Source organism: Nocardiopsis sp. CC223A, from assembly GCF_030766825.1.
In the GTDB taxonomy this organism is placed as follows: domain Bacteria; phylum Actinomycetota; class Actinomycetes; order Streptosporangiales; family Streptosporangiaceae; genus Nocardiopsis.
This window is the reverse complement of the sequence record NZ_JASFDV010000027.1, coordinates 1-56,237: the sequence shown is the minus strand read 5'-3', so window position 1 is coordinate 56,237 and position 56,237 is coordinate 1. Positions and strand designations below refer to the sequence as shown.

The following is a 56,237-nucleotide window of genomic DNA, read 5'->3' as shown; positions in this document are numbered from 1 at the left end:
ATGATGGGGGTGGTCCTGTCGCTTGCTCGTTGCCGTACCGGGAGGCGGCCGGTCCGCCCGGGGGCGTACCGGCCGGGGCGTGTCACTCGCCGATGTAGCTCATGACGTGCTTGACGCGGGTGTACTCGTCGAAGGAGTACATGGACAGGTCCTTGCCGTACCCCGAGTGCTTGAAGCCGCCGTGCGGCATCTCCGCGGTGATCGGGATGTGGGTGTTGATCCACACGCACCCGAAGTCGAGGCGGCGCGAGACCCGCAGGGCCCGGGCGTGGTCCCTGGTCCACACACTGGAGGCCAGGCCGTACTCCACCGAGTTGGCCCACGTGACCGCGGTGTCCTCGTCGGTGAACCTTTGCACGGTGATGACCGGGCCGAAGATCTCGTCGGTGACCAGCTCGTCGCCCTGGCGCAGGCCCGAGACGACGGTCGGGGCGTAGAAGTAGCCCTCGTCGCCGACCCGGGAGCCGCCCGCCAGCACCTCGGCGTGGTCGGGCGCCCGGTCCAGGAAGCCGCTCACCCGGGCCAGCTGGTTCGCGTTGTTGACCGGTCCGAACGCGGCGTCGGCGTTGCTCGGCGGGCCGGTGACGGTGTTGCGGGCCTGCTCGGCCAGGGCGGCGGCCAGGTCGTCGTGGATTCCCGGCGCGGCCAGCACCCGGGTGGCGGCGGTGCAGTCCTGGCCGGCGTTGAAGTACCCGGCCTCGGCGATGCCCGCGGCGGCCCGCTCGATGTCGGCGTCGTCGAACACGATGACCGGGGCCTTGCCGCCCAGCTCCAGGTGCAGGCGCTTGAGGTCCTTGGAGCCGGACTGCGCCACCTCGTACCCGGCCCGGGTGGAGCCGGTGAGGGAGATCAGGCCCGGGACCGGGTGCTCGACCAGGGCGCGGCCGGTGTCGCGGTCGCCCGCCACCACGTTGAACACGCCCGGCGGCAGGAACTCGGCGGCGATCTCCGCCAGCAGCAGGGTGGAGACCGGGGTGGTGTCGGAGGGCTTGAGGACGATGGTGTTGCCCGCGGCCAGGGCGGGGCCGATCTTCCAGGCCGCCATCGCCATCGGGTAGTTCCACGGGGTGATCTGGCCGACGACGCCGATGGGCTCGCGGCGGATCCAGGAGGTGTGGTCGGCGAGGTACTCCCCGGCGGCGCGGCCCTCCAGGTTGCGGGTGGCCCCGGCGAAGAAGCGCAGGGCGTCCAGCACCTGCGCGATCTCCTCGCTCTTGGTGAGCTCCACGGGCTTGCCACAGTTGCGGACCTCGGCGGCGACGAGCTCGTCCGCGCGTTCCTCCACCCGGTCCGCGAACTTGTTGAGGGCGATCTGCCGCTCGGCCGGGGTCCAGTCGCGCCAGCCCTTCTCGAAGGCGGTGCGGGCGGCCCGGAACGCCGCGTCGACATCCTCGGCGGCGGAGACCGGGGCGGTGGCGAAGACCTTGCCGGTGGCCGGGTCGACGAGGTCGCTGCGGATTCCGTCGGCCGTGTCCACGTACTCGCCGTTGACGAAGTTGCGCAGGTCTTGGGTCACGGTGCTCTGCTCCCGGTTCGGTCGGGCGTGTCGGTGCGCCGACTGTCTGTTGATGCGCGCGCATAGCGCTGTGATCTGCCACACTGCCATCCGGCAACGGTGAGATCAAGGTCTTCCAATGGATTCCGTTGTAAAGATTAGGTTTCTCAACGGATACTTGACAGAACGTGGAACAGTGCGACTATTTCTATTGAGAGGGTCGTGCACGTGTGACCCCCCGGGTCGACCCGAGCGTGGTCCCCGCGTTACCCGACGAGCTTGGAGCACCAAGTGGCAGCGCACATGAGTCCTGAGCACCTCCAGCAGGCGGCCAAGGACCACCTGTGGATGCACTTCACGGAGATGGCCGCCTACAACGACGCCGATGTCCCCGTCATCAGCCGCGGCGAGGGCGTGTACGTCTACGACGACAAGGGCAAGCGGTACCTCGACGGACTGGCCGGACTCTTCGTCAGCCAGGTCGGCCACGGCCGCACCGAGATCGCCGACGCCATCGCCGAGCAGGCCCGCGAACTGGCGTACTTCCCCATCTGGACGTACGCGCACCCCAAGGCCGTCGAGCTCGCCGAGCGGATCGCCTCCCTGGCGCCCGGCGACCTGAACCGCGTCTTCTTCACCACCAGCGGCTCCGAGGCCGTGGAGTCCGCCTGGAAGCTGGCCCGCCAGTACTTCAAGGCGATCGGCGAACCCACCCGCCACAAGGTGATCAGCCGGCGCATCGCCTACCACGGCACCAGCATGGGCGCCCTGTCCATCACCGGCCTCCAGGGCATCAAGACCCCGTTCGAGCCGCTGGTCCCCAGCACCCTCCAGGTGCCGAACACCAACTTCTACCGGGCACCGCAGCACGGCGACGACATCGAGGCGTTCGGCCGCTGGGCCGCCGACCAGATCGAGGAGGCGATCGTCCAGAACGACCCGGAGACCATCGCCGCCGTCTACGTGGAGCCCGTCCAGAACTCCGGCGGCTGCTTCCCGCCGCCGCCCGGCTACCTCCAGCGGGTCCGCGAGATCTGCGACCGGTACGGCGTGCTCATGGTGTCCGACGAGGTCATCTGCGCCTTCGGTCGCCTGGGCGAGTACTTCGGCGCCACCAGGTACGACTACGTGCCGGACATCATCACCTTCGCCAAGGGCGCCACCAGCGGGTACGTCCCGCTCGGCGGCATGATCGCCCGCGAGAAGCTCATGGAGCCGTTCAGGGAGAAGGGCTCCTCCTTCCTGCACGGCATCACCTTCGCCGGCCACCCGGTGGCGGCCGCCGCGGCACTGGCCAACCTCGACCTGTTCGAGAGCGAGGGCATCCTCGACAACGTGCGCCGGAACGCGCCGATGTTCCGGGCGACCCTGGAGAAGCTGCTGGACCTGCCGATCGTCGGCGACGTGCGCGGCGACGGGTACTTCTACGGCATCGAGTTGGTGAAGGACAAGGAGACCAGGGAGACGTTCAGCGACGAGGAGTCGCACCGCCTCCTCAAGGGCTTCCTGTCGGGCGCGCTGTTCGACGCCGGGCTCATCTGCCGCGCCGACGACCGCGGCGAGCCGGTCATCCAGCTCTCCCCGCCGCTCACCTGCGGCCCGGAGCACTTCGTGGAGATCGAGTCGATCCTGCGCAAGGTCCTCACCGAGGCCTGGAACCGGCTCTAGTACCCCCGCCCCGGGTGCCTCCGACCCCTGGAGAAAGGACCGTCGGCCGCAGGCCGTCCGTTGAGGGTGGTGGCGGGCGACGGGTGGGCGGGGGCACCCGGGGTCCGTTCAGGTGGGCCAGGTGAAGACGTCGGCCTCGGCGGCCACCAGGTGGGCGTCGGCCTGGCCGAACTGGATCACCCGCGCCCCCGCCCAGCCCCCCTCGGGCACCGCGCCCTTCCACGAGTACGCGAACCGGCCCCGGCCGATGGCGTGCACGGCGCTGCCCGCCGGGCGCTCGGAGAGCGCTCCGCCGCCCGCGTCGAACTCCACCGCGCGCAGCTGCACCTCCGTGCCCGGTGTGATCCCCATCAGGGTCACCCCCACCGACAGGTCGTAGTACCCCGCCTGCGCCAGCGCCCGGATGTCCGTCGTCCCGTCGTCGCGGCGGTCGAACACGATGTCGTACCAGGTCGCCGGGGCCAGGGTGACGCGGGTGTCCTTCGTGAAGCGGTGGTGGTCGGGCATGCGGACTCCTCGGGGCCGGTCGCCGGTCACGTCCAGCATCCGGCCCCGGGGACCACCGATCAATCACCGGGCGCAGCCGTGTCCCGCGGTCACCTGGGCCAGAAGAACACCTCGGCGGTGGCCGACGTGATCCGTGCGGGGGCGCCGCCGTACTGGACCAGCCGGATCCGCACCCGGCGGCCCGCGGCCAGGTTGCTCTTCCAGGAGTAGGTGAAATGCCCGTTGCCGCGGCCGTGCAGCGGTGAGTCGTTGGGCCGGTTGCGGGCCGGCCGCCAGCCGCCGTCCCCGTCGGACTCGTACTCGGAGGCGCGCAGCTGCACCTCCGTGCCCGGGGCCAGGTCGGCGATGGTCACCCCCACCGACAGGTCGTACAGGGCGCCGTCCGGCTCGTCCACGCCCACCAGCGAGTACAGCTCCCCGGTGCGCCCGTCGTGGCGCCGGTCGAACTTCAGGGACGTCCACGTGCCCGGGGCCAGTTCCTGGGCGTCGTCCTTCTCGAACCTGCGGTGCCTGGGCATGTCGTCTCCTTCGGATCCGCTCGGAGGCCTGGTGAAGGTGCCGTCCCGGACCATCCGGTAGGCCTTCTCACCCGGACAGGAGGTGGCGATGAAGTCCCGGTGCCCCAGGACCTTCCCGGAGATCGAGGTGTCCGGCTCCATCAGCCACTGCCGCAACTGCCGGACCGCCTCGACCTGCGCCGGGGTGACGGGGTCCCCCGGCCCGGTGGCCAGCGTGACGCTGTAGTGCGAGGAGTTCCCGCCGGGCTGGGCGGCCTGGACGCGGTACAGCCCGCGCCCCTCCAGCACGTGGCCGTGCGCGCAGGCCATGAACGAGTTCCCGGTGAAGTACGCGGTGCCCGCCCGCCGGGCCAGCCAGGTGCCGTACGGAGTGGTGGGACACCACACCGGGCCCTCGTGGCGGATGAATTCGAACGCGAACCCCTCCGTGCGCGCCGCCACCGCCCGGGGGCTGAACGTCTGCTCCGGGGACAGCTCCACCCGCCACCCCCCGAGCGGGACAACGCGCACCGACGCCGTCCGCCCGGCCAGGACCGCGGCGAACCGGAACGCCTCGGCGCCCGCCTCGTCCGGCCGGTCCAGGAACCGGTCGTCCTTCCCGGCCGCGGTCATGGTGACCCGCATGAACAGGTCGAGCTGCGCGCGGGTCAACGACCTCAGGAACGTGTGCGAGGGCACCCGGGCCGGCATCTGCTCGGCCAGCGCCCCGTCGGCGCCCGCCGACAGCCGGAACACCGCCTCCGTCGAGGTGTGCTCCTCCCACCAGGTCACCGCGTCCGGGGAGTCCGCGGCCGCGGCGCCGAACAGGCCGTGCAGTACGCCGCGCACCCGGGCGGCGTCCTCGGTGCCGCGCCGCAGCGGGCGCCGGATCACCGTTCCCGGTCCGGGCACCGACCACGCCCAGGCCACCAGCTCCACCAGGGCGTCGGGCCACTTGGCCTGCACGGGCAGGTCCGCGCAGGGGGCGGCGGTGCGGATCCGGTCGCGGACGGTCAGCTCCTCGCTGGTCGTCCAGGCGGGCGCGAACCCGCTGCCGGGACGCGGGTCGCGGCCGGGCCTGCCGGTCCTGCGCTCCACCGGCCAGCGGTGGCCCGGGGTGGTCAGGGACGAGTGTCCGTGCCCGTCCATGAGGAGGAGCTCGCGCGGCGCCGCGGGGAAGACGTTCACCGCCAGCAGGGGCTGCCAGCCGGACAGGCCGGTGGTGTGGTCCAGGGCCAGGACGAGGTCGCCGGGTGCGATGGCGTCGAAGGGGCGCCACCCGTCCTCGGTGAGGATCTGCGTCTCCTCGTCGACGCAGTAGCCGATGTCCGCCCAGCCCCTGCTCGGGCCGGTGTGGAAGCGGCGGGTGCTGTTCCAGTAGGCGACGCAGGCCGAGTGGCCCCTGTTCGCGAGGTCCTGGTCGACGCTGTCGTAGTGGACGACCAGGCCGCTCTTGGGGTCGGCGCGCCCGGCGGGCGAGGGACCCCACCCGAGATCGGCCCGGGAGACGTACTTGCTCGGTCGAGGCATGATCTCATTGTGTCAAGGAGGCACTCCGCTGTGTATCGGAATGGTGATATCCGACCGGAAGATCCCCCGCGTGGCGCCCCCAGCGCCCCACCGCTCCCATACGGCACGATGGTGCTTCCGTCACCTTCCCGGGAGGTCCGCCCGTGCGCTACGCACACACCGCCGACGTCGTCCGCGAGGCCGAGGACGCGCTCATGGCCCGGCTGCCGGAGGGGGCGCTGATGCGCCGCGCCGCCACCGGTCTCGCAGTGGAGTGCGCCCGTCTCCTCCCGCGCGTGTACGGGTCCCGGATCGTGCTGCTCGTCGGCGCGGGGGACAACGGCGGCGACGCCCTCTACGCGGGCGCCGCCCTGGCCGCCCGGGGTGCCGCCGTCCGCGCGGTCCCGGCCGGGGGCCGCACCCACGAGGGCGGACTGTCCGCACTGCGGTCCGCGGGCGGGCGCGTCGTCCCCCCGGCATCCGCCGAGGACGCCCTGTTCGACGCCGACCTGATCATCGACGGCCTGCTCGGCATCGGCGGCCGCGGCGGGCTGCGGCCCCCCTTCGCCACCCTGGCGGTCCTGGCCGCCAACGCCCCCGCGCCGGTGGTCGCCGTCGACCTGCCCAGCGGGGTGGACGCCGACACCGGCGAGGTGGCCGGGGCCGCCGTCCGCGCCGACGCCACCGTCACGTTCGGCACCTACAAGCCGGGGCTGCTCGTCGACCCGGGAGCGTCCCACGCGGGGCGCGTCCGTCTGGTGGACATCGGCCTGCGGCCCGAGCTGCCGGGCCCGGCCCTGCTGTCCTTCGACGACACCGACGTCGCCGCACTGCTCCCCGTCCCGGGGCCGGAATCCGACAAGTACCGCCGCGGCGTCCTCGCCGTCCGCGCGGGCTCGGCCCCCTACCGGGGCGCCGCCGTCCTCACCGTGGGCGGGGCGCTGCGCACCGGCGCGGGCATGGTCCGCTACGCGGGGTGCCAGGCCGCGGTGGACCAGGTGCTCGCCCGCTGGCCCGAGGTCGTCGCCGAGGCCGTCGACCCGCTGAGCAGCACCCGGCTGGACCCGGGCCGGGCGGCCGCGGTGGTCATCGGGCCGGGGCGCGGCATCCGCCCGGGCAACGCCGACGAGCTCCACGTGGTGTTGGAGAGCGACCTGCCGGTCCTCGCGGACGCCGACGCCATCACGGTCCTGGCCCGCGGCCCCCTGCTGGACCTGGTGCGCGAGCGCACGGCGTCGACCCTGCTGACCCCGCACGCGGGCGAACTGGCCCGACTGCTGGGCACCGAGCGCGAAGCGGTGGAGGCGCACCGCCTGGAACACGTCACCCGGGCGGCGCGCGAACTGGACTGCACGGTGCTGCTCAAGGGCTCGACGACCCTCGTCGCCCACCCGGGCTCACCGGTCGTCGCCAACATCACGGGAACTCCGCTGCTGGCCACCGCGGGCTCCGGCGACGTGCTGTCGGGGATCATCGGTGCCCTGATGGCCGTGGGCCTGCCCGCCACGGAGGCCGCCGCCTGCGGCGCCCACCTGCACGGACGCGCCGCCACCCTGGTCCACAGGGGCGCGCCCATCAGCGCCTCCGACCTCCTCGACGGCATCCCCGCCGCCCTCCTGGCCATCCGGGAGGCGGGCACCGCCTGACATGATGGGATCCCCTGTCGACCGGCCGGACGGACACCCCTCATGTCCCTCGCCGTCACCCTGATCGGTGCCGCGCTCTTCCTTCTCGGGCTCTTGGCGGCCCTGGCCCTGGAAGCGTGGATCATCCGCAAGGACCGCGCCGTCGCCGGAGAACCGGTGGAGGGGATGGCCGCCCTCCTGCTGCGGACAGTCCCCCTGCCGCGCTCCTGCGTGCGCATCTACCTGGCAGTGGCGGCCATGTGTGTCCTCGGGCTGACGACCGGGTACCCGGCCGTGGCCGCGCCCGCGGCCGTGGTGGCGTGCGGTTCTCCCTCCGTTGACCGGAGGCTGCGACGCCTGCGCTCCGGCCGCGGTCCGACCGGCCGCCGAGAGCCCCGTCCGCTGTCCTCGCGCACCCTCGCCGACCGCGGCCGCCGGATGGCGGGGGCCGTCCTGCTCGCCCTCCTGGCCGCAGCCACGGTGGTGCTCGCCGCCGCTGCCGGCGGCTGGCCCGCCGTTGCGGCGATCGTCGTCCTGGCCGCCGCTGCCGGCGCGGTCGCCCAGGGGCTGCTGCTCCCGCGCATCGTCCTGGACGGGACCCATCTCTACCTGTACGGGGGCCGCCGGACCACGGTCGTCCCCGTTGATCGGGTGGCCGGCGTCGAATCAGGGGACCGAGGCATCACCGTGCGCCTCACCGACGGCACAGGGGTCTCCTCCACCACCTGGGCGCGCACCCCGGGCCACCGCCACCGGATCGCCGCCCGGGTGCGCGACTTCGTCGCCCGCACCCGCCCGGCCGCCGACGGGATCGAGGGCCGCCGCCCCGCCTGGGAGCGCGCGTTCCCGCTGGACCTGTGCTTCGTCTGGATCTGCGCGGGCCTGGTGGCCTTGCGGTTCCTCTGAACCCCCACGGGTTTCCGAACCGGAGGGAAACCGTTCCGGTACCCGATGCGTCCATGAAAGGGACGAACTGGACATGGCTCGGAGTCGCGCCCGTGCCCCGTTCCCCCGGTGTATCCCGCCACCCCGCGCGAGGCCGCCCGGTGACAAGGTGCAGGAAGATCCGTCACCGGCCGCGCAGGGTCCCTGAGCGGCCGCATCGTAGGGCGCGAGCACAAGCGCAGGCGCGTGCCGACCGGCAGGCACGGGAGTGGCAGGAGACTGACGACTGAACACCGACACCCCGGCCGCGGACGGCGGCGCCCGCCACCCCGCACGCACCCTGACCCGGATCTTCGTCGTCATGCCGTTCGTCGGCATCGCGGCCGCGCTCCTGCTCTCCTTCGGGGTTGCCGACGCCCTCACCCGGCTGCACTACACGACGGCCTCCGCGACCGCCACCGGCACCGTCCTGGAGATCGATCGGGGACGGCCCGTCGTCGCCTTCACGACGGCGGACGGTACCGAGGTCACCACCACCGCCCGCGGCGACCACCTGCGCGACGATCCCCGGGAGGTCACGGTCCGCTACCTGACCGACCGGCCGACGGAGGCGATGCTGGACGGCTCCCTGTGGATCCCGCCGATCCTGTTCATGGTCCCCCTGATCCCGGTCGTCGTCTGGCTGGTGTTGCGCCACCCGCACGGCCCGCGCGCCGTCCTGTACCGCGCGCGGGTCCGGGCCCGCGAACTCGGCCGCCCGCCGGAGGGCACGCTGAACCTCGCCGTCACCCTGTGGCTGGTCTGCGGCTTCGTCGTCACGGCCTGCGGGCTGGCCCTGATCACCGGCGCGTTGGCCTCCATCGACTCCTGGAGCGACTTCGACCTGTTCGTGGCCCTCGGGCTGATCGGCGCGGCCCTGCTCCCGACCGGACTGGACATGCTGGTCCACGGCCTGGGCCGGTACCTGGAACGCGCCCCCGGAGCAACGGAACCGGTCCAGCCGAAGCTGTTCGGCTCCGGGACGTACCTGGGGCTGTACGGTGTGTTCTTCGTCGGCGCCCCGCTGGTGCTGCTGGTACTCGTGTCGATGGAGACCGACGTGGACACCCCGGAGAAGGGCACGGCGACGGTGCTCGCCGTGGGCTGCGGGGACATGATCGGCAACGGCCGGTACTGCGACGACAAGGTCGCCCTGGAGTACGAGGTGGACGGCCTGCGCTACACCCAGACCACGGACGACGTGGGCTTCGACCTCACCCCCGGCGACGAGGCCCGGGTGGCCTGGGACGCCGACGACCCGAGCCTGGTCCGTGTGGAGGGCGTCCGGTGAGTCGCAGGCCGCCTCCCCGCGCCGACCGGTCCTGGCTGCTGGGGACACCCTTCGCCGCCTTTCTCCTGGCCGCTTTCTCCGAGTGGAGTGCGCCGTGGGCGGTGCGCTGGTTCGCTTTCGTCCCCGCGCCCGCGCGCATCGAGGAGATCCGCGACGGAATCCCAGTGGTCCTGGTCGACACCGGTGCGGCCGAGCCGGTCGAAGCCTTGGCCCACGGCGTCCACACGCCCGGCGACCCCGTGGACGTCACCGTCCGGCACGTGCCCTCCCTGCCCGAGGCGGCGGTGCTGAGCGACCACGTCTCCCCGTGGCCCTTCCTCGTGCTCGCGGTCCTCGCCTGCCTCGCCGTCCCCGCGGTCTGGGGGCCCGGGGGACTGCGCGCGGCCTGGAACCGGAGACGCCGCCGCTCGGCCCCGAGCCGCCGTCGCCGCCGCTCCCGCCCCGACCGGGACCGGGACCGGGGCGCCGCCCTGTGGCGGCCGGTCCTGGCACGGGCCGTCCCCGCGCTCCTGTGCACGGTGGCCGGAATCCTCCTCGCCGTGCCGGGCATCCTCCGCGCCGCCGTGGGCATCGGGCATCTCCCCGACTCGGCGGCACTCGCGTTCCTCACCTGCGCCTGGCTGCTGCTGCCGGCAGGAGGGTTCCTGGCGGTGCGGGCCCTGCTGCACTACGCCGACCGCGCGCCCGTCCGCTCGGTCCCGGCCCCCGCGCGCACGCTCCCCGCACGGGTCTCGTCGGCGCTCCTGGTCTGCGCCCTGCTCGTGGCGGGCGGGGGAGCGGCGGGCGGCCGGGCTTGGCACCTGTACCAGGGGCACCGGGCGATGGCCGCCACCGAGGCCGGGACGGCCCTGGTCTCCGAGGTCTGGGAACGGGATGTGCGGGGCGGCTGCCAGGGCGAGGCCGACCTGCACTACACGGTCGCCGACCTGCCCTACAGCACCGCACTGGACATCCCCTGTGAGGACGTGGAGCGCGTACGCGCCGAGCGCTTCGTCGACGTGGAGTGGTCGGCGGACCGCCCCGGATACGTGCGGTGGGTGCGGTGACCGCGGCCCCGGACGGTGGCCGGACCCATCACTCCCCGAACCGCACCCGCCCCCCCGGTCACCGTGGTCGGGCGGCGTCCAGGCCGAGTTTGACGATGTCGGTGATGAAGTAGTCGCCCGGGTCGCGCGCGTCGCGCAGCAGCGGCACCTTCGCCTCGTCCACCCACATGAACTCGGTGTGCTTGCCGACCTCCAGCCGTGGCGAATCCAGGTCGCCGTCCACCCGCACCAGGTAGTCCACCTCGTGCCGGGTCACCCCGTCGCCCGGGTCCCAGTCGATCCGGAACAGCTCGGCCTCCACCCGGCGCAGCCGCCAGCCGGTCTCCTCCTCGACCTCGCGGACCAGGCCGGCCAGCATGGTCTCGCCGGGTTCGACGTGCCCGCCGACGATGTCCCAGCAGTGCGGGAACACCTTGCGGTGCGGGGACCGCCGCTGGGCGAAGATCCGCCCGTCCGGGGCGGCGATGATCGCGCCCGCCACGTGGGTGCGCCCGTCGGAGGTGTCGGGGAAGACGATCCCCGGGGCCACCTCGATGTCGTCGATCCCGTGCGTCATCGGCTCTCCCGTACTCGACTGTGGGTTCCACCCTATGGTTCGCCGGCGTCGCGGACCTCGGCCTTCCGGATGGTCCTTCTTCTCGGCCTTTCGGCCGACCGGGCCTCGGGCGCAAGCCCCGGCCGACCGTTTCGCCACCGCTGCCCGCCCTTCCCCGGGCGGCCCGGGGCCTTCGGCCCTCCCTGCTTTTTCGGGGGAGTCCCGGCCGTTCACCGCTCCCGGTCGCCGGGCCGTCCGGTCGTGCCCGCAGCCGCAGTCGCTCCCCGGGACGCTCCTCCCCGTCGGGCGCCTCGCCCCGGGTCACCCCGCCGCGTCGGCACCGGCGACCCCGCCCGCCTCCTCGGCCTCCTCCGCGGGTTCCGCGGGGCCCCGTCCCCGGCGCGGCAGGCGCAGGGTGAGCAGCTTCGCCCGCGGGGCCAGCCGCCCTCCCAGCTCGAACACCGCCTCGGTGCGCGAGTGGTCCTCGTCCAGTACCGAGAACAGGTTGACCCCCAGGTAGAACGTGATCGCCCCGTAGGCCACCTCCCGGGCGGGCAGCAGCCGGGCCAGCGGCGAGCCGCCCAGCACCCGCTCCCACTCCTGCTCGATGAACGCGATCCACGGCTCGGCGCGGTCGCGGATCTCGTCGCGCAGCTCGGGCTTGGTGACCGCCGCCGCGACCAGCTCGGAGAACTCGGTGATGTAGCCGCGCTCCAGGTCGGTGCGGTAGATGCGGACGGCCGCCTCCACCAGCTCCTCCAGGGTGCGCGCGGGCGCGGTGAGCTCCCGGTACATGGCCATGCGCTCGGCGCTGGACCGGTCCAGCGCGGCCAGCAGCAGCTGGTCCACGCCGCCGAAGTGGTAGAAGACCAGCGCCGAGTTGGCCTCGGCCCGTGCGGCGATGGCCCGGGCCGACGCCCCGGCGTAGCCCTCTTCGCGCAGTGTCTCCGCGGCCGCGGAGACCAGCCTCTCCCGGGTCTCCTCGCTGTTCCGCCGCCCCGTGCCGCCGCTCTTGGCCATGCCCTCGCCCCTTCGCCGCTTCCGATCTTCTTCATCATACGGTTTAATCGAGTGATTAAACCGGTTGATTCAACCGAATGATGAAGGAGATCTCCGTGTCCGAGAACCCCCTGGCCAGCGGATCCCGCTGGCTGCTCGCGGCCCTGGTCCTGGTGCTGCTGGCAGTCGTCGTCACCTTCCGGCTGACCCACTGGGGAGGGCTCGACCAGACCTCGCTCTTCTATCTGGGCCTGCCCGCCGGCATCGCGCTGCTCGTGGTGTTCACCGCCCGGCCCCGGAGCGCCATGGGCGTCTCCATGACGGCCCTCACCGTGGTCCTCGCCATGTCCGCCGTCATCCTCGGCGAGGGCATGGTGTGCCTGGTGATCGCGGCGCCGCTGCTCTACGGGGTGGTCGCCCTCGTCGCCGCGATCGCCACCGCCATCGCCCGCGGCGGGCGCGGCTCCCAGCAGGCCCTCTTCGCGGTCCCGCTGCTGTTCGCCCTCACCCTGGAGGGCGTCGCCGGGACCTCCTTCCTGCCCCGTGCCGACCAGGGCGACGGCTCGGCGTCCACCGGCGCCGCACCGGCCGAGGTCGCCGCGGCCCTGGCCGCCCCGCCCGCCTACGGCCCCTTCGAGGCCGTGTTCCTGCGCGCCGTCCCCTTCCCCGAGCCGGTCGCCGCCACCGGCACCGGCCTGGAGGTCGGTGCCACCCGCCGCATCGAGTTCACCCCGCGCACCACCCTCCGGGTCGGTTCGGAGCCCACCCCCCGCCACATGGAGCTGGAGGTCGTCGAGAGCGAGGTCCGCGCCGACGGCGGCCGGGTCGTGTTCGAGGTCACCGAGGACGCCGCGTTCGCCAAGTGGATGGACATGCACCGCGCCACCGCCACCTGGACCGCCGACGGGGACGGCACTCGCATGGACTGGACCATCGACTACGACCGCACCTACGAGCCGTCCTGGTACTTCGGCCCGATCCAGGCCTACACCACCGATCTGGCCGCGACCTACCTCGCACGGACCTTCACCACCGGCGCGGAGGCGGGCGGCCGGGCGGACGCGGAGGCCGGGCGGTGAACCCCGAACTCCCCGCCCTCATCGTCCGCGGCGTCGGCCTGTGCTTCCCCGTCCTGCCGCTCGTGGGACTGTGCCTGTGGCGGCCGCCCCGGCCGCGCGAGACCGCCGCCATGATCGTCTCCACCGCCTGGGCACTGCTCACCCTCATCCCGCTCAACCTCTACGCCCTTCACGCGGGCTGGTGGTCCTTCCACGCCGAGGGCGCCGTGTGGGCGGGCATCCCCGTCGACCTGCTGCTCGCCTGGGCGCTGCTGTGGGGCGCCCTGCCCGCGGTGCTGCTCCGGTTCCTGCCGGTGCCGCTGCTCACCGCGCTGCTGGTGTGGGCGGACATCATCGCCATGCCGCTGGCCGAACCCGTCGTCGTCCTCCACGGCACATGGCTGCTCGGCGAGTTCGCGGGGTCGGCGCTGTGCCTGATCCCCGCGCTGATGCTGGCCCACTGGACCCGCCGGGGCCAGGCCGTCCGGGCGCGCATGTGGGCGCAGGCCGTGCTCTCCTTCGGGCTGATGGTGGTGCTCCCGATCGCCGCCCTGGGCATCCTGCCCGGCGACGGGGTCGCCGCGCCCGGCGGGATCCCGGTGGCCCTCCAGCTCCTGGGGTTCGCCGCCCTGCCCGGGCTGGCCGCCGCCCGCGAGTTCGCCCGGGTCGGCGGCGGCACCCCGCTGCCCTACGACCCGCCGCGGAGACTGGTCACCAGCGGCCCCTACGCCTACCTGAGCAACCCCATGCAGACCACCATCGTCGCCGTCTACCTGGTCCTGGCGGCGGTGTTCGCCGACCCCCGGCTGCTGTACGGGTCCGTGGTCGCGTTCGCCTACGGCGCCGGGTTCGCGTCCTGGCACGAGGGCGAGCGGCTGCGCGAGTCCTTCGGCCCGGAATGGGACCGCTACCGCTCCGGGGTGCGGGCCTGGCTGCCCCGGTGGCGGCCCTGGCCGCACCGGGCCGCCGGGACCCTGTACGTGGCCGCCGACTGCTCGCTGTGCCAGGGCCTGCGGGCGTGGATCGAGGCGCGGTCGCCGGTGGCGCTCAAGATCCGGGACGCGCACGAACACCCCGAGGTCCTGTACCGGCTCACCTACGAGAACCCCGAAGGCGTGCGCTGGAGCGGGGTGTCCGCCCTGGCCAGGGTGCTGGACCACCTGAACCTGGGCTGGGCGTTCACCGGCTGGGCCCTGGACCTGCCGGGCCTTCGGCACTTCGCACAGCTGTCCGCCGACGCCTTCGGGGCCGGCCCCCGGCCCGCCCGGGAGCCCGGTACCGCGGCCCCTGCTTCGCCCGGGACCGGAGCCTCCGTGCCGCCCGGGGCCGCAGAGCCCCCTGCGGCCGACGGGGATCCCGAGCCGTACGGGCCCTCCGCCGCCCGGGGGCCCTCCGCGTCGTCCGAGCCCGCCCCCTGACGGGCCGGGGTCCCGCCGTTATGCTCGGTCGGGCCGGAACGCCCCGGGACGCGAACCCCGCGGGCGGACCGGCCCCGACCTGTTCACCCCCCGACGGCCGAGGATCCCCAGATGGAAGAACAGGCCATGCTCGCGCGGGACCTGGTCCTGCGCGTGTGCGCCGGAGCGACCGAGCTGGACCCGCAGTGGATCCGGGCCGACGGCAAGGTCACCACGCCGTTCCTCGTGCCGCGCGACCGCAACCTCGTGCGCGCCGTCATCGCGGCGGGGCGGTCCATGGGGGTGGAGCGGCTGCTGGTGTGCCGGACCCGGCCCGAGTTCTCCTACGAGCCCGTCACCGAGATCCCGCTGCACACCGACACCCTCATCGACCTGGTGCGCGGCTGGGGGCCCGACCCCACCGACTTCCTGGTGTGCGTGGAGGACTTCTCGGCGGCGGTGCTCATCACCGCCGACGACCTGACGGTGGCGGCGGGCCCGGCGGACTTCGTGCGCGAGCTGGTGGGGGCGGACATCCCCCAGGCGCGGGCGCACTTCGCCTCCCGGGCGGAGGCCGAGAAGACACCGGACCTGGTGCGGGCGGCGGCGCTGTACCGGTGCGCCGACACGGGCCCGAAGCGCGCCCCGGGCCCCGACCTCTACGAACGTGTCGCCGCCGGGGCCGACCGGCTGCGGGGCGGGCGGGCCGCCCGCGGCCTGCGGGCGCTGCGCGGGGTCGCGGGCTGGACGGCGCTGGCGGTGGCGGCCATCGCCCCGGCGGCGGTCTCCGCCGTGGCGGCACCGGTCCTGCCGGCGGTGGTCACGCTCTTCGCCGTGCTGTTCCAGCTGGCGCTGCTCGCGCGGTCCCGAACGGTGGCCTTCGCCTCCCTGCTGCGGGTCGCGGCACTGGGGGCGCTGCTGCTGTGGCCGATGGGCCTGGCCGAGCGGGCGGTCGCGGGGGCGCTGGGCGCCGACACCTACGACGTGGTGCCGTACACCTACGTGGCGGTGACGGTGGAGGAGGTCGGCAAGCTGCTGCCGCTGCTCCTGCTGCCGCTGGTGGCGCCGCGCCGGACCCGGCGGCTGGCGGCGGTGGACTTCGCCCTGTTGGCGGCGGCGTCGGGGGCGGGGTTCCAATTGGCCGAGCACCTGGTCACCGCGCTCGCGGTGGGCGGATCCGGGGGCGGCGGGTGGTTCCTGCCGGGCGGCAGCGAGGTCGTGGACCGGGGGACCGGGGCCGTGGTCGCGGCGTTCTCCGGGCACGCGGTGACCAGCGGACTCGTCGGGGCCGCACTGGGCCTGGCGGTCGTGGGGCGGGGGCGGTGGCCGTGGGTGCTGCCGCCGCTGGCGGTGCTGCTGGCGTTCCTGGAGCACCTGAACCTGAACGCGGTCCTGGCGGGGGCGGCGCTGCACCCGGCGTCCGGTGTGGTGCTGGGGCTGCTCGGCGGGGGCGTGCTGACGCCGTTCTTCCTGGTGGTGCTGGTGCTGTGCGCGGTGGCGCTGGACTACCGGCTCATCGCGACGGCGGCGGAGAGCACCCCGCCGCTGCCGGGACTGCCGCCGCTGGCGGGGTTGCGCAGGCGGGCGCGCGGGCGTGCGGTGGCGACGCGGGTGCGGGTGCCGGGGGACATCGCGACGGGGTTCCGCCGGGCGGCGCTGGCCTGGGCGGAACTGCCGGTCACGCTGGCGACCACGCTGGCGATGATCGTGCACGAGCTGGCGGCGTGCACCATCGCGGCGCGGCGCGGACCGGCGGTGCTGGGGGACACCTGGCGGTTCCTGCGGCAGCGGCGGGCGAACGCGATGGGGGAGGCCCGGTCGGCGGGGCGGCCGTGGCGGCACCACCCGTCGCAGCGGGAGCTGACCCGGACCGCCCGGGAACTGGCGCGGCGTTTGGGACTGGCGGCCACCGGCGGGGTCACGGCGATGGCGGGCGCGGCCGCGGTGGCGGTCGCCGTGGTCCCGGTGCCCGCGTCGCGCGTTCCGACGGGCGAGCCGGGCTACGCGCTGCTGGCCCTGGAGCGGTTCCAGACCTGGTTCGGAGGCCTGTCGGTGTTCGACGCGGTGTGGGCGGTGATCCTGCTGGGAGCGGTGCTGCTCCTGCTGGTGGCGGGCAACGGCGTCCCGCGCGCCCACCCGCACATGCGCGACTTCCTGCGCTCGCCGACCGGCAACAGCGGGGCGGTGCTGGGCATGCTCGCCCCCGGCCAGGTCGTCTACGCGGCCGTGGGGCTCGCGGGCCTGCTGCTCCCGAAGTCCGTCGACCGCCTGCTGGTCCGCTGACCGTCAGGCCCGGTGGACGTCCCGCCGGTGGCGGATCGAGCGGATCTCGGCCAGATCCTTGTCAGGCCGGATCCTGTGAATGATCCGGTAGGTCCCCCGGCGTGCCGTGTGCAGGCCGGCGAACGGCTCCTCCAGGGGTTCGCCGACGCGCCACGGGTTCTCCCGCAGCGGGCCGTTGACGAACTCGTACGCGGCCACCGACAGCGCCTCGGGGGGTTCTTCCGCCAGGGCCCGTTTCGCCGGGCTCTTGCAGACGACCCTCACGCTGCGGAATCCTTGCCGAGCCGCCGTTCCATCAGTACGGCCATGTCCTCCTCGTTGGTGAACTCCTCGGATTCGGCGGCCTCCCGGAGATCCGCACGTGTTTCTCCGTCGGCGAGGATGCTCGGAGTCTCCATCAGGGACTCGTACCGGGTCACCGACATCATCACGACGGCCGGGCGGCCGTTCTCGGTGAACATGTGGTCGGCGTGTTCGCGTTGGGCGCGGTCGGCCGACTCGGCGATCTTCGCCTCGGCCTCCGTGATCGGAATGGTCTCCATGGTGACCACTACGGCGACCGGTCCGAATCCTGTCCTGAATTCCGGCGAGGAGGGCCGGTCCCCGTCCGCCGAGAGGGCGGGGGAGGGGTGTGCGCACCCCTGTGCGCCGGAAGCCGGGGAAGTAGTCTGGAAGGGAACGGGGGAGACACCCCGTTCCGAGAGAGCCCGGTCCGCCGGGGCGAGGGTGTGGCGCCGGGACAGGATCCGGAACCACCGTTCCGTGCCGCCATGCCTTTCGGCGCAGGTCTGGAACCTGCGCCCTCTTCCGCCGCGCGCGGTGCGCTCTTCGTGCCGCGCTCCCAGCCGGACCGGGACGAGCAGGGCTCTCCCGGCCCGGGGATCGCCGAGCAGTTCGCCATGGCCTCCTTCACCTCACATCCGCCCGTCATCTCCGACACCCCTCCATCGGTCCCCCGGCTGAGGCTCAACCCCATCCCGCACCACGGCGCCGTCCTGGACGGCGGCTGGTGGCCCAGGTCCGGCGACCCGGTGGCCGAGCTGCCCGGGCTCATCCTGGCCATCGACGACCGGCGGGGCCCCGTCCACCTGCTCGAACTGGGTGTGGTCGGCTGGTCCCGCCGACCCGCACTCCTCGCGGTGGCCGGCCGCGCGGTCCGCCTCTCCTGGTCGCTGGAGACGCCGCCCGACCTCCTGGTCGCGGTCGGCGACAACGGTGCGCGCACCCGCCTGCTGGTCGTACCGCCCGGGGTGGCGGCGTTCGCCGCCTGGTCCGCGCTCGACCTGGCCATCCTGTCCACGAACACGAAACAGGCCGCCGAGATCATGGACGTGGCCTCCCTGATCGCGCCGCCGCCCCGCACGCCCCCGGAAACGGACTGGGAGTCCGAGGGCGGCGGACTCTACGAAAAGGACGAGGGGTCCGTGCGCGTCTCACGCCGCGGCGCGGTGTCGTGGCGGAGGCACCCCGGCGGGACACTCGTCCGGCTCTCCGGGGAGATCGACCTGGTGACGGTCCCCGAGTACCGGACACGGCTATTCGCGGTGCTGCGCGAGCGCGGCGACCGGGTGGTCGTCGACCTGTCCGGGGTGACCTTCTTCGGGGCGGCCGGGCTCTCCCTCCTGGCCGAGGTCCGGGCCCGGGCCGAGCGGGCGGGGACAGACCTGCGCCTGGCCGCGCCACCGGAGCCGGTCGCCAGGCTCATGGAGCTCACCGGAACGCACGGACTCCCGCCCGTCCACGCGACGGTGGGGGAGGCGATGGCCCGATGACCCGAACCGACGGGGTCCTCCCCGAACGACGCCGGGGGAGCGACTTCGCGGTCCTGTCCCGTGAGGTGAGCGAACACGGGCTGCTGCGCAGGCGCCGGGGCCACTACGCGGTGCGGATCACCGTCACCCTGTCCCTGCTGCTGGCGACCTGGACGGCCTTCGTGCTGATCGGACCGTCCTGGTGGCAGCTGGTCACGGCGGTGGTGCTCGGCCTGCTCTTCACCCAGACGGCCTTCATCGGCCACGACGCCGGGCACGGGCAGATCGCCGAGGGCGAGCGGGCCAACCGGATCATCGGGTGGATCCACGGGGACCTGCTGGTGGGGCTGGCGTACGGGTGGTGGGTCGACAAGCACGACCGCCACCACGCACACCCCAACCACGAGGGCCGGGACCCCGACATCGCGGGGGCGGCCCTGGCGTTCAGCCGCGAGCAGGCCCTGCTGCGCCGCCGCGGGCCGGGGCGGTGGCTGGCCCGGAGCCAGGCCTGGCTGTTCTTCCCGATGCTGCTCCTGGAGGCCTTCCACCTGCACTTCGCCTCGGCGGCCGGGGTCGTGCGGCGCACCGACCTGCCGCTGCGGACCCGGATCGTGGAGGGGACGCTGCTGGCGGTGCACTTCGGCGGGTACCTGGCGGTCGTGCTGGTGACGCTCACACCGTTGCAGGCGCTGTGCTTCGTGCTGGTGAACCAGGGGGTGTTCGGGCTGTACATGGGGTGCTCCTTCGCCCCGAACCACAAGGGGATGCCGGTGGTGGCGGAGGGGACGAAGACGGGGTTCCTGCGCCGCCAGGTCCTCACCTCGCGGAACATCCGGGGCGGGCCGGTGGTCGACCTGGTGATGGGCGGGCTGAACTACCAGATCGAGCACCACCTGTTCCCGTCGATGCCCCGGCCCAACCTGCGCCGGGCCCAGCCGCTGGTACGGGCGGCGTGCGAGCGGTTCGGGCTGGAGTACTACGAGACGGGGCTGCTGCGCTCCTACGCCGAGGTATTGGGCCACCTGCACCGGGTGGGCGGACCGCTGCGGCCAGAGCTCGAATACTGAGCCCCGGTGCCCTGCTCAGCCGACGCGCCTGGCGAGGACCTGACCGTGCCAGTCGCCGACGGTGAAGGTGTCGGTGGGGGTGAAGCCCTGGCGGGTGTAGTAGGCGACCAGGCGGCCCTCGTTGCCCGCGAAGCAGTCGACGCGCAGCAGGGAGACGTTGCGGCGGCGGGTCTCCTCGGCGGCGTGCTCCAGGAGGGCGGAACCGACGCCGCGTCCGGCGAAGCGGCGGTCGGTGACCAGCAGGCGGACGTACACCTCGGGCTCGTCGGCGGGCGGAACCTCGGGACCGGGGGCGGTGTCGAGGACGAGGGTGCCCGCGGGCTCGCCGTCGATCTCGGCGATCCAGGGTTCGGCGTCGGTGAGCATCGTCCGGATCCGCTCGACGGACTTGGGCCGGGAGGACCAGGACTCGGTGCCCCACTGTCCGGTGCGGTTGTTCGACACGAGCCATTCGACGGCGGAGTCGAGCATGCCGAGGACGGTGGGGAGGTCGGTGGAGTCGCCCGGTCTGATCTTCATGCCCGGAACCCTAGACGGGGGCGGGCAGGGTGATCAACGGAGACCTGTCGCTACGGGAGGCCCCGACCGGTCGGACGGGGCCTCCCGGGTGTCGCTCTCCCGGCTCAGAACTGGTCGCTGCCGACGGCCTGGCCGATCGGAAAGGTGTGGCGGGACGCCGCGCAGATCGTCTCCAGGGCGTGGACGGGGACGTCGTCGGTGGAATAGCCGACGCGCAGCACCTGCACGACCCACTCACCGGGGATGTCCAGCAGGTCGGCTTCGTAGGGGGTCGCCGGGCGCGCGGTCAGCGTCTCGACGGCATGGTCGAACCGGTGGCCCAGATCCTCGATGGCGGCCTGGAGGGTGGGCAGCACGAAGCCCTCACCGTCCAGCCGGGTGTTCTCGCCGACGTCCACGCGGAAGTAGGAGGTCGAGATCCGGACCGGGACGCCGTTGGCCCAGAACATCTTGCGGCGGGCGATCACGTTCTCGCCGGGCTCGACCCGAAGGCCCAGGGCGACGTGTTCGTTCGCGGGCTCCTGCCCGACGAACAACATCTTCCGCTCCGGGGTGAGCCCCTGTTGTTCGGCTTCCGTGAGGTAGAGCGACTTGGAACCCCGTGTGCTGGGCGGAGTCGGTAGCGCTCGCTGGACGAGTACGCGCGGTCTCGGCTCGGTGGGGCCGGTGGGGGCCTTGTGGTCGGGTCCGGAGGCACCGGCCTTCTTCATCTGGGAGACCCGGCCGGGGGAGACGCCCAGGTGGCGGGCGATGTCCTCCTGGAGCATGCCGCCCTGTTGCGCCTCGATGATCGCGGCCCTGCGGATACGGGACAGTTCGACGCTCTGCCCCTGCAAAGTGGTCATGGCCGCCGATGCCGCCCGGGCTCTGTCCAGAGGGTCGGGCATGGCGGCGATGTCGTGCAGAGTCGTTGTGTCCATGGCGGTTCCTCCCGGTCAGGTGTGCTCGTCCGCCCGCAGGAGAGCGGACCATTCGGCGGCGGAGAAGGTGAGGTGCCCCGCCCCGGGACGCTCGGAGTCGCGAACGGCCGCGCTGCCGGTGGGCAGGTCCGCAACCTCGACGAAGTTCTGCCCCTGCCCGCTGCTGTAGCCGGGCTTCCGGAAACGTAGAGAAGGGATGCTGTTCGCGAGTATCGGGGTTTCTCCACTGGGTCTGCGGATCACCATCGGCTGTCCCCCGGAGCAATGCCCCGCCACCTGTTCGTCACACCCTGTTGGCGCACCGGGCCATTCGTCTGGGTGCTTACACCGGGCAGATCCTCAGGTGGCCGCGGCAAGGCCTGTTCCAGTGCGTGTGCCCCGACAGAAAAGCTGGTCCGATCGCAGATCGGGAGCTCGCCACCCGCCGAGCCGTGGGCCGGGCCCCGGACGAATGCAGGAGGCCCCGGCCGCTCGGCCGGGGGCTCCTGCGCGTCTGGGCTAGCCCTCGTGGCGAAGTACCCGGACGGCGGCCTCCCACTCGCGGCCGGTGAAGGTGAGGTGCCCCCGCTCCCGGTTCTGGGTATCGCGCACCAGGGTCTCTGCTCCCTCCGACACCTCGACGCACGCGGCCTCGTTGGCGCTGTAGCTGGACTTGTGGAAGGTAAGGGCATGGGTGCTGTCACTGTGCATCGTCATCCCTGCTTCGTCCCCCACCTCCGGCCGTCTATACCCGCCCTGCCCCCTACGGCCACCGGGCTGCGGAACCTTCCCCGTCCGCTCCCTCCGGGATACGGTGAGCCCGGGAATTGAACGCGGGAGGCCCCGACCGCATGGTCGGGGCCTCCTGTTCGTCCTACCCGTCGAAGCGCACGGATGCGATCAGGCCGGACCACTCGCGCTGGGCGAACATCAGGTGCCCGGCCTCGCGGTTCTGGGTGTCCCGGACGGCGGACCCGGCGGGGAGGTCGGCGACCTCCACGCAGTTCTGCGGCTGTGAGTAGCTGCTCTTGCGGAACAGCTCGGCAGGGATCGTGGGAACTGAACGGGTGTCCATGTCAGATGGTCATTTCTCGTAGGTGGGCAAGGGTCTCCTCGGGCAGCAGTGCCGCGAGGCGCAGGTGGTCGAACAGGCGGCGGTAGCGGGTGACCTCTTCGGCCTCTTCCAGGTAGAGGCCATCGGTGTCGGTCTCCAGGTAGACCACCGAGGGGTCGACGGTGTTCGGGAAGTCCATGATCACGAAGGGTCCGCCGGTGCCCGGGTGGAGACGGTCGTACGGGACGATCTGGATGGTGATCCTGGGGTCGGCGGCGATCTCGACGAGGTGTGAGATCTGAGCGCGCAGCACCTCGGGGTGGTGGCGCAGGCGGATCAGGGCGGTCTCGTCGAAAACGAACCAGATGTCCGGAGGCTGTGGGTCCTCGAACATCACACGCTGCCGCTCGATCCGGGCGTCGACCACGCGGGCCACGTCCTTGGGGTCGCGGACGAGCGCGGTCCGGGTGATCAGTTCGGTGTACGCGGGCACCTGGAGCAGGCCCGGGACCACGGCCAATTCCCAGTTGCAGATGGTGCTGGCCTCGGCCTCGAATCCGACGAACTTGCTGGAGAGCACGTCGCGGTAGCGCACCCACCAGCCGCGCTCGCGGGATTGGCGGCACAGGTCGAGGACGGCTTCGCGGGTGTCGTGGTCGGTCACACCGTAGGCGTCGAGGAGGGTGCGGATCTCGGCGACCTGGGGGCGCTGTCTCTCCCCGCTCTCGATGTTGCCCAGCTTCCCACGCGACCACTCGGTGGCTCTGACGACGTCGTCGAGGGTCATGCGTGCGTCGTGGCGCAGTCGGCGGAGCTCTTCGGAGAGTCGCCGTCGGCGCACGGTGGGGGAGTATCGCTCGCTCATCTGCTGCTCCTGGTGTGCCGGTGCCCCTTGATCGTATGGCTGGGGCAAGAAAAACGGACAAACATGGAATACAGGGACTGGATTCCTGCGTTCTCTTGAAAACCTGGAATACATGTTTGAGGATAGGGGCACGTTCGATTCCCTGCCGGGCTTCCCACCCGGCGCCTCTACCGGAGGTGTGCGCGTATGGCGCGATACCGCTACCTGAACTGCTCCGAACTCGTGGCCGCCCGTTGGCTGGCCTCCGAGGCCCTCCGCTGGCGACGGCCCCACCGGGCCAGCCGGGCCCGCATGTACGTCACCCACCCGGGCCGCGACCTCGCCCCGCTGACCCTGGCGGTACGCCAGTGGATCTCCCAGACCACCCCGCCCCCGGCACCGACCTCTCCCTCACTTCCGGCCCCGAGCGGCACCAACGGCACGACCCCCGCCCCGTTCCGGGTTCCGACACCCCGCACCAGCCCGGACCAGCGGTCCGAGCCCCCGACCACCCCCACGCCCCCGGCCTCGGAACCGACCCCGATCGCGGACGCGGTCGCGGAGTCGGTACCCGCCTCGGGGTTCTCCGCCGCCCTGGCGTCCCGGCCCCGTATCCAGGCCCTGCGCGCAGGCACCCGCTCCCGCACCCGGCCGAAGCCGACCCCGACCAGGAGGAGCCGGGCGGCGGCGCGGTTGCGGGCGCGCACGGCCGCGTTCCGCACCACCACCCACCTGACCGCCGACCGCGACGGCCTGTGGAAGGACGCCATGGCCGCCGCCCGCATGGCCAAGTGGCACCTGGGGAGGGCCGCCTGATGCGCCGGGTCTGCGATATCCGCGAGTTCCCCTCGGTCCAGACCCTCGGGTTCTGGGCCCACACCCACCAGGTGCCGCTGCGCTACCTCGGACCCACCCTGGAAGGCCGCGCCGTCTACGCCGCCACCCACGGCCACACCACCCGGGTCGCGGTCACCTCCGGCCGCGACCCCCACCCGCACCCGCTGGTGTGGCGCAGCCCCCTGGAGGACCTGTGACCACCGAACCCGCCGACATCCCGGACCCGAGGGTGCGGATGCTGGACGACCTCATCCACGGCCGCTGGGTCCTCACCCTGGAGCCCACCCCCGACGGCGGCACCGAAGTGGTCGCCTACCGGCCCCTGGGCTGGACCGGCCCCGGCGACCCGCACGAACGCCTGGCAGCTCCCGACCACGCCGCCCTGCGCGAACTGCTGGCCCGCCACCACACCACCGAGACCGAGCAGACCAGGGAGTAGGACATGGACAACCCCGAGTACGACCCGGCCGAGGACCCGATCCCCGACGACCTCACCGAGGAGGAGAAGAACGCCGTCCGCCGCCAGGGCGAATTCCTCGCCTGGCAACGCTCCGTCCTCGGCAATGGAAACGACGACGACCACTGACGACCCCAGTCCTCAGGCCCCCGCGCGCCCGGGACCCCACCAGCCCTCCCGGGCACGCGGGTCGCTGACAGATCACAGCGCAACTTCGGAGATCCACGATGACTTCAGCTCTCGCCGCACCCGCACCCGCCCTCACGCCGAACGCCGAGCAGTCGGACTGCTCCATGTGCAACGGCCAAGGCGGCAAGTGGGTCACCAACGACGGCAGTAGCAAAGGCAAGGACCTCGCCCGTTGGGTCGCCTGCACCGGGTGCGGTGGCACCGGGAAGGTCGGGCGGTGAGTGGGAAGACCGAGGACATGACCCGCGACCACCGCCCCCTCGCCCGGGCCCTTGCCGCCGATCTCCAAGCCGAAGGCGTTCCGGGTCGGATCGCCGACCTGTTCACGTCCGTTCCCCGGCACCTCTTCCTTCCCGACGTCTACTGGACCATCGACGGCACCCGGTACGACCGGGGCGCCGACCCCGACGGTTGGCTGCGGACCGCCTACAGCGATCAGGCCCTGACCACCCAGTACGACGACGGTGCCGAGGGGACCGGGACGATGGGCATCCCCACCTCCTCCAGCAGTGCGCCCGCGATCATGGCCCGCATGCTGGCCGCTGCCGAACTCGGCTCCGGTCACCGGGTACTGGAGGTCGGCACCGGTACCGGCTACAACGCCGCTCTCCTGTCCGAACTCCTGGGGGAGGGGCGGGTGGTCACGATCGAGATCGACCACCGTGTGGCCGTGAAGGCCCGAACCGCACTGGCGGTCGCCGGATACCGCCCAGGCCTGCTTACCGGAGATGGGGAGAACCTGTCGTCTTCTTCGGGGGCGGGCCATGACCGCATCATTGCGACCTGCACGGTTGCGGAGATTCCGTTGTCCTGGATGGAGGTGCTTCGGCCGCTGGGACGGATCGTCACCCCGTGGGCGCCGTCGCCCGGGCTCCCCGGAGGGCTGCTCGCAGTTCTGGACGACGAGGGTGAGCGGTTGTCGGGGCGGTTCGAGGGGGCGCTCGCCTTCATGTGGGCACGCGGCCAACGGGGACCCGCTCGCGCACCTTCCGGTCCTGGTGCAGTGGTCGGTGCTGTGGAGCAGGTCGACGGGGACCCCCGGAAGTCGTGGTTCGACGGGGAGATGTCGGTGCTGCTTTCGCTATTGGTGCCGGACTGGTTCTTCGGCCTGCGGATGGAACCCGGGGCGGTGGAACCGTACGTGTGGGTGGCTTCGACCCGGTGCGCATCGTGGCTGCACCTCCATGCGGACGGCCGGGTCGAGGAAGGAGGTTCTCGCCGCATGTTCGCGGAGTTCACCGCAGGGCTCGCCCGGTGGCGGGATGAGGGGTCTCCCGGGATTGGCGCCTTCGGGCTCAGCGTCGACCGAGCGACCGGCGACCGCACCGTGTGGTTGCGTGCCCCTGAGTACCCGTTGTGGACCTCCGACGGGAACCCGATCTGAGGGTGCCGTGACCCCTGGCTCGGAAAACGTGAGTGGCGAACCGGCTGTTGGCCGCGGACCTGGGCACTACAGTGAGCTGCACATCTCCGGGTGGAATGTCCGCTTCTTGAGAAGTCATGAAATTGGCTGGTTGACGTCGTAATCCGTGCAGGTCATCGAGTCTGCTCCCCGCGCATGCGGGGATGGTCCCCACGATCGCCGCAGCGGTCGCGTCACCGGTGACTGCTCCCCGCGCATGCGGGGATGGTCCCTGATGTGGGTAGGTGGGGGAGGGCGATGTGAGCTGCTCCCCGCGCATGCGGGGATGGTCCCTCACGGTCCTCGGGGTAGTACGGGCCGTAGAACTGCTCCCCGCGCATGCGGGGATGGTCCCTCGCCGCCGACCTCGCCGACCAGGGCGGCCTGCTGCTCCCCGCGCATGCGGGGATGGTCCCCGCTTGTCCTTCCAGAACAGCGGCGGCTGAATCTGCTCCCCGCGCATGCGGGGATGGGCCTCCGCACTATGAGCCGCTCCGAGCCCGTCGGCGGACAGGGCCGAGGTCTCAGTCGATCCCCGCAGGTGGGCCGACCCCGCACCGTCCCGGGCACCGTCGAGCGGACCCCGGAGGCGCCCTCCGCGCAACAGGTGATTCCATGAATCCATGACCCCTCCCCCCAGGGACGTCCGAATCCTCGCCCCGGCGGCGGCCCTGTCACTGGTCTGGTTCTACGAAGGCCTCTGGTGCAAGGTCTGGCCGGGCCGCGCCGACCACCGGGCGATCATCGCCGACCTCCCCCTCCTCCCCGACACCCTGGTCACACCGCTCCTGCTGGGAATCGGCCTGGCGGAGGCCGCTATCGGCCTCTGGGTCCTGTGGGGGTGGCGGCCGTACGCGGCCGCCTCAGTGCAGACCGCGCTCATCGCCCTCTTCAACGCCGGTGGCCTCCTGGCCTCGCCCGGCAACATCGACGAACCCGGCCGTATGCTGACCGCCAACCTGGCGATCGTCGCGCTGGCCTGGGTGGTCGCCGCCCGCCACTCCGGGGCGCGCACATGACCCATAACCCCTGGTCCGCGGGCCGCATCCTGGCCCTGCCCGGGCACGGGCCACGACTCCTCTTCGGCCGCATGTACGAGGACCCGCGCGTGGAGGTTCGGGCCTTCCCCGCAGCACCCGCACGTGTCCTGTGCATCGCCTCGGCCGGGGACACCGCCGCCGCCCTCTCCCGAGCCGGGTACGACGTCACGGCGATCGACGTCAACCCCGTCCAGCTCGCCTACGCCCGCGCCCGCCTCGCCGGGGAGACGCCCGCCGTCACCGGGAGCGCCGAGCGGATGCTCGCGGCGGGCCGCCGCGCCGCCGCCCTCGCCCTGCCCGCATGGCATCCCGCCTCCCTGGACGCCTTCCTCGACCTGGACGACCCCCGCGTCCAGTCCTCGTGGTGGCGCACCCGCCTGGACGGCCCCGGTCTGCGACTGCTCATGGGAACGGCCCTCCGACCCGTCGGGGTGCTCGCCGCGGCCCTCGCCCCCGGTTTCCGCCACGTCGTCCCGCCCCGCTTCGACGCCGCGCTGCGCGCCCGGATCGCCCGCGTCGTCGCCCACCACCCGAACACCGACAACCCGCTCCTCGCGGCGCTGCTGGCCGACCGGGCCGCGGACCCCATCGCCCCGGGCCCCGGACCGGTGCGGTGGCTGCTCGGCGACGCCGCCGAACACCTGGAGTCGGTACCCGCCCGCAGCTACGACGCGGTGACCCTGTCCAACGTCCTGGACGGGCCCGGCCCCGCCTACCGCCGACGGCTGCGCACCGCCGTCGAACGAGCGGTCCGGCCGGGCGGGACCGCGGTGCTGCGCAGCATGGGAGGTGCGCCCGGGACGGCCGCGGCCGCACGAACGGCCGCGGAACGCTGCCCCCTGTGGGGAAGCCTGTACGTCACGACCGTCGGAGGTCCCCGATGAGAATCCGGCAGCACCCCCTGCCGATGCGCGCGCACTTCACCGACTCGCTGGTGCTCACCTACGCCTTCCCCCCGCATGTTCTGCGCCCCCTGCTCACCCCGGGCCTGGAGCTGGACACCTACCGCGCCCCCGACGGCACCGAACACGGGTTCGCCGCGGTCGCCGCGGTGTCACTGCGCGCGCTGCGCCCGGCCTTCCTGGCCCCGTCCCTGGGGGCCGACCAGGTGATGACCGGCTACCGCGTCTTCGCCCGCCTCCCGGTGGAGCGCACCGCGACGGACGGGACGCGCACCCTGCGTGGCCTGCGCATCCTGCGCAGCCAGACGTCGAGCCCTCTGCTGGCCGCGGCGGGCACGCTCCTGACCCGCTACGGGTACGAGCGCGCGACCCTCGGTACGCGCCGGGTCGGTGACCGGTTGGAGGTCGCGGTGCGCTCGCCCGACGGGCGGGCCGACCTCCGGGTCGGCGCGGCGCTGGACACAGGCACGGCACCCCTCCCGGACGGGTCCCCCTTCGCCACCCTGCGGGACGCGCGCCGCTTCGCCGGGCCGCTGCCCTACACCTTTGAACACGACCCGCGCAGCGGCGGCGTGCTGGTGGTCAAGGCACTGCGGACGAGCTGGGAGCCGCGCCCGGTGGCGGTGGACGTGGAGCGGCTGACGTTCTTCCGCCACGGCCCCTTCCACGGGACCGAACCCGTCCTGGCCAACGCCTTCCACGTCGCGGACGTGGACTACGGATGGCACCCCGGCCGACTCGTGACCCCGGCGGGAGCGCGGGGATGAGCCGCCGACCGGCCCCCTCCGGGGCGCACCACGTCATCGCCTACAACTGGCCCATGTACCTCGCGGGCACCGCCGTGGCCGTCGGCGGGGCACTGGCGGGGCGGCGCCTGCGGGGGGTCCCGCGCGCCGCCGCCCTGACGGCCGCAGGTGCGGGCGCGTGGTGGACCGCTGCCTCGCTCGCGGCCTCCCACGCCGTCTACGACCGCTCACCCCTGCACGACTGGACCTGGCTCGCCCCCGCCCTGGCCGCGGCCGGGCACCCCGACGGCCCGGGGCGCCACCTGGTGGTGTCGTCGGGCCTGGACGAGGCGAGCGGACCCATCGGCGCACGGCACCCCGGGTGCGAGCAGACCGTCGCGGACCTGTACGACGCGCTCCCGGTCGTGGAGCCGTCGCTGCGCCGCGCCCGCCGCAGGGTGCCGCCCCGGCCGGGAACGGTGGCGTGCACGCCGTATGCGCTCCCCGCACGGGACGCCTCGACGGACACCGTCATCGCCCCCTTCGCCCTGCACGAGCTGCGACGCGCGGCGGACCGGTCGGCGGCCTTCGGGGAGGTGGCGCGCGTCCTGCGTCCCGGCGGCGCGCTCGTGCTGGTCGAACACTGCCGCGACCTCGCCAACATCGCCGTCTACGGCCCCGGGGCCGAACACTTCATGCCCCGGTCGCGGTGGCTGCGGACCGCGCACGACGCCGGTCTGCGCCCGGTTTCGGAACGGCGGCTGGCCGGTCTGGTCACGGTGTTCGTCTTCGTGAGGCCGCCACGGTGACCGGCGCGCTCTTCTCGGTCCAGGGCCAGCTGCACGCGGTGGGGGCGGTCCTGGTCGCGCTCGGGGTGTTCCACCTGGTGCTGCCGAGGCTGATCGACTGGCCGTCCCAGGTCGCGCGGATGGCCGACCCGGCCCGACAGGTCGCGGGAGCGCACTTCTTCTTCATCGGCGCGACCTGCGTGCTGCTGGGCGCCCTTCCGCTGCTGCTGGCGCCCGACCTCCTGTCCGGCGGGCGTCTGGGTACCGCCGTGCTGGCCGCCGAGACCGTGTTCTGGTCGCTGCGCTGGCTGTTCCAGTTCGCCTACTTCTCGCCCTCCCTCTGGCGGGGCGACCCGCTGCGCACCCTCGCCCACGCGGCGTTCTGCCTGCTGTGGACCTGGGTGGCCGGGGTGTTCGGGTTCGCGCTGTACACGGTCGCCGGGTAGACCGGTGGGATGCCGGGTCGTTCTGCCTGTACGGGTGGGGGCGCGGTGAGGGGCCTGTCGTTTCGGCTTCCGGCACCGATGCCCGGTGCGGGTCCGTGCTTCGGGCGGACCGGTGGGATGCCGGGCCGTCCTGCCTGTACGGGTGGGGGCGCGGTGAGGGGGGCCTGCCGCTTCGGCTCACGGCACCGATGCCCGGCGTGGTCCCGCACCTCCCGTCCGCCGCGTCCGGGCGCCGGGGGCGGTTCCCGCCCGCGGACCGGCGCCGCCGGATCACCCGCGGTCCCGGGCCCGCTCCGCGGAACGCGCCGCACCACCGTCCGTGTCCAGGCTCGCGAGCAGGCGCAGCCCGTCCTCGGTGGGGCTGCCGGGTGCGGCGGACAGCACCAGCAGCTCCATGCCGGACTCGTCCGGCAGCGAGAAGTTCTCCTGGTGCAGCTCCAGCAGCCCCACCAGCGGGTGCCGGTACGCCTTGACGCCGTGGGTGCGGGCGCGCACGTCCGCCCGTGCCCAGAGCCGGCGGAACCGCTCGCTGCCCACCGCCAGTTCCCCCACCAGTGAGGACAGGCGGGGGTCGTCGGGGTACCGGCCCGCGGCCAGGCGCAGGTGGCCGACCGCGTCGAGGGTGCAGGTCTCCCATTCCGCGTACAGGCCGCGCTCGTCCTCCTCCAGGAAGATGTGCCGGGCGGTGTTCAGCCCCCGCAGCGGCCGACCGTAGAGGAGCTCCGTCAGCCGGTTCCCGGCGAGCACGTCCATGCGGTGGTTCATGACCAGCGCGGGTGCGCCGACGACCAGGTCCAGGACCCGCAGCAGCTCCGGCCGCACCCGCCGCCCGCTCGGCGCCTTCGCGCGGCGGCGCGGCTGCCGGGCCAGGCGGTACAGGTGCCCGCGCTCGGTCCCGTCCAGGCCCAGGACCCGGGCGAGCGCGTCGAGCACCTGCTCGGAGGGCTGTGTCGCGCGGCCCTGCTCCAGCCGCACGTAGTAGTCGACGCTGACCCCGGACAGGTGCGCGACCTCCTCCCGGCGCAGTCCCGCCACCCGTCGGCGGCTGTCGGTCGCAATGCCCAGGCCCGCCGGGTCGACCCGGGAGCGCCGGGTCCTGAGGAAACCCGCGAGATCGTCCATGCCCCCAGTATCGCCGCGACGGTACCCGCGAGGGTGGCCCTGTCGTTACCAGGAAGTCCGGTCCGACGGAAGCGGCGCCCCTGAACACCGGGCGCCGCGGCTCCCAGAATCGGAGGCATCCGACCCGAAGGAGTCCCCATGAAGACGCTGATCGTCTACGCCCACCCCGAGCCGCGGTCGCTCAACGGTTCGCTGAAGGACCTCGCGGTGACCACCCTGGAGGCCGCCGGGCACGAGGTGCGGGTGAGCGATCTCTACGCCATGGACTGGAAGGCCGCCGTGGACGCCGCGGACTACGGCCCGCACGCGTCGCGGCCGCTCAGGGTCGCCCGGGACTCGGGCCTGGCCTTCGACGCCGGGGAGCTCACCGCGGACGTCCGCGCCGAGCAGGAGAAGCTCCTGTGGGCCGACATGATCATCCTCCAGTTCCCGCTGTGGTGGTACACCATGCCCGCGATCCTCAAGGGGTGGGTGGACCGGGTGTTCACCTACCACTTCGCCTACGGGGTCGGCGAGCACAGCGACACCAGGTACGGCGAGCGCTTCGGCGAGGGCACGCTGGCGGGCCGCAGGGCCCTGGTGTCGGTGACGGTCGGCGGCCCGGAGTCGCACTACGCCGCCCGCGGGATCAACGGCCCCATCGACGACCTGCTGTTCCCGATCCACCACGGCATCCTCTACTACCCGGGCATCGAGCCGCTGCCGCCGTTCGTGCTCCACGGCACCGACCGGATGACCGAGGCGGACTACGCCGACGCCGCCAAGGCCTGGGAGCAGCGCCTGCTCACCCTGGAGACGACGGAGCCGATCCCGTTCCGTCGGCAGAACTTCGGCGACTACGAGATCCCCTCGCTGCACCTGAAGGAGGGGCTGGAGCCCGCGGGCCGCACGGGTTTCGGCCTGCACGTGCGCGGCTGACCCGCGGGGGCCGGGCGGAGGGCGGCCGGGGGTCGCGGCCCCGTTCTCCCCTCGTGCGCCGGTCCGTACGTCGCCTCCCGCAGGGGTCGGGCAGGGCTCGGGCGCCCCCGCCCGGCCGTCAGGCCGGGGTCGTCCCCCGCGGCGGGTCGAAGGCGCGGACCGGCGGCGGGGTGCCCTCGAAGCGCTCCACGCGGACGCGGGCGAGCTGGCCCGTGCAGCCCTGGCTCAGCGACGAGGTGCCCTCGTCGGAGATGAGGGCGTTCGGGTTGCCGTGGACACAGGTGGCCTCGGTCGAGGACGGGTCGTACCAGGCACCCGTCGACAGCTGGACCACCCCCGGCAGCAGGGCGTCGCTGAGCACCGCGCCGGCCAGGCAGGAGCCGCGCGGGCCGACCACGCGCACGAGATCGCCGTCGGTGATCCGCAGGGCGGCGGCGTCGGCCGGGTGCAGGCGCACCGGGGCGCGGCCGTCGATCTTCTGGCGCATGCTGTGCGCCCCCATGTCCTGCTGGCCGTGCAGGCGGCCGGTCGGCTGGTTGGCCACCAGCACCAGCGGGAACTCCCCGCCCCGGTCCGACAGCACCGGCCCCGGCAGCCACACCGGGTGCCCCGGGCAGTCCTCGTACCCGAACGACGCGATCGTCTCCGAGTACAGCTCGATCCGCCCGCTCGGCGTGCGCAGCGCGTTCTTCTCCGGGTCGGCGCGGAAATCCCCCAGCAGCGCCTCGTCCTCGACCCGGCCCGGCATCTCCACCCGGCCCGCCGCCCAGAACGCGTCGAACTCCGGCGCCTGGAGGCCGCGCCGCGTCACCAGCGAGCGCCACCGCCGGTAGATCTCCCGCATCCAGTCGGCGGAGGTGCGCCCCTCGGTGAACGCCTCCCGCACGCCCAGGCGCTCGGCCAGGTCGGCGTAGGTGTCGTACTCGTCGCGCGCCTCCCCGTGCGGCGGCACCGCCCGCGGCATCGCCCGCAGGCTGAGGTCGCCCCGGCTGGCGGTGAGGTCGTCGCGCTCCAGCACGGTGGTGGACGGGATGACGATGTCGGCGTGCCGGGCCGTCGCCGTCCAGTGCGTCTCGTGCACCACCACGGTCTCCGGCCGCCCGAACGCCCGGGTCAGCCGGGCCAGGTCCTGGTGGTGGTGGAACGGGTTGCCGCCCGCCCAGTAGACGAGCCGGATGTCCGGGTAGCGCCGCTCCTGGCCGTCGTAGTGGTACGCCTCGCCCGGGTGCAGCAGCATGTCCGACACCCGCGCCACCGGGATGAAGTCCTTGACCGCGTTGTCGCCCTGCGGCATCACCGGCAGCCCCAGCGGCGTCGACCCGCCGCCGTAGTTGCCCATCGACCCGTACCCCGACGCGAACCCGCCGCCCGGCAGGCCCACCTGTCCCAGGCAGCAGGCCAGCGCCAGCCCCGCCCACAGCGGCTGCTCGCCGTACCGGGCGCGCTGCACCGACCAGCCCACGTTGACCAGGGTCCGCCCCCGCGCCATCCGCCGGGCCAGCTCCCGGATGTCGGCCGCGGGCACCCCGCTGATCCGCTCCGCCCACTCGGGGGTGCGGGGCAGGCCGGGGCGGTCCCCGCGCTCGTCGCGCCCGCCCAGCACGTAGGAGCGCACCACGTCGGCGCCCTCGGTGTACCGGTCCAGGAACGCGAGGTCGGCCAGGCCCTCGGTGAACAGCACGTGCATGAGCGCCAGCAGCACCGCCGTGTCGGTGCCCGGCCGCAGCGGCACCCACTCGGCCTTGACGTCGTCGGGGGTGTCGTCGCGCAGCGGCGACAGCGACACGAACCCCACCCCCGCGTCGGCGGCCGCCCGCATCGACGGCCCGGCGGTCTGCGCGGCCCGCCCGCCCGAGGCCATCCACATGTTGGAGACCCGCAGCCCGCCGAAGGTCACCACCAGGTCGGTGTGCTCCCGGATCACCTCCCACGAGGGGGCCCGGTGCAGCAGCCGGTTGGCGGCCGGGGTGCCGATGATGCGCGGGAACAGGGTCTCCACCGCGCCGTGGCTGTAGGTCGTCCGCGAGCGCGTGTACCCGCCGATGCCGTTGAGGAACCGGTGCAGCTGGCTCTGCGCGTGGTGCACCCGCCCGGAGCTGCCCCAGCCGTAGGACCCGCCGTAGATCGCCGCGTTCCCGTGGGCGGTGCGCACCCGGTCCAGCTCCGCGGCGAGCAGGTCCAGCACCCGGTCCCAGCCCACCTCGACGTACTCGTCGTCGGGATCGCCCCGGCGCGGGTCGGGCCCGGGCCCGTGCTCCAGCCAGCGCCGCCGCACGGCGGGCCGGGCCACCCGCGACGCGTGGTGCTGGGCGCCCGGGGTGTTCTCCATGACGGGGGACGGTGCCGGGTCGTCCGGGTCCGGCCGCACCCCCACCACCCGGTCGTCGCGGACCAGGACCCGGTAGCTGCCCCAGTGGGCGCTGGTCGGGTACGACGTGGTGGACATCGGCGGCTCCTCCCGGTTCTGGGGACCCGCGGGCCCCGTCCCACTCTATGCACGCGGGGATGCCATGATGGGCCCCGCACCACGTGGGACGTGTCGGACGACAGGGGGAGTGGCATGGGCGGGCTCAGGGCGCGACGGTCGGTGCTCGCGGTGCCGGGGTCCAACCCCCGGTTCGTGGAGAAAGCGCGCGGCCTGGACGTCGACGCCTTCTTCCTCGACCTGGAGGACGCGGTCGCCCCCGCCGAGAAGGAGACCGCCCGCGCCACCGTGGTCGCCGCCCTGAACGACGGCGGCTGGGGGGAGAAGGTCCGCACCGTCCGGGTCAACGACGCCACCACCGCCTGGGCCTACCGGGACGTCATCGAGGTGGTGGAGGGCGCGGGCGCGAACCTGGACGCCCTGGTGCTGCCCAAGGTCACGGCCGCCCGCGACGTCCAGTGGCTGGACACCCTCCTCACCCAGATCGAGCGCGCCGTCGGCCTGCCGGTGGGCCGGATCGGCATCGAGGCCCAGATCGAGGACGCCGGGGGGCTGACCCGGGTGGAGGAGATCGCCGCCGCCTCCCCGCGCCTGGAGACCCTGGTGTACGGGCCGGCCGACTTCATGGCCTCCCTCAACATGAAGACCCTGGTCGTGGGCGAGCAGCCGCCGGGCTACGACACCGGCGACGCCTACCACTACGTCCTCATGCGCATCCTCACCGCCGCCCGCGCCCACGGGCTCCAGGCCGTCGACGGCCCCTACCTCCAGATCCGCGACGTGGACGCGTTCCGCCGCGCCGCCGGGCGCACCGCGGCCCTGGGCTTCGACGGCAAGTGGGTGCTGCACCCGCTCCAGGTCGAGGCCGCCAACGAGGCCTTCGCACCCTCCCAGGAGGACTACGACCACGCCGAGCTCATCCTGGACGCCTACGCCCACGCCACCGGGGTGGAGCGACGCGGCGCCGTCATGCTCGGCGAGGAGATGCTGGACGAGGCGTCCCGCAAGATGGCCCTGGTCATCGCGGGCAAGGGCCGGGCCGCGGGGCTCACCCGCACCCGTGCCTTCACCCCGCCCGCCTGACCGCCGGCGGACACCGCCGCGGCTCTGACGCGCGCCCGAACCGCCTCTTACCGGCCTCTCACCCGGATACGGCAGCATGAAGCCCATGGACGCCACCACCGCCACCGTGCTGGTCGCCGACGACGACCGCGCCATCAGGGAGTCACTGGAGCGCGCACTCCAGCTGGAGGGCTACACGGTCCGGACCGTCGCCGACGGGGTCCAGGCGCTCGCCGCCGTCCACTCCGACCCCGTCGACCTGCTCATCCTCGACGTGATGATGCCGGGCGTGGACGGGCTGGGCGTGGCCCGGGTGCTGCGGGCCGAGCACGACCGCACCCCGATCCTCATGCTCACCGCCCGCGTGGAGACCCCCGACCGGGTGGCGGGCCTGGACGCGGGCGCCGACGACTACCTCGCCAAGCCCTTCGAGCTGGACGAACTGCTGGCCCGGCTGCGCGCGCTGCTGCGCCGCGCCGCCCCGGTCCCGGGGGACCCGGAGGAGGGGACGCTGCGCGTCGGCGAACTCGGCCTGGACCCGCGCGCCCGCCGGGTGTGGCGGGGCGACCGCGAGATCGAGCTGTCCAAGACCGAGTTCGACCTGCTCGAACTGCTGGTCCGCAACGCGGGCATCGTGCTGGACCACGCCACCATCTACGACCGCATCTGGGGCTACGACTTCGGCCCGGAGTCCAAGAACCTCGCGGTCTACATCAGCTACCTGCGCCGCAAGCTGGAGGACGGCGGGCCGCCGCTCATCCAGACCGTGCGCGGCGTCGGGTACACGCTGCGCCCGCAGGGGTGAGCGCCGTGTCCGAGGGCCGGACCTCCCTCCGCATGCTCCTGTACCCGAGCGGATGGCGCCTGGGCACCCGGTTCGCCGTGATGTTCGCGCTGGTCGTGGCGGTCACCATCGCCCTGGTCGGCACCCTGGCCTACACCACGGCGGCCGCGCTGATCCGCGCCGACGTCCGCGACGAGTTCGACCGGGTCGTCACCGCCCTGTCCGACCAGATCGTCTCCCTGCGGGAGAGCCAGAGCGCCGCGAGCGCCACGGTCCGCAGCCCGATCCTGGCCGGCAAGGACCTCCAGATCCACCTGCTGACCCCGGACGGCCGCCGCCAGGTCGAGGTGGCGGCCGCCTCCGAGGTGGTGCTCTTCGCCCCCGCCGACGAGGACATGGAGATGGTCCTGGCCGACGAGCCCGGTGACGTGGCCGTCCGCGAACAGGCCGTGAACGGCCAGGCCTACCGGGTGGCGACGGTCTCCCTGGGCGAGGGGGCGGGCGCCCTCCAGGTCATCCAGCAGATGTCGCCCACCGAGCGGATGCTCGACCGCCTGGCCACCCAGATCCTGTGGGTGGGCCTGCTCGTCGCCCTGTGCGCGGCCTGCGTGGGCTGGCTGATCGGCCACCGCACCACCGGGCGCCTGGTCCGGCTCACCGACACCGCCGAATACGTCAGCTCCACCGGCCGCCTCGACCCGTTGGCCGGGCGGCGCGACACCCCCGCGGGGGAGGGCGGGCACGACGAGGTGGACCGGCTCGGCGACGCCTTCAACGCGATGCTGGCCCGGCTGGCCCGTTCCCAGGAGGAGCAGCGGCGCCTGGTCCAGGACGCCGCCCACGAACTGCGCACCCCGCTGACCAGCCTCTACACCAACATCCAGGTGCTGGGCAGGGCCGACCGGCTCACACCGGAGGCGCGCTCCAGCCTCATCGACGACCTGCGCGGGGAGACCCGGGAGCTGACGGCCCTGGTCAACGAACTGGTGGGGCTGGCCACCGGCGACCACGAGGACGAGACGCCGAGCGCGGTGCGCCTGGCCGACGTCGCCGGGAAGGTGGCGGACCGCACCCGGCGGCGCACCGGCCGGGAGATCATCGTGGACGCGGACGACAGCACCGTGCACGGGCGCCCCGGCGCGCTGGAACGCGCGATGGCCAACCCGGTGGAGAACTCGGCCAAGTTCGACCCCGACGGCTCCGCGCCCATCGAGATCCGCATCCGCAACGGCACCGTGGAGGTGCTGGACCGGGGGCCGGGCATCGACCCGGCCGAGACGGGACGGATCTTCGAGCGCTTCTACCGCGCCACCTCGGCCCGCGGGCTGCCGGGCTCGGGCCTGGGGCTGTCCATGGTGCGGGAGATCGCCCGCGCCCACGGCGGCGACGTGTTCGCCCGCAACCGGGAGGGCGGCGGGTCCGCCATCGGGTTCACGCTCCCGGTGGTCGATCCGGCCGCACCGCCGCCACCGCCGCCACCGCCGCCCGCCGGGCCGCCGCCTACCGCCTGACGGCGAACCCGCCCACGGGCAGGGACACGCCCTCGGCGGCCGCCTCCCGGTAGATCCGCTCGAACCGGGCCAGGGAGTCCTCCAACCGGTGGGCGGAGGCCATCTCCCTGCTGTGCGCGCCCATGGCCCGCCGCCGGGTCTCGTCGGCGACCACCTCGTCCACCCGGGCGGCCAGCGCCTCCGGCGACCCCGGCGGGTACAGGAACCCGTTGGCGCCCTCCTCCACCAGGTGGGGCAGGGCCATGGCGTCGGCGGCCACCACCGGCAGCCCGGAGGCCATCGCCTCCAGGGTGGCGATGCTCTGGAGTTCGGCGATGCCCGCGATCGCGAACACGTCGGCGGCCCGGTACACGTCCGGCAGGTCCTCGTGGGCGACGAACCCCAGGAACACCACCCGGTCGGCCACCCCCTCGGACCCGGCCAGGTCCTCCAGCCGCCTGCGGTAGGCGCCGTGCCCGGCCAACACCAGCTGGACGTCCGCCGCGGTGCGCGCCACGGCCCGGATCAGCTCGTCCGCCCGCTTCTCCTCGTCCAGCCGGCCCACGAACACCACCGTCGTCCGGTCGGGGATGCCCAGCCGGGCCCGGATGCGTTTCCGCTCCGGCTCCCCGCCCGCCGCGGGCCGGAACCGCGCCAGGTCTATCCCGCAGGAGACGGGCTCCACCGGCCGGGTGAACCCCTGCTCCCACAGCAGCCGGGCGGCCGCGGGGGTCGGCGTGGTCACGTGGTCCACCCGGGACAGCACCGCGCCCAGGTCACGCCAGGCCATCCGGGCGGCGTAGGGGCGCAGCGATCCGGGGACGTGCACGTAGTCGAAGAGGTTCTCCGGCATGAAGTGGTTGGTGGCCACCACCGGAACGCCGTGCGCCCGGGCCGCCGCGGCCAGCATCCGACCGACGAGGAAGTGGTTCTGGATGTGGACGGCGTCGGGGCGCAGCCGTTCCAGCAGCCGGTCCAGGTGGCCGCGCACCCCCAGCGGCAGGGCCAGCCGAACGCTGTCGTGGACCAGGGACGACATCGACCGCAGCCGGTGCTCGACCACCCCGTCGCGTTCGACCACGTGCGGGCGCCCGTCGGGGGAGGCGCACACCACGTGCACGACCACCCCGCGCCGCACCAGGCCCCGGGCCAGCCGGGCGGTGAAGTAGGCGGCGCCGTTCACGTCGGGCGGGTAGGTGTCCGTGCCGATGAGCACGGTCGTGCGGTGCCCCGCGGCGGCCGTCCGGACCTCGGCCGCCGGAGGGGATTCGGGAAGGAACGAGGTGGTCATATCGGGGTGTCTCCTGAGCCGGTGCACGTCGGGTCCGCCGTGTACGCACGAGTGTGGGGCACCCGCGTTGACCATCGCCGACCTCCGGGTGACGGAGTGGCGACCGGCGAGCACACGACGCAGGGAACGATACCCTGAGTGACCATCTGCGCACTCTTCATCACGGCGCCGTTGCCGACCGGTGACTTCACCGGTCACCGGGCCGTCACGACCGCCCGCCCGCCGCGGCCCCGACGGGTACCTTCGGCACGGTACTCCCCGCCCGTCTCCGAGCGCGAGGGGGCGCGCACCACGGTGGCGGTGGCACCGCCCCGACCCCCGCGGTGGTGCCACCCCCACACCGGAGCCCGGACACACGACGGAGGCGGGGCCGTCCGGCCCCGCCTCCGCGGTCCCTCGTGTCCGTGTCCTGCCGGAGGACCCCTACCCCCGGGTCAGTCCTCCTCGGCCTCCTGCTCGACCGAGGCCGAGCTCTGCTCGCCCAGGGTCACGGTGACCTCCTGCGCCTGGCCGGTGCCGCCGGGACGCACGCCCAGCGTGATCTCGTCGCCCGGACGGTGCGAGCGGATCTCCGCGATGAGCTGGTCCGGCGTCGTGATCTGGGTCCCGTCGACGGACACGATCACGTCGTCCGCGCGCAGCCCGGCCTCGTCGGCCGCGCCGCCCTCGGTCACCTCGACGACGGTGGCGCCGCCGTCGGGGCTGTTGGTGATGGTGGCCTCGATCGCCGGGTAGCTCGCGCTGCCCTCGGCGACCAGCTGCTCGGCGATCGGCCTGGCCTGGTTGATCGGGATGGCGAAGCCCAGGCCCACCGAACCGCTCTCCTGGGAGAGGCCGGCGATCGCGGTGTTGATGCCGATGACCTCGCCCGCCATGTTCACCAGCGGCCCGCCCGAGTTGCCGGGGTTGATCGCCGCATCGGTCTGGATCGCGTTGATCACCGTCGAGGTCTGCCCGTTGCCGCTCTCGGTGGCCCCGGTGTTGACCGGCCGGTTCAGCGCGCTGACCACACCCGTGGTCACGGTGCCGGACAGCCCCAGGGGGGAGCCGATCGCGACCACGTCGGCGCCCACCCCGACCTGGTCGGAGTCGCCCAGCACCGCGGGCTGGAGCCCGCTGGTGCCCTGGGCCTGGACGATGGCGATGTCGGACACCGGGTCCGAGCCCAGGATCTCGGCCGGCGCCGAGGTGCCGTCGTTGAACAGCACCTCCAGCGGCCCGCCCTGGGCGGCGTCCACCACGTGCGCGTTGGTGAGGATCTGCCCGTCGGAGGAGATGACCACGCCGCTGCCGCCGCCGTTGGCGGTCTGGATGGACACCACGCTCGGCAGCACCTTCTCGGCGACCTCGCCGACCTCGCCCTCGGTGGCGGTCCCGCCCTGCTCACCGGTGAGGGAGCTGACCGGGCCGTTCAGGCCGTCGGGGAAGAGGGCGGCGGTGCCCAGCGCGGCGGCCGGGCCGACGATGAGGCTGGTGACCAGGGCCGTGACCGCGGCGATGCCGACGACCCGGCCCGAGCCCTTCGTGCGTTCGGGCCGCGGCGCGGCCGGAGCGGTGCCGTACCCGCCGTAGGGCGGCTGCCCGCCCGGGAAGTGCGGGGCACCGAACGGCCCCTGCGGCCCGCCGGGGCCCTGCCCGCCGGGACCCTGGGGCCCCTGTCCGTGCGGGGTCTGTCCGTACGGCGCCTGCGGCGGCGGTCCCTGCGGAGCCTGCCCCTGGGCGGCCTGCGGCCCCTGCCCGCCGGACGCCCCGAATCCCCCCTGGGCGGCGGCGTGCGGCGCCGGGCCCGGCCCCGGGGCTCCCGGGTGCTCTCCTTCCCCGCCCCCGCGTGGGAAGGAGAAAGCGACCCGGTCGGCCTCGTTGGGGCCGGTGGCCCAGCGCGGCGGCCGGTCCTGCGGCACGTCGTGCGGCGCGAACCTGGGGCCGGTGCCCTCCGCGGGTCCGGGGGCCCCCGCTCCCCGGACACCGGAGGGCTCCGGCCCCTGCGGACCGGAGGTCCCGTGCTCGCCCGAGGTGTCCCCCACCGGCCCGGCGGCGCCGGTCCCGGGCAGGTTCTCCGAGGCATCGGGTTCGGTACCTGGTGTGGGTTCGTTGGGGTTCAACTCATCCTCCGGCTGGCGGGACGATGTTCCGATCTGATGTGCTCCATCATGCGGCGCATGGGTTAGAACAGGGTGAGAGCCCGATATACCGGGGTTTCGAGTCCGTTCTCCGCCGGAGAACGACCGAAGAGGACATCCCCTGTCCGAGTTGGCGGCCCCTGCGGCCTATGCGCCAAGATGTCCGGAACACTATCGCGCCGCGACCGAACCGACACATGCCGAAGGGCCGACCTTGATAAAGATCGTGCTGGCCGACGACGAGCACCTGGTCAGGGGGGCGATCGCCGCCCTGCTGAGCCTGGAGGACGACCTGGAGGTCGTCGCCGAGGTCGGGCGCGGAGACCTCGTCGCCGACGCGGTCGGCGCACACGGCGCCGACGTCGCCGTGCTGGACATCGAGATGCCCGGGGCCACCGGGCTGGAGGTCGCCGCCCGGCTCAAGGAGTCCGCCCCCGGCTGCGGCGTCGTCATCCTCACCAGCTTCGGCCGGCCCGGCTACCTGCGCCGCGCCCTGTCCGCGGGCGCCCGCGGGTTCCTCGCCAAGGACGCGCCCGTCGACCAGCTCGCCGGGGCGATCCGCCGCGTCCACGAGGGCGGCCGCTACATCGACACCGACCTGGCCGCCGCCGCCATGGTCGGCGGTGAGAGCCCCCTCACCGAACGCGAGTCCGAGGTGCTGCGCGCCGCCGCCGACGGCGCCACCGTCGCCCGCATCGCGGCCACCCTCCACCTCAGCGAGGGCACCGTCCGCAACTACCTCTCCAACGCCATCGGCAAGGTCGGCGCCGACAACCGCATGTCCGCCATCCGCACCGCCCAGGACATGGGCTGGCTGTGATTTTTTGAACCTCCGCCGCGTTCCGGCCCCCTCGTCGGCCGTCGCCGCTCTCGGCGGGTACGGGCGGCCCGGTGGCCGTGGTCTTGTGACCTGGTTCGGTGTCCTTCGGGGGCGGGGGCTTCGGTGTTACGCGGGCGTCCTCGCCCACCCATCGCCCGCCGCCGCTCTCGACGGGTACGGGCGGCCCGGCGGCCGCGGGCCTTTCCGCGAAGACGTCCACCGCGGGCTCCCGGAACCCCGCCGGTGTCTCGCGGGCCCCGGGGTCACAGGAAGCGCAGGACCAGCATGGCGGTGTCGTCGGTGTGGCCGCCGGGGGCGTACTCCTCCAGCTCCCGGTCGATGCGGCTGATGACCGCCTGGGCCGACAGGCCCGAGCAGCCGGCGAAGATCCGCTCCAGGCCGGTGTCGCCGAGCATGTCGGAGTTGCTGCGGCGCTCGGTCACCCCGTCGGTGACCGCCAGCACCACCTCGCCCGGGCGGATGTCCACGTTCTCGGTGGTGAACCCGACGTCCTCGAACGCCCCCAGCAGCGGTTGCGAGGTGCCGAACGGCTCCACTTCACCCTTGGGGTTGAGCCGCAGCGGCAGCGGGTGCCCGGCGCACACCATGCGCACCCGCATCCCGCCCCCGCCGTCGGTGGCCGGGGTCATCTCCCCGTACAGCATCGTCAGGAACCGGGTCGAGGTGTTCTCGTCCAGGATCGCCATGTTCAGCCGCTGCATGATGTGCGAGGGGGTGAACCCCTCCTTGGCCAGTGCGCGCAGCGTGTGCCGGGCCAGGCCGGTCACCGCCGCCGCCTCCGGGCCGGTCCCGCACACGTCGCCGATGGCGAAGCACCACCGGCCGCTGGCCGCGAACACGTCGTAGAAGTCGCCGCCGACCACGTTCTTCTCGTCCGCCGGACGGTAGAACACCGCGTGGTCCACGTGCGGGATCGTCGGCTCCTTCTCCTTGGCGGGCAGCAGGCTGCGCTGTAGCGCCACGCTCATGGAGGCCTGCCGCTCGTGCAGGCGGGCGTTCTCCATCGCGGAGGCCACCCGGCGGCTCAGGTCGTCGGAGACGTCCACCTCCTCGCGGGTGAAGTCGTCCGACTCGTTCTTGCCGATGGTCATCCGGCCCAGCTCGCGCCCGTGCGCCACCAGCGGGATGCTGATCGCCGGACCGCGCACCAGTTCGCGCACCAGCCCGTCGTCGATCTCCTCGCCGTCCGCGTCGGTGAAGTCGGCCGGGCCCCACAGCGGATGCGGGTCGCGCTGCTCGCGCGGCGGCTCCCCGGCCAGCAGCTCGCGCAGGACGTCGTTGTAGTTCTCGTTGCCGTGCATGACGTGCGTCAGCCGCGGCACACCCAGCTCGTTGATGGTGTGGATGGCGCACCAGCGGCCCAGCCGGGACGTGATCAGCTGCGCGGCCAGCGCACCCGTCATCCGTTCGTCCAGGGTGCCCGCCAGCAGGTCGCTGGCCTCGGCCAGGAAGCTGAGCGAGGCCCGCCGGTTGAGCTCCACCTCGGCCAGCCGGGCGCGCTCCACCGGCAGCGCGATCAGGTCGGCGCCCTCCTGGAGCCGCTTGGCGGCGGCCGCGGCGAAGTGCCGGGCCCGCCGCGAGGCCACCCCGAGCAGGCCGGTGACCCGGCCGTCCACGATGAGCGGGGCGGTCACCAGCGACCGCATCCCGGCCCGTGACAGCCGCCCCCGGTGGGCGCGCGCGATCATCAGGTCGTCGTTGATCACCGGGCCGGGTTCGGGCGCCGCCGACGGGAACGCCTCCTCGGTACGGATGCGCAGCGGCCGCCACGGCGCGCCGCCGGAGGTGAGCCCCACCGCGGAGCGCACCTCCCACATGGTCTCGTCGGAGGTGGCCAGCGCGATGTAGGCGGCGTCACCGCCCAGCGCCGTCGTGGCGTACTCGACCGTCCGCTCCAGCAGCTGGGGCAGGGTCAGCCGGGAGCTCAGCGCGGCGTCCAGCGCCGACCACGGCGCGGGGCGGGCGGGCCGGCCCGGGGTGCGCCGTATCGCCGCCGGGGCCTCCAGGGACGACACCCCGTCGCCCGCGTCGTCGATGCGGAACCACACCGCCTTGTCGGCGCGCCCGTAGCTCACACCCCAGCTGGACGCGATCGCCGAGGCCAGGGCCAGCCCCAGCCCGCCGCTGCGCTCCTCGCCGCGGGAGGGGGAGGCGTCCACGGAGAGGGGGCCTGCCTGGGGCACCGCGCGCTCGGGCGCGGAGTCGGTCACCATCACCTCGACGGCGCCCTCCATGCGGCGCACCGCCACCTCCAGGGGCGAGCGGGCATGGATGACCGCGTTGGTCACCAGTTCGCTGACCAACAGGATCACGTCGTCGAACGGGTCGGGCACCCCCCAGGACAGCAGGGTGTCGTGGACGAACTCGCGGGCCGCCGCCGCGGTCTCGGGCGCGGGCGGGAACTCTCGTCGAGCGACCTTCAAGGTGTCATGTGCCGGCAAACCGTCGGGTCCTTCATCGCTGGATTCGTCGCTGGATACGGACTCGGGAGAGGTGTGGACACTGACACGATACGCGGACCCGGCCACCCGGGCCGGTCCGTACGGCCCGGTACCCCGTACCCGGGCGTCCCGTGAAGGGATCGACATCGTGAACCCTCCTGTGCGGGTCGGCGCGGGCGGTTAGTGTAAGTCGATACGTCCGCTCACAGTCCGATGGTGGCCGAATCCAGGGTCACGGAGGAGGGGTTCGATGCCCGAGGCGGTCGGTGCGGTGGCCGACGACCAGCTGGATGAGATCCTGCGCGCGCTCTACCGGATGCGCGACGGGGACTTCAGTGTGCGCCTGCGCAAACGCGGCAGCGGGACGATCAGGGAGATCGCCTCGGTGTTCAACGAGGTCGTCGACCACAGCGAACAGCTCAGCAGCGAGCTCAAGCGGGTCGGCGGGGTCGTCCGCAACGAGGGCAGGCTCAACGAACGCATCAACGTCAACCCCTCCCGGGGCGCGTGGGCGGAGAGCGCCACCGCCCTCAACACCCTCCTGGACGAGGTGGCCGAACCGGTCACCGACGTCGCCGGGGTCCTGGACGCGGTCGCCGCGGGCCAGCTGACCCTGCGCGCCTCCACCCAGGGCAGGCGGGGCGAGCTCAAGGGCGACCTGCTGCGCCTGGCCACCACGGTCAACCGGATGGCCGACCAGATGAGCGGCTTCACCCAGGAGGTCACCCGGGTGGCCCGCGAGGTGGGCACCGAGGGCAAGCTGGGCGGCAGCGCCCGCGTCGAGGGCGTCTCCGGCGCCTGGCGCGAGGTCACCGAGGCGGTCAACCAGATGGCCTCCCGCCTCACCGTGCAGGTGCGCGACATCTCCGAGGTCACCACCGCGGTCGCCCGCGGCGACCTCAGCAAGAAGATCACCATCGACGTCCAGGGCGAGATGCTGGAGCTCAAGGACACCGTCAACACGATGGTGGACCAGCTCTCCACGTTCGGTGACGAGGTGACCCGGGTGGCCCGCGAGGTGGGCACCGAGGGCAAGCTGGGCGGCCGCGCCAACGTGCGCGGCGTCCAGGGCATCTGGAAGGACCTGACCGACAACGTCAACTCCATGGCGGACAACCTCACCAACCAGGTGCGGGACATCTCCCAGGTGACGACGTCGGTGGCCCGCGGCGACCTCACCCAGAAGGTCCAGGTCGACGTGCAGGGCGAGATGCTCGCCCTCAAGAACACCGTGAACACCATGGTCGACCAGCTCGACTCCTTCGCCGACGAGGTGACCCGGGTGGCCCGTGAGGTGGGCACCGAGGGCAAGCTCGGCGGCCGTGCCAACGTCAAGGGCGTCTCGGGCATCTGGAAGGACCTGACCGACAACGTCAACTCCATGGCCAACAGCCTCACCTACCAGGTGCGCAACATCTCGCAGGTGACGACGGCGGTGGCCGCCGGCGACCTCACCAAGAAGATCACCGTGGACGCCCAGGGCGAGATGATGGAGCTGAAGGACACCATCAACAAGATGGTGGACCAGCTGTCCGCGTTCGCCGACGAGGTGACCCGGGTGGCCCGCGAGGTCGGCACCGAGGGCAAGCTGGCCGGCCAGGCGCACGTGCGCGACGTGTCCGGGGTCTGGAAGGACCTGACCGACAACGTCAACTCCATGGCCAACAACCTCACCTACCAGGTGCGGCAGATCTCCATGGTCACCCGCGCCGTCGCGGCCGGCGACCTCACCAAGAAGGTCACGGTCAACGCCAAGGGCGAGATCCTGGAGCTCAAGGAGACCATCAACGTGATGGTCGACCAGCTGTCGGCGTTCGCCGACGAGGTGACCCGGGTGGCCCGTGAGGTGGGCACCGAGGGCAAGCTGGGCGGCCGCGCCGACGTCAAGGGCGTCTCGGGCATGTGGAAGGACCTCACCGAGAACGTCAACTCGATGTCGCACAACCTCACCACCCAGGTGCGCAACATCTCCGAGGTCACCACCGCGGTCGCGGCGGGCGACCTCACGAAGAAGATCGACGTCAACGCCCAGGGCGAGATCCTGGAGGTCAAGACGACGGTCAACACGATGGTGGACCAGCTGTCGGCGTTCGCCATCGAGGTCACCCGCGTGGCCCACGAGGTGGGCAGCCAGGGCCAGCTGGGCGGCCAGGCCAAGGTCGAGGGCGTCTCGGGCACCTGGATGCACCTCACCGACAGCGTCAACGGCCTGGCCGGGAACCTCACCACCCAGGTGCGCGCCATCGCCGAGGTCGCCAACGCCGTCGCCCAGGGCGACCTGACCCGCAACATCCAGGTCGACGCCCGCGGCGAGATGGAACAGCTCAAGGACAACATCAACCTGATGGTGTCCAACCTGCGCGAGACCACCGCCACCCAGCGCGACGCCGACTGGCTCAAGTCCAACCTCGCCCGCATCTCCGGCCACATCCAGGGGCACCGCGACCTGCACGAGCTGGCCCGCCTCATCATGACCGAGGTGACGCCGCTGATGAACGCCCAGCACGCCGCCTGCTACCTGCCCGAGGACATGGACGACCAGGAGGCGTTCCTGTTCTACGCCGGGTTCGGGTTCGAGCCCTCCGAGGAGCGCCGCCGCATCCGCAAGGGCGTCGGCCTGGCCGGGGAGGCCCTGGACCAGCAGATCGAGATGGAGGTCGGCAACCTCCCCGACGGGTACGTCACCATCGACTCCGGCCTGGGCGGCGCCAAGCCCCGCCACCTGTACATCCTGCCGATCGTGTCGGAGGAGCGGGCGCTGGGCGTCCTGGAGTTCGCCTCCTACGACGAGTTCCGCGAGATCCACAAGAACTTCCTGCGCCAGCTGGTCGCCCTGCTGGGCACCACGATCAACACGATCCTGGCCAACAAGCGCACCGAGGACCTGCTGGAGCAGTCCCAGCAGCTCACCAACCAGCTCCGCGAACGCTCCAACGAGCTCCAGCGCCAGCAGGAGGAGCTGCGCAACAAGAACGCCGAGCTGCGCCAGAAGGCCACCCAGCTGGCCAACCAGAACCGGGCCATCGAGCTCCAGAACCAGCAGATCCAGCGCTCCCGCAACGCCCTGGAGGAGCGCGCACACCAGCTCCAGGTCTCCTCCAAGTACAAGTCGGAGTTCCTGGCGAACATGTCGCACGAGCTGCGCACGCCGCTCAACAGCCTGCTGATCCTGGCCCGGCTGCTGGCCGACAACGCCGAGCAGAACCTCACCCCCAAGCAGGTGGAGTTCGCCCAGACCATCCACAAGGCGGGCAGCGACCTGCTGCTGCTCATCGACGAGATCCTCGACCTGTCCAAGGTCGAGGCGGGCCGGGCCGAGGTCTCGCCCAGCGAGGTCTCCATCGACCAGCTCGTCGACTACGTGGAGGCGACGTTCCGGCCGGTCACCAGCGACCAGGGGCTGGCGTTCGCGGTGGACGTCTCCCCGGACATCCCCGACACCCTGTGGACCGACGAGCAGCGGCTCCAGCAGATCCTGCGCAACCTGCTGTCGAACGCGGTCAAGTTCACCCCGCAGGGCGAGGTGCGGCTGCTCATCGAGCCCGCGTGGGCGCTGGACGACGCCGACCTGGAGATGTTCGTCGAGAACGAGGAGATCATCGCGTTCACCGTCGCCGACACCGGCATCGGGATCGCGGAGGACAAGCTCCAGGTGATCTTCGAGGCGTTCCACCAGGGCGACGGCGGCACCTCCCGCCGGTTCGGCGGCACCGGGCTGGGGCTGTCCATCAGCCGCAACTTCGCCCGCCTGCTCGGCGGCGAGATCCGGGTGCAGAGCGTCCCCAACCAGGGGTCGACCTTCACCCTGCTGCTGCCGGTGCGGCTGCCCGAGGACGCCGCCGAACGCGCCGGGGAGGACACCGGCCTGGACACGGTGCCCGCGCTGGAGTCCGGCCGCGACGAGGACTTCGGGATGCCCCCGGAGGAGTTCGACGCCGCGGTGGCGGCGCTGACCGACCCGGGCACCGAGGAGCTGCCCTCCGTCCCCGTGCTCAAGGCGCCCGAACCCGCCGCGGAGTCGCCGGCGGCCTCCGGCGAACCCGAGTCGGAACGGCAGGGCGAGCCCCGCACCGACCCCGAGCGCCGCGCGGTGCTGGCCGGGCGCCGTGTCCTCATCGTCGACGACGACGTGCGCAACGTGTTCGCGCTGACCAGCGCGCTGGAGGCCCAGGGCCTGGAGGTCCTGTACGCCGACAACGGCCACGAGGGCATCGCCAAACTGGAGGCCAACGAGGACATCTCCCTCGTCCTCATGGACGTGATGATGCCCGACCTGGACGGCAACCAGACCACCGAGCGCATCCGGCAGATGCCCCAGTTCGCGGACCTGCCGATCATCTCGCTGACGGCCAAGGCCATGCAGGGCGACCGCGAGCGCAGCCTGGAGGCGGGCGCCACCGACTACGTCACCAAACCGGTGGACCTGGACCACCTGCTGGACGTCATGCGGCACTGGCTGACCGTCGACCCGGCCGACAGCGCACCCGGGTCCGCCACCGATCCGGGGGCCGCGGCGGCCGTGGGCGCCGGAACCCGGCACAATGGCGCGGAAGGAGACAGCACCCGCAGCAGTCTCGGGGATGACACCGGCCCCAAGGGGAACACCGGCAACGATGACCCGACCGAAGACCTGGAGTGACCGCCGTGACCCAGAAGGCCAACATCCTCCTCGTGGACGACCGCGACGAGAACCTCATCGCGCTGGAGGCGGCCCTCACGTCCCTGGACCAGAACCTGATCCGCGCCGGCTCCGGCGAGGAGGCGCTCAAGCACCTGCTGGGCACGGATTTCGCGGTCATCCTGCTGGACGTGGTCATGCCGGGGATGGACGGTTTCGAGACGGCCGCGCACATCAAGCAGCGCGAGAAGACCAAGGACGTGCCGATCATCTTCCTGACCGCCCAGGAGATCGACCGGCACCAGGTCTTCCGCGGTTACGCCTCGCGCGCGGTGGACTTCCTGCTCAAGCCGTTCGACCCGTGGGTGCTGCGCTCCAAGGTGGAGGTGTTCGTCGAGCTGCACCAGCTCAAGGCACAGATGCGCGAGCAGGCCCGCGCCCTCCAGCGCGACCTGGGCCAGGAGACCGGCGAGCCCGGCAAGGTCCTGGCCGAGCAGCTCGCCCAGCACTCCGGGCAGGTGCAGGCGGAACTGGCCGAGCTGCGCCGCCGCATCGTCGACGACTACCAGGACGCCGACCAGCCGCTGGTGGACGGGGTGCGCCGGGTGGACCGCGCGTTCTCCCGCCTGTCCACCCTCATCGACACCCTCCACGGCCCCGAGGAGTGATCCTGCGGGGGCGCCTGTGGGGTTCTGGAGGGCCGGAGTGATGGCCTCCGGGGAGAGGCCCGTACCCGTAGGCCGTCCGTGAGCGGGGAGGTCCGGGGCCGTAGGCCGTTCGTGGTCCCGAGGAGTGATCCTGCGGGGGCGCCGGCGGGGTTCTGGAGGGCCGGGGTGATGGCCTCCGAGGAGAGGCCTGTACCGGTAGGTCGTCCGTGAGCGGGGAGACCCCGGGCCGTAGGCCGTCCGTTGAGGGTGGTGGTGGGTGACGGGCGGGCGGTGGCGGGCGAAGCGGCGGGCCCGAGCGGGCACGGCTACTCCGGGCGGGGCGGGAGGGCCAGGCCGATGTGCTCGCCGATCTCCTCGATGAGGCCCAGGTCGGCCAGACGGAAGCTGCCCCGGTTGCTGCGCCGGATCAGGGTGAGCGCCCCGCGCACGCCCCGGCTGCCGCGCAGCGGCACCGACAGCAGCGAACCGGCGCCGAGCACCGACAGCAGCGGCGCCCCGGAGGAGGCGCGGCCCAGCACGCCCTCCTCCTCGATCAGCGGGAACAGCAGCGACTGGCCCCGGCCCAGCACCTCGCCGGGGATGTCGGCGTCCTCGGGCGCCGCCCCGGACACCTCCTCGCGCTGTTCGCCGGTCGCGTCGGGCGGACCGGCCACCACGGCGCGGCGCGCCGCCCGCGGATCCGGCAGATCGCACACGTCCACGATCACCCAGTCGGCGTAGGAGTCGGCGAGCAGCCCGGCGGCGTCGGTCAGCGCCAACGGCTTCCCGGCCCCGCCCGGACCGGCCGAGCGCAGCAGCAGCCGGGTCATCCGGGTGAGCACGTCCAGCCGGCGGGCGGCCAGCACCACCACCTGGTCCTCCACCTCCGTCTCCAGCGGAGCGGGGCCCTCCTCCTCGCCGCCGTTCATCGGCGGCGACATCGCCACCAGCACCAGCGGGTTCGGCTCGGTGGGCAGCTCCACCCGGGTCAGGGTCAGGTGCACGTCCTCGGCCCAGCCGCGCTGGGCCAGCCGGGACTCCAGGTCGGCGTCGCCGTCCCCGCGCACCACCGCCGCCAGCCACGACCGCATCGCCGCCCGCCGCCGCAGGTCCACGAAGTGCACGAACGGCTTGCCGGTCAGGTAGCCGGGACCGCTGCCCAGCCGGGCCGCGCCGACGTTGTTGATCCGCCGGATGTACCCCTCGTGGTCGAGCAGCACCACCGGCACGCTCAACTCGGTGAACATGGCCCGTAGCAGCGCCCGGTCGCCGTCGTCGCCCTGGCGGCGCTGCTCGGGCGGGTCGGCGTGCGCCTGTGCCAGCTGCGAACCGGCCTCGCCGAGCAGGCGTTCGGCGTACTCCAGCTCGGCGAGCGCGGCCTCGGCCGTGCTCTGCCCGTCGTCCGGGTACATGGTGTGCGTATCGCGCAGGGCCGCGATGCGCTCGCCCAGAGCGGTGATCTCTCGTTGCAGCTCCGCCAGGTGCACGCGGGCACTCCCCGTCGTCGCGGTCGGCCATGACCATCACGACGCTAACGGATGTGCCCCCCTGCGGCGGCACGGGGCTAACGTGGTCCTGGAAGAGGCAAGGAGGCCGGATCGTGTGGATCGAGCGCCTGGCCCGCGACATCGGCGCGCTGGGGCACAGCGAGGGCACCACCCTCGAACGCGCCCTGGACCAGATGGGCCGGGCCGCCGCGCTCGGCGTGCCGGGGTGCTCGGCCGCGCTCGTGGTGGTCTGGCGGGAGGTGGTGGGCCCCGACGGCTCGGTGCGCCACGTCGTGGCCGACTACGGCGCCTCCCACGCCGACCTGGCCGCCGCCTTCGAGCACCAGTACACCACCGACCAGGGCCCGGCCGTGGAGGCGGTGCGCGAGATGCGCCAGGTCCGGGTGGGCGACGTGCTGCGCGAGTCCCACCGCTGGCCGCGCTACACCAGCATGGCCGTGCAGTGCGGGGACCGCTCCTCCCTCACCCTGCCCAGCCCGCTGCCCGGTGACGGCGCCGACGCGGACCGGGTGGTCACGTTCGGGGTGCATTCCGTGCGCCCGGACGCCTTCGACGAGGGCGTGGTCGCCCCGCTGACCGCGCTGCTCGCCGAACACGCCGCGGCGTCGCTGGTCAACGTGGGGCGGCGCACCGACGAGGCCCGCCAGAGCGCGCACATGCGCCGCGCCATGTCCGCGCGCACCGTCATCGACCAGGCCAAGGGCATCATCATGCACGCCCGGGGCTGTGACGCCGACACCGCCTTCGCGGCGCTGCGCGAGGTCGCCCAGCGCAACCGCAAACGGGTCGTGGACGTCGCCCGCGACCTCGTCGCCGAGAACGCGGGACCCAAGCCCTCCGAGGGCGGGGGCTGACGGGGTGGAGGCCGGCGGGCGAGTCCCGAGCGTGATCGAAAGACGCCATGATGGGCAGGGGCCGGATGCCGTGACCGGCCGATCCGACGGCGGCAAGGAGTGGCGAGCGTGACGTCATCAGACATCTCGATCCGTCGCGAGGGCGGGATCGTCGTCGTGACCCCCGTGGGGGAGATGGACGCGGTGACCTCGCCCGCACTCGCCGAGGCACTGGACGGGATCCTGTCGCCGGAGCCGCCGCACGGCGTGGTCGTCGACCTCACCAAGGTCGGGTTCTGCGACTCCCGGTGCATCGGCGTCCTGGTCGCCGCCTACCGGCACGCCCGCGACCTGGGCGTGGGCCTGGTGGTCGCCGAGCCGCAGCGCCAGGTGATGCGGCTGTTCATGATCGCCGGGATCGACCAGGTCATCCCGATCATCGAGACCGTGGACGGGGCCGTCGAGGGTCTCGGGGACTGAGGGCTACCAGGGGCTCAGGTGCCGGCCCTCGTCGAGCGCGGCGTCCTCCGCGCGGCGGTCCAGGAAGTGCAGGCGCACCGACGACCCCTCGCCGCCGCCGGTGATCTCCAGGAAGTCGCAGATCTGCCGGGTGATCCACAGCCCGTACCCCCGGGGCCGCAGCCCGTCGGAGGGCCGGTACCCGGTCAGCGGGTCGATCGGCCCGCCGCGCTCGTCGGACACGTCGCACACCCAGCGGTCGCCGGTGCGCCACACCCGCACGCCGCCCTTGCCCGCCCCGTGCTCCAGCACGTTCGCGGCCAGTTCGTTGACCGCCGTCACCAGGCGCTCCACCTGGTCGGCGTCCATACCCTCGGCCTCGCCCAGCGCGGCCAGCTCCCGGCGCAGCCGCGGCAGCGACGGGCCGATGTCCAACCGGTGGACGGCCCCGTGGACCGGGAGCGGCTCGGGGGCGCGCGTCCGTGCGCCGAACGCGGCGGTCCCCTGGTAGGACGGGTTCGGGTACGGCCCGTCGGCGCCGATGAGCACCGGGTGGGTCGCGAGCGCCGCGGCCCGGTCCCGGGGCGACAGCGAGCGCTCGTCGTGCGCGCACACCAGGCGCATCCGTGCGGGGGCCAGGGCCGTGCACAGCACCGACTCCCAGCGCCGCCACTCGCGGGTCTCCAGGGTCCCGTGGACGGCCGGGGGCTCGGTGATGACGAGGACGCCGTCCGGGTGCGCCGACGCCAGCCGGTGCAGCGCCGCCAGGGCGAGCCCGGGGGAGGCGTACAAACGGGTGCGGTCCACGGTGCGCACGCGGGCGCGGGCGTCCTCCGGCAGCGCGGACAGCAGCCCGGCGACGCGCACACCGGAGACGGCGAGGACGGTGCGGGCGTCCCCGGCGGAGCGGAGCAGGCCGGCCACCGTCTCGCGGAACCACCGGTCGCGGCGGAAGAGGAGGCCCTGGTGTTCGAAGGTCATGGATCCGTGGTCGGCGGGTCGGGGGTCACGGTGCCCGGGCGCGGGAACCGCCGTCCGAGATGTACCCGCTGCGGCCCCCCGGCGAGGACACCGGGGGGCCGGTAACGCGGACGCGGAGCGAGGCGGGCCACGAGGGTCAGTGCGCGGCTGCGGACAGCACCAGGCCGTCCGCTTCCTCGTCGAGTTCGTCGCGCTCGGCGGGGCGGGGCCGGGCGCGGTCGTAGGCGATCTCGGTCTCGATCGCGATCCGTTGCCAGGTGAACCGGGAACGGGCTCGGTCCACCGCGGCGATGCCGTACGCGGTGCTCATGGTGGGAGTGCCGAGCACCGAGCGCACGGACCGGGCGACCTCGTCGGGGTGGCCGAACCGCATCAGCACGCCGCTGGTGCGGTGCAGGACCGCCCCGGGGACGGCGCCGGTCGCGGTGGCCACCACGGGCAGGCCGCACGCCATGGCCTCCAGCACGGCCCCTCCGTAGGGGTCGTAGGAGGAGGCGGACACGTACACGTCCGCCGAACGCAGCAGTCGGGGGAGTTCCTTGCGTTCCACCGGGCCGACCAGGTGCAGGCGGTCGTCGACGCCCGCCTCCTTGGCCCGGATCTCCAGCCGGCGGGCGTTCTCGTCGAGGGAGACGTTGCTGTGGGAGGCGGCGGAGATCAGCAGCAGCTCGGCCTCGGGGAGCCGCAGCAGGGACTCCACGAGGCGCTCGGCGCCGCCGACGCGGTCCGGGGAGGTGACCGCGACCAGGCGGGGGCGCTCGCCCCGGGAGGACCGCCAGTGCTCGGAGGAGGTGCCGCCCTCCACGGTGAAGTGGTCGGTGTCCACGCCGAACGGCACGACGCTCACGTGGTGCCGGGGCACGCCCAGGCGCGCCAGCTCGTTCTGCTGGTCGGTGGAGCCGACCAGGACCCGGTCGGCGCGGGACGCCAGGATGGACTCCATGCGGGCGCGCTGGGGGTCGCTGTCCAGCCCGGAGCGCTGCTCGCCGGCGTTGAGGGAGTGGAAGGTCTGCACCAGGGGGATCGAGCTCTGGTCGCGCTCGCTGTGCGCCTGGGCGTGCAGGGCGGCCAGACCGCTGGTCCAGCCGATGGCGTGCAGGACGTCGGGGCGGTCCTCGTCGAGGACGGCGGCGAGGGCGGTTCCGAACGCGCCGGTGTGCTCGGCGTGCTCCTGCCCGTCCAGCGGCCTGGCCGGGCCCGCGTCGAGGTGGGTCACGGAGACGCCGCGCGCCATCCGGGTGCGCCCCTCGGGCTGCTCCGGGTCGCTGCGGCGGACGTAGACGGTGACCTTGTGGCCGCGTTTGGCCAGTTGGCGGGAGAGGGCGCACAGGTGCAGGCTCGCGGGGCAGGCCGGTTCGCCCCGGTGGGCGGGCAGGGGGTTGGCGTGTTCGGCGATCATCGCGATCTTCACGAGGCTGAGCTCCTAGGGCACGAGCGGGTGCCCGTTGGGGTGCCCGAGGGACTCCGGAACGGGGTCGGAGTCCTCCGGGCGGACGGATGGTTTCGAGAGGGCGGTCGGCTCACCGTCGGCGGACGCGCCGAAGGAGGGCGTCCGGCGGTGGATGCGCGACGGCCCGGGGAACGGGTGCACGACACCCGTTGCAGGGAAGGAGGAGAAGAGGGGGGAAGGAGAAGGGCAGACGCACGGGAACCACACCAGACGACCTGTTCGAAGAGATACCGTTCGCCACCGTGCGTGACCGCTTGTGGATGCACAGTGGTGGTCGTGTGTGTCTGCGTCTTAGACACCCAACGCGGTCATTGTGCCAGACCCCGCCGCACCGGACAACCGGACGAGGGTTTTCGACCGCTGCCGGGCATCGGGAACCGGCCGATCGGGACCGCCCGTAAAGCAGGGTGCGGGGGACCCTGCCGGACACCCGTCGCGGCCGCTACTGTCAATGCGGAGCAACACGTACTCCGGGCAGCACTTTCGGCACTCGAATCCCGTGCGGGAACTGCATATCCGGGTGTTTTCCGTCATGATGTACCCGGATTTTGACCTACCCCGGCAGTGGCTCGGTACGGTTGCAGAATCCAGACGTTGAACGGGATTCGACCAAGGGTCCGGCGCACGTGTCGGGCAGCGGCCACGGCCGACGAAACGGGAGGAAGGGCGTATGGGTGTCGCTGGTGGGGAAGTCATCGTCACGGCCCTCACGCACCGGGGCGCTATCCGTCCCGCCAACGAGGACGCCATCGTCATGGGGGCCCTGACCGTCGCCAGTGCGAACATGACCTCGCCGGTCCGCTGCGTACTGCCGGTGAGCGAACCCGTCATCCTGGCGGTCGCCGACGGCATCGGCGGTCAGGCGGCCGGTGAGATCGCCTCCGAGCACGCCGTGCACCGCATGGCGGAGATGGGGCCGCGGCTCGGCGGGCCGGACGAGATCGCCCAGCTGCTGAGCAACATCGACGAGGAGATCAAGGACCACGCGCTCCAGCACACGGAGTTCGCCGGGATGGGGACCACCGTCGCGGGCGTGCTGCTCAACAGCGACGGCAACTTCTGGTTCAACGTCGGCGACTCCCGCACCTACCGTCTGGACGGGCGCCGCCTGTTGCAGCTCTCCGAGGACGACTCCCCGGCGCTGCCCCCCTCCGAGGACGGCCGCCCCGTCACCACCAACTTCATCACCCAGTCCCTGGGCGGCAGCTCGGGCGGCAGCATGGTCCCGCACGTGGGCCGCGACGACGCCGCCGACCCCAGCGCCTGGCTGATGTGCAGCGACGGGCTCTCCGACCTGGTGCTCCCGGAGGAGATGGAGCGGATGATCGCCGAGGCCGGCAGCGACGAGGCCGCCGTCCACGCCCTGTGGCAGGCCGCCATGGAGGCGGGCGGCAAGGACAACATCAGCATCCTCCTCGCCCGCCGCGTCTGACGGCGGCGCCTTCCCCTTCCGTATCCCGCAACGTCCGAAGGGCCCGCGCACCGATCCGGTG

The 56,237-nt window shown here is 73.1% G+C and carries 53 protein-coding genes and 1 CRISPR repeat array (1 of these 54 running past the window's edge); of the genes, 31 read left to right on the top strand and 22 right to left on the bottom strand.

Annotated elements, in window-relative coordinates; translation table 11 throughout:
• Together QJS33_RS13505 and QJS33_RS13500 are read right to left on the bottom strand one after the other, a co-directional pair.
• On the bottom strand, positions 1–2 hold a 2-nt sliver of the coding sequence (locus tag QJS33_RS13505; RefSeq protein WP_306368297.1) for an ABC transporter ATP-binding protein. The gene continues 1,171 nt to the left of window position 1, outside the view; only 2 of the gene's 1,173 nt are visible here; its start codon straddles the left edge of the window (only 2 of its three bases are visible, at positions 1–2); its stop codon lies off the left edge, out of view.
• Between the two features lie 80 nt (positions 3–82).
• Positions 83–1,516: a gamma-aminobutyraldehyde dehydrogenase gene (locus QJS33_RS13500; protein ID WP_306368296.1), complete on the bottom strand. Its 1,434-nt coding sequence runs from the start codon at positions 1,514–1,516 to the stop codon at positions 83–85.
• Positions 1,517–1,798: 282 nt separating this feature from the next.
• Here QJS33_RS13500 and QJS33_RS13495 point away from each other — a divergent pair, with 282 nt between their 5' ends.
• Positions 1,799–3,163, top strand: a complete 1,365-nt coding sequence (locus tag QJS33_RS13495) for an aspartate aminotransferase family protein (RefSeq protein ID WP_306368295.1) — start codon at positions 1,799–1,801, stop codon at positions 3,161–3,163.
• Positions 3,164–3,271: 108 nt separating this feature from the next.
• Here QJS33_RS13495 and QJS33_RS13490 read toward each other — a convergent pair whose 3' ends face one another.
• Together QJS33_RS13490 and QJS33_RS13485 are read right to left on the bottom strand one after the other, a co-directional pair.
• Positions 3,272–3,670: a hypothetical protein gene (locus tag QJS33_RS13490; RefSeq protein WP_306368294.1), complete on the bottom strand. Its 399-nt coding sequence runs from the start codon at positions 3,668–3,670 to the stop codon at positions 3,272–3,274.
• Positions 3,671–3,759: 89 nt separating this feature from the next.
• Complete coding sequence (locus QJS33_RS13485) at positions 3,760–5,697, bottom strand: N-acetylmuramoyl-L-alanine amidase (RefSeq protein WP_306368293.1); 1,938 nt, start codon at positions 5,695–5,697, stop codon at positions 3,760–3,762.
• 143 nt (positions 5,698–5,840) lie between these two features.
• Here QJS33_RS13485 and QJS33_RS13480 point away from each other — a divergent pair, with 143 nt between their 5' ends.
• From QJS33_RS13480 to QJS33_RS13465, 4 genes are all read left to right on the top strand, one after another.
• Positions 5,841–7,322 carry an NAD(P)H-hydrate dehydratase gene (locus QJS33_RS13480; RefSeq protein WP_306368292.1) on the top strand — a complete coding sequence of 494 codons (1,482 nt, stop codon included), beginning with the start codon at positions 5,841–5,843 and terminating at the stop codon, positions 7,320–7,322.
• A 42-nt stretch (positions 7,323–7,364) separates the two neighbouring features.
• Complete coding sequence (locus QJS33_RS13475; RefSeq protein ID WP_306368291.1) at positions 7,365–8,207, top strand: hypothetical protein; 843 nt, start codon at positions 7,365–7,367, stop codon at positions 8,205–8,207.
• A 340-nt stretch (positions 8,208–8,547) separates the two neighbouring features.
• Positions 8,548–9,516 carry a hypothetical protein gene (locus QJS33_RS13470; RefSeq protein WP_306368290.1) on the top strand — a complete coding sequence of 323 codons (969 nt, stop codon included), beginning with the start codon at positions 8,548–8,550 and terminating at the stop codon, positions 9,514–9,516.
• Entirely contained in the window at positions 9,513–10,562 is a 1,050-nt protein-coding gene (locus QJS33_RS13465) for a hypothetical protein (RefSeq protein ID WP_306368289.1), read from the top strand. Before QJS33_RS13470 ends, QJS33_RS13465 begins: the two co-directional genes overlap by 4 nt.
• A gap of 58 nt (positions 10,563–10,620) precedes the next feature.
• Here the strand turns inward: QJS33_RS13465 and QJS33_RS13460 are convergent, their stop codons facing one another.
• Positions 10,621–11,118: an NUDIX domain-containing protein gene (locus QJS33_RS13460; RefSeq protein WP_306368288.1), complete on the bottom strand. Its 498-nt coding sequence runs from the start codon at positions 11,116–11,118 to the stop codon at positions 10,621–10,623.
• Between the two features lie 300 nt (positions 11,119–11,418).
• Positions 11,419–12,117, bottom strand: a complete 699-nt coding sequence (locus tag QJS33_RS13455; protein ID WP_306368287.1) for a TetR/AcrR family transcriptional regulator — start codon at positions 12,115–12,117, stop codon at positions 11,419–11,421.
• A gap of 95 nt (positions 12,118–12,212) precedes the next feature.
• Here QJS33_RS13455 and QJS33_RS13450 point away from each other — a divergent pair, with 95 nt between their 5' ends.
• The 3 genes from QJS33_RS13450 to QJS33_RS13440 all read left to right on the top strand — a co-directional run bounded on the left by QJS33_RS13450 (position 12,213) and on the right by QJS33_RS13440 (position 16,834).
• Positions 12,213–13,175, top strand: a complete 963-nt coding sequence (locus QJS33_RS13450; protein WP_372339653.1) for a hypothetical protein — start codon at positions 12,213–12,215, stop codon at positions 13,173–13,175.
• Entirely contained in the window at positions 13,172–14,572 is a 1,401-nt protein-coding gene (locus tag QJS33_RS13445; protein ID WP_306368286.1) for a methyltransferase, read from the top strand. The genes QJS33_RS13450 and QJS33_RS13445 overlap by 4 nt, the downstream gene beginning before the upstream one ends.
• 111 nt (positions 14,573–14,683) lie before the next feature.
• Positions 14,684–16,834, top strand: a complete 2,151-nt coding sequence (locus QJS33_RS13440; RefSeq protein ID WP_306368285.1) for a PrsW family intramembrane metalloprotease — start codon at positions 14,684–14,686, stop codon at positions 16,832–16,834.
• Positions 16,835–16,837: 3 nt separating this feature from the next.
• On the opposite strand, the gene QJS33_RS13435 is transcribed toward QJS33_RS13440, so the two are convergent.
• On the bottom strand, positions 16,838–17,098 hold the full coding sequence (locus QJS33_RS13435; RefSeq protein WP_306368284.1) for a type II toxin-antitoxin system RelE/ParE family toxin: 261 nt from the start codon (positions 17,096–17,098) through the stop codon (positions 16,838–16,840).
• Positions 17,095–17,376 carry a type II toxin-antitoxin system Phd/YefM family antitoxin gene (locus QJS33_RS13430; protein ID WP_306368283.1) on the bottom strand — a complete coding sequence of 94 codons (282 nt, stop codon included), beginning with the start codon at positions 17,374–17,376 and terminating at the stop codon, positions 17,095–17,097. Before QJS33_RS13430 ends, QJS33_RS13435 begins: the two co-directional genes overlap by 4 nt.
• A gap of 288 nt (positions 17,377–17,664) precedes the next feature.
• Here QJS33_RS13430 and QJS33_RS13425 point away from each other — a divergent pair, with 288 nt between their 5' ends.
• Both QJS33_RS13425 and QJS33_RS13420 read left to right on the top strand, forming a co-directional pair.
• Positions 17,665–18,606, top strand: a complete 942-nt coding sequence (locus tag QJS33_RS13425; protein WP_306368282.1) for an STAS domain-containing protein — start codon at positions 17,665–17,667, stop codon at positions 18,604–18,606.
• Positions 18,603–19,652: an acyl-CoA desaturase gene (locus tag QJS33_RS13420; RefSeq protein ID WP_306368281.1), complete on the top strand. Its 1,050-nt coding sequence runs from the start codon at positions 18,603–18,605 to the stop codon at positions 19,650–19,652. The genes QJS33_RS13425 and QJS33_RS13420 overlap by 4 nt, the downstream gene beginning before the upstream one ends.
• A gap of 15 nt (positions 19,653–19,667) precedes the next feature.
• Here the strand turns inward: QJS33_RS13420 and QJS33_RS13415 are convergent, their stop codons facing one another.
• The 6 genes from QJS33_RS13415 to QJS33_RS13390 form a co-directional block, all read right to left on the bottom strand.
• Positions 19,668–20,171, bottom strand: coding sequence for a GNAT family N-acetyltransferase (locus QJS33_RS13415; RefSeq protein WP_306368280.1), 504 nt, complete (start codon positions 20,169–20,171; stop codon positions 19,668–19,670).
• Positions 20,172–20,275: 104 nt separating this feature from the next.
• Positions 20,276–21,091 (bottom strand): UTRA domain-containing protein, encoded by an 816-nt coding sequence (locus QJS33_RS13410; protein WP_306368279.1) that lies wholly within the window; start codon positions 21,089–21,091, stop codon positions 20,276–20,278.
• A 15-nt stretch (positions 21,092–21,106) separates the two neighbouring features.
• Positions 21,107–21,337, bottom strand: a complete 231-nt coding sequence (locus QJS33_RS13405; RefSeq protein WP_306368278.1) for a DUF397 domain-containing protein — start codon at positions 21,335–21,337, stop codon at positions 21,107–21,109.
• A 252-nt stretch (positions 21,338–21,589) separates the two neighbouring features.
• A complete protein-coding gene (locus tag QJS33_RS13400; protein ID WP_372339652.1) occupies positions 21,590–21,787 on the bottom strand; it encodes a DUF397 domain-containing protein in 198 nt (65 codons plus the stop codon).
• Positions 21,788–21,944: 157 nt separating this feature from the next.
• Positions 21,945–22,145: a DUF397 domain-containing protein gene (locus QJS33_RS13395; protein ID WP_306368277.1), complete on the bottom strand. Its 201-nt coding sequence runs from the start codon at positions 22,143–22,145 to the stop codon at positions 21,945–21,947.
• Position 22,146: 1 nt separating this feature from the next.
• Positions 22,147–22,989 (bottom strand): helix-turn-helix transcriptional regulator, encoded by an 843-nt coding sequence (locus QJS33_RS13390; protein ID WP_306368276.1) that lies wholly within the window; start codon positions 22,987–22,989, stop codon positions 22,147–22,149.
• A 186-nt stretch (positions 22,990–23,175) separates the two neighbouring features.
• Between QJS33_RS13390 and QJS33_RS13385 the strand changes: the two genes are divergently transcribed.
• From QJS33_RS13385 to QJS33_RS13335, 11 genes are all read left to right on the top strand, one after another.
• Entirely contained in the window at positions 23,176–23,784 is a 609-nt protein-coding gene (locus tag QJS33_RS13385) for a hypothetical protein (protein ID WP_306368275.1), read from the top strand.
• On the top strand, positions 23,784–24,002 hold the full coding sequence (locus QJS33_RS13380) for a hypothetical protein (protein WP_306368274.1): 219 nt from the start codon (positions 23,784–23,786) through the stop codon (positions 24,000–24,002). Before QJS33_RS13385 ends, QJS33_RS13380 begins: the two co-directional genes overlap by 1 nt.
• Positions 23,999–24,244, top strand: a complete 246-nt coding sequence (locus QJS33_RS13375) for a hypothetical protein (RefSeq protein ID WP_306368273.1) — start codon at positions 23,999–24,001, stop codon at positions 24,242–24,244. Before QJS33_RS13380 ends, QJS33_RS13375 begins: the two co-directional genes overlap by 4 nt.
• A 3-nt stretch (positions 24,245–24,247) precedes the next feature.
• A complete protein-coding gene (locus QJS33_RS13370; protein ID WP_306368272.1) occupies positions 24,248–24,391 on the top strand; it encodes a hypothetical protein in 144 nt (47 codons plus the stop codon).
• A 98-nt stretch (positions 24,392–24,489) separates the two neighbouring features.
• Positions 24,490–24,672, top strand: coding sequence for a hypothetical protein (locus QJS33_RS13365; RefSeq protein WP_306368271.1), 183 nt, complete (start codon positions 24,490–24,492; stop codon positions 24,670–24,672).
• Positions 24,669–25,835: a methyltransferase domain-containing protein gene (locus tag QJS33_RS13360; RefSeq protein ID WP_306368270.1), complete on the top strand. Its 1,167-nt coding sequence runs from the start codon at positions 24,669–24,671 to the stop codon at positions 25,833–25,835. Before QJS33_RS13365 ends, QJS33_RS13360 begins: the two co-directional genes overlap by 4 nt.
• 161 nt (positions 25,836–25,996) lie before the next feature.
• Positions 25,997–26,330: a CRISPR direct-repeat array (repeat unit 29 nt; unit sequence CTGCTCCCCGCGCATGCGGGGATGGTCCC).
• Positions 26,331–26,476: 146 nt separating this feature from the next.
• Entirely contained in the window at positions 26,477–26,872 is a 396-nt protein-coding gene (locus tag QJS33_RS13355) for a DoxX-like family protein (protein ID WP_306368269.1), read from the top strand.
• A complete protein-coding gene (locus QJS33_RS13350) occupies positions 26,869–27,777 on the top strand; it encodes a DUF3419 family protein (protein WP_306368268.1) in 909 nt (302 codons plus the stop codon). The genes QJS33_RS13355 and QJS33_RS13350 overlap by 4 nt, the downstream gene beginning before the upstream one ends.
• Positions 27,774–28,562, top strand: coding sequence for a DUF2071 domain-containing protein (locus QJS33_RS13345; protein WP_306368267.1), 789 nt, complete (start codon positions 27,774–27,776; stop codon positions 28,560–28,562). Before QJS33_RS13350 ends, QJS33_RS13345 begins: the two co-directional genes overlap by 4 nt.
• On the top strand, positions 28,559–29,329 hold the full coding sequence (locus tag QJS33_RS13340) for a class I SAM-dependent methyltransferase (protein ID WP_306368266.1): 771 nt from the start codon (positions 28,559–28,561) through the stop codon (positions 29,327–29,329). The genes QJS33_RS13345 and QJS33_RS13340 overlap by 4 nt, the downstream gene beginning before the upstream one ends.
• Positions 29,326–29,754: a hypothetical protein gene (locus QJS33_RS13335; RefSeq protein ID WP_306368265.1), complete on the top strand. Its 429-nt coding sequence runs from the start codon at positions 29,326–29,328 to the stop codon at positions 29,752–29,754. The genes QJS33_RS13340 and QJS33_RS13335 overlap by 4 nt, the downstream gene beginning before the upstream one ends.
• Before the next feature lie 270 nt (positions 29,755–30,024).
• Here the strand turns inward: QJS33_RS13335 and QJS33_RS13330 are convergent, their stop codons facing one another.
• Positions 30,025–30,876 carry a helix-turn-helix transcriptional regulator gene (locus QJS33_RS13330; RefSeq protein WP_306368264.1) on the bottom strand — a complete coding sequence of 284 codons (852 nt, stop codon included), beginning with the start codon at positions 30,874–30,876 and terminating at the stop codon, positions 30,025–30,027.
• A 138-nt stretch (positions 30,877–31,014) separates the two neighbouring features.
• Between QJS33_RS13330 and QJS33_RS13325 the strand changes: the two genes are divergently transcribed.
• Positions 31,015–31,794 carry an NAD(P)H-dependent oxidoreductase gene (locus QJS33_RS13325; RefSeq protein WP_306368263.1) on the top strand — a complete coding sequence of 260 codons (780 nt, stop codon included), beginning with the start codon at positions 31,015–31,017 and terminating at the stop codon, positions 31,792–31,794.
• A 118-nt stretch (positions 31,795–31,912) separates the two neighbouring features.
• Here QJS33_RS13325 and QJS33_RS13320 read toward each other — a convergent pair whose 3' ends face one another.
• The gene (locus QJS33_RS13320) at positions 31,913–34,240 is read right to left on the bottom strand and encodes a molybdopterin-dependent oxidoreductase (protein WP_306368262.1); all 2,328 of its coding nucleotides are present in this window, start codon (positions 34,238–34,240) and stop codon (positions 31,913–31,915) included.
• Positions 34,241–34,354: 114 nt separating this feature from the next.
• On the opposite strand from QJS33_RS13320, the gene QJS33_RS13315 reads away from it, so the two are divergent.
• The 3 genes from QJS33_RS13315 (at position 34,355) to QJS33_RS13305 (ending at position 37,576) form a co-directional block, all read left to right on the top strand.
• Positions 34,355–35,302 (top strand): CoA ester lyase, encoded by a 948-nt coding sequence (locus QJS33_RS13315; RefSeq protein WP_306368261.1) that lies wholly within the window; start codon positions 34,355–34,357, stop codon positions 35,300–35,302.
• Positions 35,303–35,387: 85 nt separating this feature from the next.
• Entirely contained in the window at positions 35,388–36,086 is a 699-nt protein-coding gene (locus tag QJS33_RS13310) for a response regulator transcription factor (protein WP_306368260.1), read from the top strand.
• A gap of 32 nt (positions 36,087–36,118) precedes the next feature.
• Positions 36,119–37,576: an ATP-binding protein gene (locus QJS33_RS13305; RefSeq protein ID WP_306368259.1), complete on the top strand. Its 1,458-nt coding sequence runs from the start codon at positions 36,119–36,121 to the stop codon at positions 37,574–37,576.
• On the opposite strand, the gene QJS33_RS13300 is transcribed toward QJS33_RS13305, so the two are convergent.
• On the bottom strand, positions 37,566–38,846 hold the full coding sequence (locus QJS33_RS13300; protein WP_306368258.1) for a glycosyltransferase: 1,281 nt from the start codon (positions 38,844–38,846) through the stop codon (positions 37,566–37,568). The genes QJS33_RS13305 and QJS33_RS13300 overlap by 11 nt on opposite strands.
• 434 nt (positions 38,847–39,280) lie before the next feature.
• A complete protein-coding gene (locus QJS33_RS13295; RefSeq protein WP_306368257.1) occupies positions 39,281–40,948 on the bottom strand; it encodes a S1C family serine protease in 1,668 nt (555 codons plus the stop codon).
• A gap of 232 nt (positions 40,949–41,180) precedes the next feature.
• Between QJS33_RS13295 and QJS33_RS13290 the strand changes: the two genes are divergently transcribed.
• A complete protein-coding gene (locus QJS33_RS13290) occupies positions 41,181–41,786 on the top strand; it encodes a response regulator transcription factor (RefSeq protein WP_306368256.1) in 606 nt (201 codons plus the stop codon).
• A 263-nt stretch (positions 41,787–42,049) separates the two neighbouring features.
• Here QJS33_RS13290 and QJS33_RS13285 read toward each other — a convergent pair whose 3' ends face one another.
• Positions 42,050–44,230, bottom strand: a complete 2,181-nt coding sequence (locus tag QJS33_RS13285; RefSeq protein WP_306368314.1) for a SpoIIE family protein phosphatase — start codon at positions 44,228–44,230, stop codon at positions 42,050–42,052.
• Between the two features lie 268 nt (positions 44,231–44,498).
• Here QJS33_RS13285 and QJS33_RS13280 point away from each other — a divergent pair, with 268 nt between their 5' ends.
• Both QJS33_RS13280 and QJS33_RS13275 read left to right on the top strand, forming a co-directional pair.
• Positions 44,499–48,887 (top strand): HAMP domain-containing protein, encoded by a 4,389-nt coding sequence (locus tag QJS33_RS13280; RefSeq protein ID WP_306368255.1) that lies wholly within the window; start codon positions 44,499–44,501, stop codon positions 48,885–48,887.
• Positions 48,888–48,892: 5 nt separating this feature from the next.
• Positions 48,893–49,534: a two-component system response regulator gene (locus QJS33_RS13275; RefSeq protein WP_306368313.1), complete on the top strand. Its 642-nt coding sequence runs from the start codon at positions 48,893–48,895 to the stop codon at positions 49,532–49,534.
• Between the two features lie 305 nt (positions 49,535–49,839).
• Here QJS33_RS13275 and QJS33_RS13270 read toward each other — a convergent pair whose 3' ends face one another.
• Complete coding sequence (locus QJS33_RS13270; protein WP_306368312.1) at positions 49,840–50,925, bottom strand: GAF domain-containing protein; 1,086 nt, start codon at positions 50,923–50,925, stop codon at positions 49,840–49,842.
• 188 nt (positions 50,926–51,113) lie between these two features.
• Here QJS33_RS13270 and QJS33_RS13265 point away from each other — a divergent pair, with 188 nt between their 5' ends.
• Both QJS33_RS13265 and QJS33_RS13260 read left to right on the top strand, forming a co-directional pair.
• The gene (locus tag QJS33_RS13265) at positions 51,114–51,875 is read left to right on the top strand and encodes an ANTAR domain-containing response regulator (RefSeq protein WP_306368254.1); all 762 of its coding nucleotides are present in this window, start codon (positions 51,114–51,116) and stop codon (positions 51,873–51,875) included.
• Between the two features lie 108 nt (positions 51,876–51,983).
• Positions 51,984–52,334: an STAS domain-containing protein gene (locus tag QJS33_RS13260; protein ID WP_306368253.1), complete on the top strand. Its 351-nt coding sequence runs from the start codon at positions 51,984–51,986 to the stop codon at positions 52,332–52,334.
• A gap of 3 nt (positions 52,335–52,337) precedes the next feature.
• On the opposite strand, the gene QJS33_RS13255 is transcribed toward QJS33_RS13260, so the two are convergent.
• On the bottom strand, positions 52,338–53,294 hold the full coding sequence (locus QJS33_RS13255; protein WP_306368252.1) for an anti-sigma factor RsbA family regulatory protein: 957 nt from the start codon (positions 53,292–53,294) through the stop codon (positions 52,338–52,340).
• 136 nt (positions 53,295–53,430) lie between these two features.
• Positions 53,431–54,705 (bottom strand): glycosyltransferase, encoded by a 1,275-nt coding sequence (locus tag QJS33_RS13250; protein ID WP_306368251.1) that lies wholly within the window; start codon positions 54,703–54,705, stop codon positions 53,431–53,433.
• A 709-nt stretch (positions 54,706–55,414) separates the two neighbouring features.
• On the opposite strand from QJS33_RS13250, the gene QJS33_RS13245 reads away from it, so the two are divergent.
• On the top strand, positions 55,415–56,176 hold the full coding sequence (locus QJS33_RS13245; RefSeq protein WP_306368250.1) for a PP2C family serine/threonine-protein phosphatase: 762 nt from the start codon (positions 55,415–55,417) through the stop codon (positions 56,174–56,176).
• Positions 56,177–56,237: the final 61 nt, after the last annotated feature.

Bases quoted from the DNA above. Each gene is read 5' to 3' on its own strand.
- QJS33_RS13350 (WP_306368268.1), top strand. From the start codon at position 26,869: ATGACCCATAACCCCTGGTCCGCGGGCCGCATCCTGGCCCTGCCCGGG.
- QJS33_RS13390 (WP_306368276.1), bottom strand. From the start codon at position 22,989: ATGAGCGAGCGATACTCCCCCACCGTGCGCCGACGGCGACTCTCCGAA.
- QJS33_RS13370 (WP_306368272.1), top strand. From the start codon at position 24,248: ATGGACAACCCCGAGTACGACCCGGCCGAGGACCCGATCCCCGACGAC.
- QJS33_RS13245 (WP_306368250.1), top strand. From the start codon at position 55,415: ATGGGTGTCGCTGGTGGGGAAGTCATCGTCACGGCCCTCACGCACCGG.
- QJS33_RS13280 (WP_306368255.1), top strand. From the start codon at position 44,499: ATGCCCGAGGCGGTCGGTGCGGTGGCCGACGACCAGCTGGATGAGATC.
- QJS33_RS13495 (WP_306368295.1), top strand. From the start codon at position 1,799: ATGAGTCCTGAGCACCTCCAGCAGGCGGCCAAGGACCACCTGTGGATG.
- QJS33_RS13320 (WP_306368262.1), bottom strand. From the start codon at position 34,240: ATGTCCACCACGTCGTACCCGACCAGCGCCCACTGGGGCAGCTACCGG.
- QJS33_RS13305 (WP_306368259.1), top strand. From the start codon at position 36,119: ATGCTCCTGTACCCGAGCGGATGGCGCCTGGGCACCCGGTTCGCCGTG.
- QJS33_RS13330 (WP_306368264.1), bottom strand. From the start codon at position 30,876: ATGGACGATCTCGCGGGTTTCCTCAGGACCCGGCGCTCCCGGGTCGAC.
- QJS33_RS13395 (WP_306368277.1), bottom strand. From the start codon at position 22,145: ATGGACACCCGTTCAGTTCCCACGATCCCTGCCGAGCTGTTCCGCAAG.
- QJS33_RS13430 (WP_306368283.1), bottom strand. From the start codon at position 17,376: ATGGAGACCATTCCGATCACGGAGGCCGAGGCGAAGATCGCCGAGTCG.
- QJS33_RS13490 (WP_306368294.1), bottom strand. From the start codon at position 3,670: ATGCCCGACCACCACCGCTTCACGAAGGACACCCGCGTCACCCTGGCC.
- QJS33_RS13270 (WP_306368312.1), bottom strand. From the start codon at position 50,925: ATGTACCCGGACGACGGGCAGAGCACGGCCGAGGCCGCGCTCGCCGAG.
- QJS33_RS13300 (WP_306368258.1), bottom strand. From the start codon at position 38,846: ATGACCACCTCGTTCCTTCCCGAATCCCCTCCGGCGGCCGAGGTCCGG.
- QJS33_RS13475 (WP_306368291.1), top strand. From the start codon at position 7,365: ATGTCCCTCGCCGTCACCCTGATCGGTGCCGCGCTCTTCCTTCTCGGG.
- QJS33_RS13410 (WP_306368279.1), bottom strand. From the start codon at position 21,091: ATGGACACAACGACTCTGCACGACATCGCCGCCATGCCCGACCCTCTG.
- QJS33_RS13420 (WP_306368281.1), top strand. From the start codon at position 18,603: ATGACCCGAACCGACGGGGTCCTCCCCGAACGACGCCGGGGGAGCGAC.
- QJS33_RS13470 (WP_306368290.1), top strand. From the start codon at position 8,548: ATGCCGTTCGTCGGCATCGCGGCCGCGCTCCTGCTCTCCTTCGGGGTT.
- QJS33_RS13315 (WP_306368261.1), top strand. From the start codon at position 34,355: ATGGGCGGGCTCAGGGCGCGACGGTCGGTGCTCGCGGTGCCGGGGTCC.
- QJS33_RS13355 (WP_306368269.1), top strand. From the start codon at position 26,477: ATGACCCCTCCCCCCAGGGACGTCCGAATCCTCGCCCCGGCGGCGGCC.
- QJS33_RS13455 (WP_306368287.1), bottom strand. From the start codon at position 12,117: ATGGCCAAGAGCGGCGGCACGGGGCGGCGGAACAGCGAGGAGACCCGG.
- QJS33_RS13440 (WP_306368285.1), top strand. From the start codon at position 14,684: ATGGAAGAACAGGCCATGCTCGCGCGGGACCTGGTCCTGCGCGTGTGC.
- QJS33_RS13460 (WP_306368288.1), bottom strand. From the start codon at position 11,118: ATGACGCACGGGATCGACGACATCGAGGTGGCCCCGGGGATCGTCTTC.
- QJS33_RS13345 (WP_306368267.1), top strand. From the start codon at position 27,774: ATGAGAATCCGGCAGCACCCCCTGCCGATGCGCGCGCACTTCACCGAC.
- QJS33_RS13385 (WP_306368275.1), top strand. From the start codon at position 23,176: ATGGCGCGATACCGCTACCTGAACTGCTCCGAACTCGTGGCCGCCCGT.
- QJS33_RS13255 (WP_306368252.1), bottom strand. From the start codon at position 53,294: ATGACCTTCGAACACCAGGGCCTCCTCTTCCGCCGCGACCGGTGGTTC.
- QJS33_RS13405 (WP_306368278.1), bottom strand. From the start codon at position 21,337: ATGGTGATCCGCAGACCCAGTGGAGAAACCCCGATACTCGCGAACAGC.
- QJS33_RS13325 (WP_306368263.1), top strand. From the start codon at position 31,015: ATGAAGACGCTGATCGTCTACGCCCACCCCGAGCCGCGGTCGCTCAAC.
- QJS33_RS13365 (WP_306368271.1), top strand. From the start codon at position 24,490: ATGACTTCAGCTCTCGCCGCACCCGCACCCGCCCTCACGCCGAACGCC.
- QJS33_RS13380 (WP_306368274.1), top strand. From the start codon at position 23,784: ATGCGCCGGGTCTGCGATATCCGCGAGTTCCCCTCGGTCCAGACCCTC.
- QJS33_RS13485 (WP_306368293.1), bottom strand. From the start codon at position 5,697: ATGCCTCGACCGAGCAAGTACGTCTCCCGGGCCGATCTCGGGTGGGGT.
- QJS33_RS13310 (WP_306368260.1), top strand. From the start codon at position 35,388: ATGGACGCCACCACCGCCACCGTGCTGGTCGCCGACGACGACCGCGCC.
- QJS33_RS13415 (WP_306368280.1), bottom strand. From the start codon at position 20,171: ATGAAGATCAGACCGGGCGACTCCACCGACCTCCCCACCGTCCTCGGC.
- QJS33_RS13400 (WP_372339652.1), bottom strand. From the start codon at position 21,787: ATGACGATGCACAGTGACAGCACCCATGCCCTTACCTTCCACAAGTCC.
- QJS33_RS13340 (WP_306368266.1), top strand. From the start codon at position 28,559: ATGAGCCGCCGACCGGCCCCCTCCGGGGCGCACCACGTCATCGCCTAC.